The sequence below is a fragment of the Ruminococcus sp. BSD2780120874_150323_B10 genome, from assembly GCF_015553695.1.
GTDB lineage: Bacteria > Bacillota > Clostridia > Oscillospirales > Acutalibacteraceae > Ruminococcoides > Ruminococcoides intestinale_A.
Genome location: NZ_JADNHD010000017.1, coordinates 1 through 46,299, shown reverse-complemented (window position 1 = coordinate 46,299; position 46,299 = coordinate 1). Strand labels below are relative to the sequence as shown.

The 46,299-nt window shown below is 39.3% G+C and carries 39 protein-coding genes, 1 other RNA gene and 1 pseudogene; 10 read left to right on the top strand and 31 right to left on the bottom strand.

Features of this window, described 5'->3' with window-relative positions:
• Positions 1–210: pseudogene (locus I2E21_RS12145) on the bottom strand (hypothetical protein); the annotation flags it as partial.
• Between the two features lie 60 nt (positions 211–270).
• Positions 271–633 carry a hypothetical protein gene (locus I2E21_RS10450; RefSeq protein ID WP_005928529.1) on the bottom strand — a complete coding sequence of 121 codons (363 nt, stop codon included), beginning with the start codon at positions 631–633 and terminating at the stop codon, positions 271–273.
• 351 nt (positions 634–984) lie between these two features.
• On the opposite strand from I2E21_RS10450, the gene I2E21_RS10445 reads away from it, so the two are divergent.
• From I2E21_RS10445 to I2E21_RS10435, 3 genes are all read left to right on the top strand, one after another.
• Positions 985–1,146, top strand: a complete 162-nt coding sequence (locus tag I2E21_RS10445; protein ID WP_022234621.1) for a hypothetical protein — start codon at positions 985–987, stop codon at positions 1,144–1,146.
• Between the two features lie 110 nt (positions 1,147–1,256).
• Positions 1,257–2,420, top strand: coding sequence for a recombinase family protein (locus I2E21_RS10440; RefSeq protein ID WP_195411275.1), 1,164 nt, complete (start codon positions 1,257–1,259; stop codon positions 2,418–2,420).
• Positions 2,421–2,492: 72 nt separating this feature from the next.
• Positions 2,493–2,912 carry a hypothetical protein gene (locus I2E21_RS10435; RefSeq protein WP_195411274.1) on the top strand — a complete coding sequence of 140 codons (420 nt, stop codon included), beginning with the start codon at positions 2,493–2,495 and terminating at the stop codon, positions 2,910–2,912.
• Between the two features lie 205 nt (positions 2,913–3,117).
• Here I2E21_RS10435 and ssrA read toward each other — a convergent pair.
• From ssrA to I2E21_RS12595, 5 genes are all read right to left on the bottom strand, one after another.
• Positions 3,118–3,464: a transfer-messenger RNA gene (gene ssrA, locus I2E21_RS10430) on the bottom strand.
• Positions 3,465–3,617: 153 nt separating this feature from the next.
• On the bottom strand, positions 3,618–3,797 hold the full coding sequence (locus tag I2E21_RS10425; RefSeq protein ID WP_022234618.1) for a hypothetical protein: 180 nt from the start codon (positions 3,795–3,797) through the stop codon (positions 3,618–3,620).
• Positions 3,798–3,812: 15 nt separating this feature from the next.
• On the bottom strand, positions 3,813–5,000 hold the full coding sequence (gene gltS, locus I2E21_RS10420) for a sodium/glutamate symporter (RefSeq protein ID WP_022234617.1): 1,188 nt from the start codon (positions 4,998–5,000) through the stop codon (positions 3,813–3,815).
• Between the two features lie 20 nt (positions 5,001–5,020).
• Entirely contained in the window at positions 5,021–5,971 is a 951-nt protein-coding gene (locus tag I2E21_RS10415) for a TAXI family TRAP transporter solute-binding subunit (protein WP_195411273.1), read from the bottom strand.
• 112 nt (positions 5,972–6,083) lie between these two features.
• Positions 6,084–6,506, bottom strand: a complete 423-nt coding sequence (locus tag I2E21_RS12595) for a hypothetical protein (RefSeq protein WP_347708284.1) — start codon at positions 6,504–6,506, stop codon at positions 6,084–6,086.
• Positions 6,507–6,684: 178 nt separating this feature from the next.
• Between I2E21_RS12595 and I2E21_RS10405 the strand changes: the two genes are divergently transcribed.
• Positions 6,685–7,479 (top strand): hypothetical protein, encoded by a 795-nt coding sequence (locus tag I2E21_RS10405; RefSeq protein WP_195411272.1) that lies wholly within the window; start codon positions 6,685–6,687, stop codon positions 7,477–7,479.
• Between the two features lie 160 nt (positions 7,480–7,639).
• On the opposite strand, the gene I2E21_RS10400 is transcribed toward I2E21_RS10405, so the two are convergent.
• From I2E21_RS10400 to I2E21_RS10330, 15 genes are all read right to left on the bottom strand, one after another.
• On the bottom strand, positions 7,640–7,957 hold the full coding sequence (locus I2E21_RS10400; RefSeq protein ID WP_195411271.1) for a hypothetical protein: 318 nt from the start codon (positions 7,955–7,957) through the stop codon (positions 7,640–7,642).
• Between the two features lie 24 nt (positions 7,958–7,981).
• Positions 7,982–8,548 (bottom strand): hypothetical protein, encoded by a 567-nt coding sequence (locus tag I2E21_RS10395; protein WP_195411270.1) that lies wholly within the window; start codon positions 8,546–8,548, stop codon positions 7,982–7,984.
• Positions 8,549–8,639: 91 nt separating this feature from the next.
• Positions 8,640–9,158, bottom strand: a complete 519-nt coding sequence (locus I2E21_RS10390) for a hypothetical protein (RefSeq protein WP_022234610.1) — start codon at positions 9,156–9,158, stop codon at positions 8,640–8,642.
• 144 nt (positions 9,159–9,302) lie between these two features.
• The gene (locus I2E21_RS10385) at positions 9,303–10,007 is read right to left on the bottom strand and encodes a gamma-glutamyl-gamma-aminobutyrate hydrolase family protein (RefSeq protein WP_195411269.1); all 705 of its coding nucleotides are present in this window, start codon (positions 10,005–10,007) and stop codon (positions 9,303–9,305) included.
• A gap of 240 nt (positions 10,008–10,247) precedes the next feature.
• A complete protein-coding gene (locus tag I2E21_RS10380) occupies positions 10,248–11,984 on the bottom strand; it encodes an NFACT RNA binding domain-containing protein (RefSeq protein ID WP_186936265.1) in 1,737 nt (578 codons plus the stop codon).
• A 9-nt stretch (positions 11,985–11,993) separates the two neighbouring features.
• Positions 11,994–12,479, bottom strand: a complete 486-nt coding sequence (gene rlmH, locus I2E21_RS10375) for a 23S rRNA (pseudouridine(1915)-N(3))-methyltransferase RlmH (protein WP_022234607.1) — start codon at positions 12,477–12,479, stop codon at positions 11,994–11,996.
• A 9-nt stretch (positions 12,480–12,488) separates the two neighbouring features.
• On the bottom strand, positions 12,489–13,277 hold the full coding sequence (locus I2E21_RS10370) for an MBL fold metallo-hydrolase (protein ID WP_195411268.1): 789 nt from the start codon (positions 13,275–13,277) through the stop codon (positions 12,489–12,491).
• Positions 13,278–13,383: 106 nt separating this feature from the next.
• Positions 13,384–15,153, bottom strand: coding sequence for a Na/Pi cotransporter family protein (locus I2E21_RS10365; protein ID WP_195411267.1), 1,770 nt, complete (start codon positions 15,151–15,153; stop codon positions 13,384–13,386).
• A 192-nt stretch (positions 15,154–15,345) separates the two neighbouring features.
• On the bottom strand, positions 15,346–17,016 hold the full coding sequence (locus I2E21_RS10360) for an ATP-binding protein (protein ID WP_195411266.1): 1,671 nt from the start codon (positions 17,014–17,016) through the stop codon (positions 15,346–15,348).
• Positions 17,017–17,019: 3 nt separating this feature from the next.
• A complete protein-coding gene (locus I2E21_RS10355; RefSeq protein WP_022234603.1) occupies positions 17,020–17,691 on the bottom strand; it encodes a response regulator transcription factor in 672 nt (223 codons plus the stop codon).
• 100 nt (positions 17,692–17,791) lie between these two features.
• A complete protein-coding gene (gene phoU, locus I2E21_RS10350; protein WP_195411265.1) occupies positions 17,792–18,433 on the bottom strand; it encodes a phosphate signaling complex protein PhoU in 642 nt (213 codons plus the stop codon).
• Positions 18,433–19,185, bottom strand: a complete 753-nt coding sequence (gene pstB / locus I2E21_RS10345; RefSeq protein WP_022234601.1) for a phosphate ABC transporter ATP-binding protein PstB — start codon at positions 19,183–19,185, stop codon at positions 18,433–18,435. Before pstB ends, phoU begins: the two co-directional genes overlap by 1 nt.
• A 17-nt stretch (positions 19,186–19,202) precedes the next feature.
• Positions 19,203–20,093, bottom strand: coding sequence for a phosphate ABC transporter permease PstA (gene pstA / locus I2E21_RS10340; RefSeq protein WP_178587398.1), 891 nt, complete (start codon positions 20,091–20,093; stop codon positions 19,203–19,205).
• On the bottom strand, positions 20,086–20,955 hold the full coding sequence (pstC, locus tag I2E21_RS10335) for a phosphate ABC transporter permease subunit PstC (RefSeq protein WP_186936276.1): 870 nt from the start codon (positions 20,953–20,955) through the stop codon (positions 20,086–20,088). The genes pstA and pstC overlap by 8 nt, the downstream gene beginning before the upstream one ends.
• Positions 20,952–21,878, bottom strand: coding sequence for a substrate-binding domain-containing protein (locus I2E21_RS10330; RefSeq protein WP_195411264.1), 927 nt, complete (start codon positions 21,876–21,878; stop codon positions 20,952–20,954). The genes pstC and I2E21_RS10330 overlap by 4 nt, the downstream gene beginning before the upstream one ends.
• Positions 21,879–22,091: 213 nt before the next feature.
• Between I2E21_RS10330 and I2E21_RS10325 the strand changes: the two genes are divergently transcribed.
• Both I2E21_RS10325 and I2E21_RS10320 read left to right on the top strand, forming a co-directional pair.
• Complete coding sequence (locus tag I2E21_RS10325) at positions 22,092–23,471, top strand: TrpB-like pyridoxal phosphate-dependent enzyme (RefSeq protein WP_195411263.1); 1,380 nt, start codon at positions 22,092–22,094, stop codon at positions 23,469–23,471.
• A 176-nt stretch (positions 23,472–23,647) separates the two neighbouring features.
• Positions 23,648–24,955 (top strand): GTP-binding protein, encoded by a 1,308-nt coding sequence (locus I2E21_RS10320; protein WP_195411262.1) that lies wholly within the window; start codon positions 23,648–23,650, stop codon positions 24,953–24,955.
• Positions 24,956–25,117: 162 nt separating this feature from the next.
• On the opposite strand, the gene I2E21_RS10315 is transcribed toward I2E21_RS10320, so the two are convergent.
• From I2E21_RS10315 to I2E21_RS10305, 3 genes are all read right to left on the bottom strand, one after another.
• Positions 25,118–25,354 carry a DUF896 domain-containing protein gene (locus I2E21_RS10315; RefSeq protein WP_186936282.1) on the bottom strand — a complete coding sequence of 79 codons (237 nt, stop codon included), beginning with the start codon at positions 25,352–25,354 and terminating at the stop codon, positions 25,118–25,120.
• 96 nt (positions 25,355–25,450) lie between these two features.
• The gene (locus I2E21_RS10310; protein ID WP_195411261.1) at positions 25,451–27,022 is read right to left on the bottom strand and encodes a peptidoglycan-binding protein; all 1,572 of its coding nucleotides are present in this window, start codon (positions 27,020–27,022) and stop codon (positions 25,451–25,453) included.
• Positions 27,023–27,332: 310 nt separating this feature from the next.
• Positions 27,333–28,598, bottom strand: a complete 1,266-nt coding sequence (locus tag I2E21_RS10305; protein ID WP_022234593.1) for a cation:proton antiporter — start codon at positions 28,596–28,598, stop codon at positions 27,333–27,335.
• 493 nt (positions 28,599–29,091) lie between these two features.
• Here I2E21_RS10305 and I2E21_RS10300 point away from each other — a divergent pair, with 493 nt between their 5' ends.
• From I2E21_RS10300 to I2E21_RS10290, 3 genes are all read left to right on the top strand, one after another.
• The gene (locus I2E21_RS10300; protein ID WP_022234592.1) at positions 29,092–29,814 is read left to right on the top strand and encodes a leucine-rich repeat domain-containing protein; all 723 of its coding nucleotides are present in this window, start codon (positions 29,092–29,094) and stop codon (positions 29,812–29,814) included.
• Positions 29,815–29,875: 61 nt separating this feature from the next.
• Positions 29,876–32,497, top strand: coding sequence for a bifunctional acetaldehyde-CoA/alcohol dehydrogenase (gene adhE / locus I2E21_RS10295; protein ID WP_195411260.1), 2,622 nt, complete (start codon positions 29,876–29,878; stop codon positions 32,495–32,497).
• Between the two features lie 797 nt (positions 32,498–33,294).
• Positions 33,295–34,044, top strand: coding sequence for a phosphotransferase (locus I2E21_RS10290; RefSeq protein ID WP_195411259.1), 750 nt, complete (start codon positions 33,295–33,297; stop codon positions 34,042–34,044).
• An 873-nt stretch (positions 34,045–34,917) separates the two neighbouring features.
• Here I2E21_RS10290 and gatB read toward each other — a convergent pair.
• The 6 genes from gatB to I2E21_RS10255 all read right to left on the bottom strand — a co-directional run bounded on the left by gatB (position 34,918) and on the right by I2E21_RS10255 (position 44,206).
• Positions 34,918–36,330, bottom strand: coding sequence for an Asp-tRNA(Asn)/Glu-tRNA(Gln) amidotransferase subunit GatB (gatB, locus tag I2E21_RS10280; protein WP_022233848.1), 1,413 nt, complete (start codon positions 36,328–36,330; stop codon positions 34,918–34,920).
• Complete coding sequence (gene gatA / locus I2E21_RS10275; RefSeq protein ID WP_195411258.1) at positions 36,327–37,784, bottom strand: Asp-tRNA(Asn)/Glu-tRNA(Gln) amidotransferase subunit GatA; 1,458 nt, start codon at positions 37,782–37,784, stop codon at positions 36,327–36,329. The genes gatB and gatA overlap by 4 nt, the downstream gene beginning before the upstream one ends.
• Positions 37,785–37,795: 11 nt before the next feature.
• Complete coding sequence (gatC, locus tag I2E21_RS10270; RefSeq protein WP_022233846.1) at positions 37,796–38,074, bottom strand: Asp-tRNA(Asn)/Glu-tRNA(Gln) amidotransferase subunit GatC; 279 nt, start codon at positions 38,072–38,074, stop codon at positions 37,796–37,798.
• Positions 38,075–38,146: 72 nt separating this feature from the next.
• A complete protein-coding gene (gene aspS, locus I2E21_RS10265; protein WP_195411257.1) occupies positions 38,147–39,895 on the bottom strand; it encodes an aspartate--tRNA ligase in 1,749 nt (582 codons plus the stop codon).
• A gap of 153 nt (positions 39,896–40,048) precedes the next feature.
• On the bottom strand, positions 40,049–43,474 hold the full coding sequence (locus tag I2E21_RS10260) for an FtsX-like permease family protein (RefSeq protein ID WP_195411256.1): 3,426 nt from the start codon (positions 43,472–43,474) through the stop codon (positions 40,049–40,051).
• 30 nt (positions 43,475–43,504) lie between these two features.
• Entirely contained in the window at positions 43,505–44,206 is a 702-nt protein-coding gene (locus I2E21_RS10255) for an ABC transporter ATP-binding protein (RefSeq protein ID WP_022233843.1), read from the bottom strand.
• A 309-nt stretch (positions 44,207–44,515) separates the two neighbouring features.
• Between I2E21_RS10255 and pckA the strand changes: the two genes are divergently transcribed.
• Positions 44,516–46,120, top strand: coding sequence for a phosphoenolpyruvate carboxykinase (ATP) (pckA, locus tag I2E21_RS10250; protein ID WP_022233842.1), 1,605 nt, complete (start codon positions 44,516–44,518; stop codon positions 46,118–46,120).
• Positions 46,121–46,299: the final 179 nt, after the last annotated feature.

The following is a 46,299-nucleotide window of genomic DNA, read 5'->3' as shown; positions in this document are numbered from 1 at the left end:
TAAGTGGTGGTTGCTCATTACGGTGTAGCCTGTGTTGCGTTCCACACGGAAAACTGCCATAGCTTCATCACTCCTTTGCTTTAGATTTGTTGCGCAGTAGAACGCGGATTTTGAGGGGTAAGGTATCTTTTCCTTGCTTCCTCTGTTTTGCGTTCTGTAAGCCCGATAAATCAAGGCTTTTTTTGCCCCTACTGCGTAACATGAGGGCATAAAAATAGCGACGTTCCTGTTCTCCCAGTGAGAGAGTGAGAAACGCCGCTGTGCGGGTCGCTATTTCATTTCTTCTGCTATCAGTTCTTGCATGACTTCTCCAAAGTCTGCCATGAAAGAAAAGATGAAGTATTCCAAAACGTCGGGGTCTGCGTCCATAGGCTCGGCTTCCTCTGAAAAAGGCAAGCCCATTAGCCCATAAAGCAGTTTGATGATTTTGAACAGCTTGCCCCGGTCGGTGGGGTTGTTCATGGTTACAAGTACGTTGGTAAGGCGGTTGATTGTTTCCATGTCGCCGCCTGTCGTTACCCATACCATTTCCGCGAACGGCTGCGTGATTGCCCCGGCGACAAGGTTTATCTTATTCTTGCCGATTTCGCCGGACGGAAGTATAATACCCTTAGTCAAAAGTTCGTTTTTCATGTCGTCCTCCTTATATTCTGTGGTGCTAAAATGGTGCCCGGTCTTACAAAAACACCTTATGCGGAGATATGACAAGAAAAATGAAGATATGCGGAAAACCTTGATTTTAAGCCATTTTCACATTGGTTTATAAACATTTGTGAGGACTTATAAAAGGTTTTGCGTCTATCAAATCAATAAAAAATCCCTGCTTGCAGTATTATCTGCAAAAAATAATCATCAGATTTTATTAGATAAATGGTTATTAGTGGTTTGGCATAAGAGTTGTGTAATCTGGGATACACAAGCCAAGCATATAGAGTTTTACTCTATTTTAATCTCTTGATATACATAATATTAGGAGGTTTTAATATGAAAGAATCATTAGTGTGTTGCAGTATACCCCGCAATCTTCTGCTTAAACAGGATTACGACAAGAGTATAGATAAAGCTGAACATACAGACAACCGCATTTCTTCGGATTTCTATAATGTAATAATAGATGTCCTCATCGAAATGCTTAATATAGATTAAAATATAAACTTTGAAAATCATCTGTGCAGTTGCTTTTCAGTGACTGCACTTTATTAAATTATAAATACATATTATTAAAATGAAGAATTATTCTTATAGGAGTGGTATATATGGAAGAAACAATAAAAGCAGTCGGATATGCACGATTTTCTTCTTCAATGCAACGAGAAGAATCTATAACAGCTCAAAAAAGATATATGATGATGTATGCCAAAAGAAACAATATGGAAGTCATTGATTGGTATTGTGATGAAGCAAAATCAGCTAAAACAGTCAACAGACCTGCATTTCAGAAAATGATAAATGACGCAAAGAACAATCCTGAATTTAAGGCGGTATTGGTACATAAAACAGACAGATTTTCAAGAAATCTGAGTGATAGTATTCAATACAAAAAACTTCTTGAAGAATACGGTGTGCAAGTCATATTTGTTAATGAACGTTTTGAAAATAATCCTGAAAGTCATTTGTTATATCACATAATGGGTTCGGTCAATCAGTTCTACAATGAAAATCTTGCAAGAGAAGTAATGAAAGGACTGAAAGAAAATGCTTATCAATGCAAATTTACTGGTGGCAGACCACCTTTAGGATATGATGTTGACAAAGACCTTAAGCTTGTCATAAATGAAAAGGAAGCCGAAGCAGTTAGATTGATATTTGAAATGTCTGCCGAGGGATACGGCTACGGAGAAACAATAGACAAGCTGAATATTCTCGGATACAAAACTAAAAAAGGATTGCCATTTGTAAAAAACAGTTTGTATGAAATACTAAAAAATGAAAAATACAAAGGTACATACATTTTTAACCGCAGTTGTTCCGCAAATGCTTTGAATAAAAGGAACAATCACAGAAGAAAGCCTGAAGAAGAAATAATTATGATTGAAAACGGCTGTCCTGCAATTGTATCATCAGGATTGTGGCACAGAGCAAATGCAGTCAAAAAGGCAACTCGAAGCAGTTATACAAATGCCAAAAATACATATCTGCTAACAGGTCTTATACATTGCAGAGAATGTGGCGGAAAATTTCACGGAAATGTTCGCTACAACAAAAATAACACAAATCTGGTATATAGATGTAGTTCCAAGAAGAATAAAAGAAAATGTGAATCAAAAGAAATAAGGTGCGAATATCTTGACAGCTTTGTTATTGATAAGTTTGTTGAATTCTTCTTTAATGATGATAATATAAAAGTAATAACAAAGCAACTCAATGAGCAATACAACAAATCCTGTATATCGGATTTGGAATACAACGAAGCAAAATAAACCTTAAAAATTCTTGAAAAGAGCAGAAACAATCTCGTTGAAGCAATAGCCAAAACAGGCATAAATGACATAATGTCAGACAAAATCAAAGAGTATGAAGAACAAATCAAAAAGACTGCCGAGTTCATTCAAAAGTATGAAAAGCAAAAAATTGACAGAGTAATAACGGAAGATGAAGTCAGAGAACAAATAAATCATTTAAAGGATTACTTTTACAACCCTAAGAATATAATAAGAACAAAATTTGTTCTTTCTCAATATATAGACAGAATTGACATCTCAAACGAAAATGTTCAGGTGCAATTCAAAGTATCAATGTCCCCATCAGATAATACTGATGGGGATTGTTTTTGTGTTCATACTGAGATGATAAAGAGGAAATATCTTTTTGATTATGTCTGCGAAAAGGTTGATTTTGAGCAATGGAACATAGAAAAACTGAACAAATCAGAATCGGAACATAGAAAAAGTGACTTATTTGGTGGACACTGACCGTATGCATACTCACAATACTAAAAATGCGATTGGAATGGGAGTCTTTGGGTATATGGTGGGTTATTCTGTGTACGGTTATATGATTTATATTGAAGCATTTTTTACTACATAAATGATTATCTTTTTGTCTAAAACACCGCATAGATATGGGAATTATCATAAACAGAAAAAGTCACGACTGCATATGCAATCGTGACCGAGTTGGTGGAGATGAGGGGAATCGAACCCCTGTCCGAAAAGTATTTGCCAAGGCTTTCTACGAGCGTAGTTGTCGTTTTAAAATTCCCTTACCGCAGCACCCGACAACGGGTTATACGGCTCGGTAGCTTCTAATGTGTGACACAGCCCGAAGCATTGCTGTATTCACATTTACCACTAATCGACGCCCCTTACACAGCCGTGGTACTCTGTGCAGGAACGAGCAGCTTACGCTGCTAATCTAACTGTAGTTTTGTCAGTTATTTTAAAAGTTGCGGATTTTATAGTGGCTCTCCGCACCACTGCTCGCTTACCGAGGTTCACGCTCCCCGTCGAAGCCTTTACATCCCCGGATATAAACAAAGTTTAGCCTGTTTTAGGACTATCATTATACTATATATAACAAGCATTGTCAATCGCTTTTTGTCATATATGCTAAATTATCAAATTTTATTTAAAGACTGACAAAATGAGCCGCACAAATTAATGTACGGCTCTTTGTTATTATTTGCTGTGCTTATCTTTTTTCTTTTTTATATGAATTTCGGGAACTGCCACTGTATCATAAATAACAGATTCGTCGGCATTAGGTTTTTCGCTTGATATTTGCTTTACCTTACCTGTGTGAATTTCAGGAAAAGCAAGGTTTTCGGTTTCTACAAAATATTTATCCTTATCCTTCATAATATTACCTCCATTTTACAACAGATTAATAAAGAATGTGATTGTAAGGCTGTTAAGAAAATCTGCAAACAAGCTGCCTACTATAGGAATAATCAGATATGCTTTTACAGAAGGCCCATACTTTTCACAGATTGCCTGCATATTTGCCATAGCGTTAGGAGTTGCGCCCATACCAAATCCGCAAGTACCGGCTACTAATACCGCCGCATCGTAATTCCTGCCCATTACATTGAAAACCACAATATAAGAGAATAGGAACATTAGAGCTACCTGTCCTGCAAGCAATATAACAAGCGGAAGTGCAAGGTCAGCAAGCTGCCAGAGTTTTAGTGTAATCATTGCAATGCCGAGGAAAAGCGAAAGGCAAATACCGCCGAGGTCGTTAATTTCACCCATATGAATTGTAATTTTGCCTGTGTATTCGCCGATATTACGCATAATTGCCGCTGCAATCATTGCTCCGATGTAGATTGGAAATGTCATACCTGTGAGCGAGAGCAATTTTGAAAATATCGTGCCGATACCTACCGCAATAATAAGCTGAAATACAGCCGGCGCATACATTGAAAAATGTCTTTCGTGCTTTTCTTCTTCTTCAACAAGAAGAGTATCGTCATCATTTTTGATTGTTTCAAGAAGATTGTGCTTTTTAATAAGTCTGTTGCCGATTGGGCCACCCATAAGCGAACCTGCAACAAGACCAAATGTTGCCGCCGCAGTGCATACAGTTGTTGCTCCGCTAATACCGAAGTCCTCAAGCACCGGACCGAATGCACCTGCCGTACCGTGACCGCCTACCATTGGGATTGAACCCGTTGTCATACCCGTAAGCGAATCAAGTCCGAGGAGATTTGCAAGTCCTATGGCTGTGAAGTTCTGAGTTATTATAAGAACAATTACAAGTACAAGAAAAATAAGCAACGGTTTTCCACCGCTTTTAAGTACCTTTAAGTTTGCCTGGAAACCTACCGAGGTAAAGAAAAATACCATACATACTTCTTTTAAAGTATCGTCAAAATCAATTTCAAGTATTCCTGTAGAATAGCAAATCAAAGTAAATATTGCGAATATCAATCCGCCAATTACCGGTGCGGGAATACAGAATTTTTCAAGAAAAGAAATTTTTCTTTTAAGGAAAGCTCCTAATATCAGTACAACTACAGCAACTGCGATTGTCTGATACATATCAAGTGTAATGCTCAATGTTTACATTCCTTTCGCAGTTATTCTGCTGTTTTTACTTCAATGCCTTTTTCACTGTAATATTCTGCCGCACCGCTGTGGAACGGAATATTTACACCTGTTACGGCATCTTTTTCTATAATATCAAGGTCAGCCGAAACAGTAAGCTGAAGTTCGTTTGCGTTATCAAACACAAGTTTTGTAAGTGTTTTCACCTTATCATTTGAAAGTCTGTCACTTACAATAAGTACCGATTTTACTCCAACGGTATTTACATCCTTAGTCTGACCGTTGTATGTGTTTCCGTCAACCTTGCAGTCAATGTACGAATACGCTGATTTAAGCTTGTCTGACGCTTCTTTGTCAATGCTAAGAAGTTTTATGTCGCACTGTCTTGAAAGCTCTTCCACAACTGTGGCGTTTATGCCGACTGTCCAAAACAAAGCGTCAACCTCACCCGATACGAGTGCCTTGGCTGAATCCCCATAATTAAAGTTTTCCTCTTTAACCATTTTTTCATTCAAACCGTATGCGGATAAAATCTGTTTTGCATTGAGTTGTGAACCCGATTCTTCTTCACCGACGCTGACCGTTTTACCGAGTAAATCATGAACGCTGTTAATGTCAGAATCTGCCCTTACTATAATATGGCACACTTCGGTGTAAAGAGCCGCAACAGCGCTGTAATCTTTATATGCTGTTTTAAATGAATTTTCTCCGTTATATGCGTCGCTTATAATATCAGATTGAGCAATTGCCGCATCAAGATAACCTTGTGACAGCAAACGAACATTTGCCGCAGAGCCTGCTGTGGTCTTTACTTCAATCTTAAGAGCGCTGTCATTTTCGGCAAGCTGTTTTAATGAAGTTGCCGCCTGATGATAAACACCGCCCAAACCTGCCGCTCCGAATCGAATACTTCCGTCCCCCATCGAACAACCGCAAAGCAAAACAGTTAACACAACAAGCAGAAGTGCAATAATTTTTTTCATCTTACCGCCTCTTTTTTTAATAGAAAAGAGGAATTGTAAACAGCGTACAATTCCCCGATATTTACAATTGATTATAACATATTTAGTGTAAAAATGTCAAACCTGCAAATTGCTAATTAAGTTTCAATTCAACCTTGCTGCCGCCTGACTTTTCTTTAGTTACGACAAGCTGTTTGTCTATCTCACTTCTAAGTTCAGCCACATGAGATATGATACCGACAAGTCGATTATTTTCTGAAAGTCCCGACAGTGCTTGCATTGCCTGTCTTAAAGTTTCTTCATCAAGCGAACCGAATCCTTCGTCAACAAACATTGTTTCCATTTTAATGCCGCCTGCCGATTGTTTTGTAAAACCGTTTCCTCTCGCCTTTTTCCTTTCATACTCGGGATTGCGTTTCACGGTATACTGCTTGTTGCCGTTTACAAAGGTCAGTTCAACTGTTGTAGGAGTATCGTTAGCGTTCCAGCTCTTCACGCTGATTTGACGCTGCAAGCTGATCCGCACAGGCACGCGGATATAGAGAAATACTTTCATTTGGCTTCTCCTTCTGATGTAACTTTGCATAAGTCCTGATATACTTACCTTTATTACTTTACAAAAAGCAATACAAGAAGTATAATAAATATCACAATTTAGTAATATTAAATGCATAAAATCAAAAAATCCCAAATAATTTCCAGTTAAAATATATAATAGGAATAGGAGCATATAAATGAAAAACAAAATCTTATCAGCAATAATATCCATCGTGCTTATGATTTCACTTGTAGGATGTCAGCAGAATAATACCATTATTAAGCCTTATGTAGAAACAAAAATGGTCACGGAAAACAGCCAATTAGATTTAGTAACCTTTACATTTGAGTCGCCCGACAGCTGGACAACTGTAGCCGCAGATAAAGATTCACTTATTTGCAGGAGTCCATCATCAAACGAATCGGAGGAATATAAAAACTATATTTCTCAGGATTATTTAGTTATTTCAAACTATACTACAAATGATATTTTGCCGGTATCAGACGAATACAAACAGGGCTATGAAGATTTGTTCAAAGGAACATATGACGGAATAGAAAAAATCATCAGCGACAGCATTGAACACATAAATATAAGCAAATATTTGGACAGCTTACCTGACGGAGAAACCGGCTCGAAGTACAGTTTTTCAGATTTATTGAATATTCTTTCAGATCCTGACAGCTTTCCTGATTATGAAATTCCTGATTCCCTGCGCAACAAAACGTGGGCATCTGATTTTAAATATACAGAATATCAAGGGAAAGACGGTAAAATTATTACTGTAGAATATTCATACTTGGTTGATGATATTACGCATAAAGCTATTAATTGTTATAGAGATGATAATTACTCAGTATGCGGTGCTTTTGGTGATAGCAACGAGATTTCTTCAGGAGATGTTGCTTTATGGGTTGCAAATACCCTTGAGGTTTCCGAACATTACAAAATTGATGACGGAGCGGTATTAATAGAAGGAAAAGACTATTAATTATTAAATTTCCAATAGTAACATACTTTTTTAGAAAATTAAAGATATTATAAATAAAAACAGACCGCTACTGTAGTGTAACGATCTGCTGTAAGGGAAGGAAAAGTTTAGATAACTTTTTCAGCGTGCTGTTGCGATTGATAAAAACTTCTTCATATTGTTACTCCTTACATAATAATCTTTTCTTTTTATAGAACCAGAAAAATGATACTGTCGCTGTGAGCATTAAAAATACTGTTACAACAGTTGTGTAACTTACAATTGCGCCTGTTTTGATTGTGTTAGTATCATTTTCTACAACTGTGTTTTGATTTTCTGTTGTTTGTGTTGCAGTCTGAACTGTAGTGAATTGTGTGGTTGTTTCTTCGATTGTAAGAATTACATCTGTTTTTGCACTTTCGGCAGCCGCTGCATATGCGCAGCAAACTGTCGAAATAACACATAAAGCTAAAACTACGGTAATAACGGTTTTTTTCATAATTAACCTCGAGTTTTATTTATCTTATTTGTCCTCAAGAGATACTGTGTAGTTAATTACACCGTTATAGTTGCCGGCACCTACGCTATAGTAGTCTTTAAGTTTGATTTTTCTTGTGATTGTACCGAAATTTGAGCCGTCCCAAGAAGCAATCTCGTCACCGATTGTGTAGTAAGTAGGATTTGCAAAAGCGTCTGAATTGTATATTACATATTCAGCCTCCTGAAGATTTCTTGAATCCCATACTGCAAGAGTGTGAAGATTGCCGGAGTAACCTGCGCTCTCAATCTTTACGCTTACTTTTTTGCCGCTTGGAACAAAGGCTGTATCATTTTCAAGTGCAAGTGAATATGAAAGTGTTGATGACTCTTTTTGAAGTTCTGCTGTGAGAGGGATAGAAACAGTGTAAGCGGGTACGATTTCCGATTCACTTTTTGAATATGTAATTTTCTGCTGGAAGTCTGCTGTTGCGTGGTTTTCGTCAACAACCGGAGTGTCTGTTGTAGATGCCGCAAATGCTGCTGTTGTAGCGCATACGCTCATAGCTGCTGCCATCAATACTTCTGTAATTCTTTTTGCATTGATTTTCATAAATTTTCTTCTCCTTAGATTTTCAAATTCTAATGTCCTTGCCGCCAAATTGACGGCTGTTTATATATGATAAACCCATAAGGGATTATTGTCATTCAACTGTAAGCGTACTCTTAACCTGTGCACCGTTCATTTGTGAATTGCTGTCAACAGAATATGTTGAAATATTAATTATTAAAGTGTATGTACCTTTTTCAATCGGTTTGTCAAGAGTTACGCCCTTAATTGCATCACCCGGTTTTACAAGGTCTGTAGTGCAAAGTGTTTCACCTGTTTCCTGCAAAGAAAGCGTAAATTTAAAATTACACGGATTTTCCTCGGGATTTAAAAGAGTGATAGGAAAGTCTGTGCTTTCACTTGAGATTGTCATATCGGGATAACCCGGAATTTTAATTCCCTGTTCAGCGCCGCCCGCATTTGAAACTTCCTGTTCGTAATGCGATGCGTCACTGTCAAACACAACGCCCTGCTGCTTTGCCGTATCCTGTGTTTGTGAGCTGTTGTTATTCATCAGCAACACACCCATAGTAATGCCTACTGCCGCAAGAATTGCTATAACCGCAATAAGAACAATTACCAAAACTTTTGAGTTTTTACTTTTATCTTCCATTTTTCTTCCCCTTTTCTGACGATATTCTAACACCGTAATTTTATAATACAGTCATATTCTTTTATCACTCTTGTAAAAGATTGTAAAGTTTTGGGCAGTAAAAAAGCCCTGCACAAGGCAAGGCTTTGAAATATATTTAGGTAATCAACTAACACTGTCTGTAAATTTTTTAAATATTTTTCTGCTGTTTTCATCTGTAAAGAAAGAATACTCCGGGTGCCACTGCACCGCCCATACAAATTTTTTGTCGGGTGCAAACAGTGCCTCTATAAGTCCGTCCTCCGAAACCGCCATACACTCAAGATTCGGTGCAATATCTTTTACTGCCTGATGGTGCAGGCTTGTAACCTCTAAGGCATCTGTATTCAACAATTTATGTAAAGGCGAATTTTTCATTATTTTTACACTGTGAATAGGTTTATCATACGGGTGGAGCTGATGATGCACGGTATAGGTAGGATGCTCTGTTTGTAAATCCCGATACAGCGTACCGCCCATAACAGCATTAATAAACTGTATGCCACGGCAAATACCTAAGATTGACTTGTCTTTTTCATAAGCCAGACGAAAAAGCTCTGTTTCCATATTATCTCTTTGCGTACAGCTTTCTCCGCACTGCTTTGTTCTCGCTTCGTTATAAATTTTCGGGTCAACATCCTGTCCGCCTGTAAAAAGAAATCCGTCACAAGTATTTACAAGCTGTTTTATAATCTCTTCATCCTCGGTTAAAGGCAACATAACGGGAATACCGCCCGATTTTTCAATTCCTTGCATATAGTTTGGCAACATCCAATAGCAGTTTTTTTCAGAGTCCCAAAGCGGAACAACACCTATTAACGGCTTTTTCATACCTATTACCTCCAATAAAAAAGACAAGAAAGTCCTGCCGAACTTCCTTGTCCAAATTTACAAGAATATTTTAGCACACTGTAAATATTTTTTCAAGTATTGAAAGAAATCAAATTATTTAAAAATGTCGGACTGAAAGAAAAAAAGACCGCCTCCCTTGCTGTAAAACGGTTCTTAAAATATCTTGATTATATTGACTGACAGCAAAAAACTCGGCAACCGTAAAGATTGCCGAGTTTTTTATTCGGAAATATTTGCTTTCGGTGTGACATAAACAGTTTTGTTATTTACATAAATAACCATACCCGGTCTTGCACCGCTTGGCTTGCTTACATAACGCACAAGCGTGTAATCTACAGGCACTTGACTGCTTTCTCTTGCTTTACTGTAATATGCGGCAAGCTGTGCCGCCTCTAAAATTGCGGTATCGCTAATTTCTCTGCCTTCCGCAAAAACAACTGTATGCGAACCGTGAATATCTTTTGTGTGCAGCCACATATCATTTTTATTTGCAATTTTTAATGTAAGTTTATCATTTTGAGTATTGTTTCTGCCTACCAAAATTTTAAATCCGTCACTTGAAGTAAATTCAAGCGGCGGCAGTGCCGCCTGCGGTCTTTGCTTACCCTTTTGTTTGCGTAAATATCCCTGCTCGGTAAGCTCTTCCCTTATCTGCGCAAGTTCACGCTCACTCTCCGCACGGCTGACCGTATCAAGTACAGAATCAATGTATTCAAGCTCTGACCTGCCTTTCTCAATCTGTTCGGTCAAAATATGCTCTGCATTTTTCGCTTTTTGATAATCTTTATAATATTTTTGAGCATTTGCTGCCGGAGAAATTGCAGGATTGAGTTTTATGCGGATAAGCGACATATTTTCATCGTAAAAATTTTCCACTTCCGCAAAAGATGCGCCACGCTCAATACGGTAGAGATTTGCCTGCAACAAATCGCCGTTTATTCTAAGCTGTTCACGATTTGCACATTCTTTAAGTTCAATCTTTTGCTTTGCAAGTTTACGGGAAATTCTTTCGCTTAAATTAACAAGCATTTTTGTAAGGTCTTGAGATTTGACCCTCATTCTCTCTCTTGAATCTCTGGTTTCGTAAAAGCTGTCAAGAAGTTGTGAATATGTGTCAAAGTGCTTTATTTGAGCAAAATTTCCGTATTGCTCAATATCTGTAAATGTAAAATCAATCGGCTTGCCGTCATCTCTTATAACCATACACGGTTTGCCTGCATATTTATTAACATTTACATACAAATTATTGAGCACATCAACAAGTCTGTCATAATGCTGTTTATCCATACGGGTAGTTGTGCCCTCGCCCACTCTGTACTCAAGTTCTCTGCACACAAGAGGCGATACACCCTGAATTGCCCTTAGCAGTGCCTTGTTAAGCATCATTTCGCCGTCAAAATCAACTGTTTTTTCCGCTATTTCTTCTGCCGAATGTTTAAGAATTGAAAGTTTATCCTGCGCCTCGGGAAGTTCGTATTTTATATTTGGAAGCACAAGTCTACGGCTGCTCATAGTCAGGTCAACACGCTTGAGGGAATCAATAATTACTCCGTTTGAATCCACAATAATAATATTGCTGTACATTCCCATAATTTCGCAAACTACTGTTATTAGAACGGTATCACCAAGTTCGTTTACACACTCAAAATCAAGGAACAGCACTCTGTCACATTCCTGTTGACGAACCGCAACCAGCTTTCCGCCGCCGATACGCTTACGCAAAAGCATACAAAACATAGGCGGTGAAGCGGGATTTTCAGGTGTATTGCCGCAAAAATGCACCCTCGGTGAATTTGCCCTTGCCGAAAGCAAAAGTTTTTTATTGCCGTTAAAGGTACGCATCGCAAATACAAGTTCATCTCTGTTCGGCTGATAAATCTGCGATACCCTGGCACCGAGCGCCTCGGTTTCTATTTCGTGTTTTATATATCTTAAAAAAATTCCGTCTAAAGCCATCTTTTACCTCTATTTATGATATTTGCCGTTGGTAGAAATTTCAAACGCACGGTAAATCTGTTCCGACAGTACCATTCTTGCCATCTGATGAGGAAATGTCATTTTACTCATAGAAAGTTTGAAATCTGCTCTGTTTTTCACCTTATTGCTAAGTCCGTAACTTCCGCCGATAATAAAATCCACCGTACTTTTTCCTGTAATTGCCGCATTGTCGAGCATTGCAGAAAGTTCTTCGCTTGAAAGCTGTTTGCCCTCGATGCACATTGCCACCGCATAATCACCTGCACCGATTTTCTTAAGTATTCTCTCTCCCTCTGCCTCAATTACCTCTGAAATTTCAGCCTCGTTCGGATTGTTATTTCTTATTTTTTCTTCCGCAAGTTCAACTACCGCAAATTTACAAAAGGCAGTAAGTCGTTTTGCGTATTCGGAAATTGCGTCTGTAAAATATTTCTCTTTAATTTTTCCTATACAAATTATATTTATTCTAATCATCTTTCACCATTAAAAAATTACCGATTTAGCATTAGTTTCTACGGGCGCTACATCGAGAGTATAATCTATTCCCCTATTCATTCCGTACTTTGAAAGTTCGTTTACAGCTGTATTAAGCGCTATTGACGGAGTATTATTTTGCTCGCTTAAGTGACCGAGCATAAGTCTTAAAGTACCTGACTGCACAAGTCCCGCAAGCTCGGCGGCACAATCGGGATTAGACAAATGACCGTATTTAGAGAGTATTCGCTTTTTGAGCACAAACGGATACGGGCCGTTTTTCAGCATATCAACATCGTGGTTTGACTCAATAACCGCAAAATTGCTGTGTGAAACGGCATTTCTTACATCATCGGTCATATATCCCATATCAGTTGCTATTGTGGCAGTCTTTCCGTCTGCAAGCGTAACACTGTAGCAACAGCTTTCAGCGGCATCGTGCGGAGTATCAATTCTTTTAATAAGCATATCGCCTACCGCAACTTCGTTTTCGATAACCTCGGTTTCAAATCGTTTATCCAGACGATTTGCCCTTTCAAGCGCCTCAAGTGTACCCTGACTTGCATACACCTTAAAATTATAGCGTGATGCAAGCACTTTTACGGCACTGCAATGGTCTGTATGTTCGTGTGTAATAAACACTGCGCCTATTATGCGTGGATCTATTGAATTTGTAAGTAATGCATTTTCAATCTGTTTGCATGAACGACCTGCGTCAATAAGTACGCCCTGTGTTGCCGTACCCAGAAAATAACTGTTTCCTTTACTGCCGCTAAAAAGCGGTACTGCCTTTGCCAAACTAATCTACCCCTAATCAATAAAATCATAATATATAATAGCACAAAAAATTCACTTTGTCATCTGCATAATGAAAACCCACAGCTTTTGGCTGTGGGTAAAGTGATTATTTTTTAACAAGAGCGGATGCAGGGAGTGCATATTTTTTCTTGTATTCCTTATAGTCTGCGTTGTACTGAATATCATCGGAATTTTTAAGCTCGTGCAAATATTCGTGTGCATCGTAGCCGTTGTTGTTGATTTCAATAACACCGACCGCAATGTTTGAACAATGGTCGGAAACTCTTTCCATACTTGTAATAAGGTCAGAGAAAATAAATCCGAGTTCTATTGTACATTCGCCGTTTGTAAGACGCTTAACATGAGCCTCTTTAAGTTTATCTCTGATGCGGTCAATAACCTGTTCAAGAGGTTCAACTTTCGCCGCAAGTTTTACATCGTTATTGATAAATGCAAGCGTTGCATTATTTATAATCTCTTTTATAGCGTCCATCATAACATTAAGACCCGCCATAGCCCCTTCGGAGAAAACCGCTTTTTTCTCCTCAATTTCTTTTGCGGCACCGACAATATTCATTGCGTGGTCGCTGATTCTCTCGAAATCACCTATACCGTGCAAAACTCTCTGAACACTTTTACTGTCGTTTTCAGAAAGATTTTTCTGACTTAGTTTTACAAGATATGTCGAAATTACATCTTCGTACATATCAATTGTGTCTTCGTTTTCAGAAAGGGTGTCAGCCGCTTTTTCGTTATAATTACCAACCATTTCAAGTGCGCCGAGAAGTGTACCCTCCGAAAGTCTTGCCATTTTTTCCGTAACATTTAAAGCACGGTCTGTTGCAAGTGAAGGTGTGTTGAGGAAACGCTCGTCGAGGAATGGTGTTTCACTTTCTTCTTCCGTATCCTTAATTGTAAGGCAAGCGAGTTTTTCAAGCTGGCGTGTAAAAGGAAGTAACATAGCTGTTGCTGCAATGTTAAATGCTGTATGGATAACAGCGATATTTGCCTCGGCAACCACATCGTCCAGGAATCCGTATTGGAATATTAAATTTGAACCGTAAAACAGCGCACAAATTACAAGTGTACCTATAATATTAAAATAAAGGTGTACCAAAGCAGCACGCTTAGCGTTTTTCTTTGCACCTATACAAGAAATCAAGGCAGTTACGCAAGTACCTATATTCTGACCCATTACAATCGGAATTGCCATTGAGTATGTAATCGCACCTGTTTTTGAAAGTGCCTGCAATATTCCGACCGATGCGCTTGAACTCTGGATAATTGCTGTGAGTAATGCACCTGCAATAATACCGAATACAGGGTTATTAAAGACTGTAAGAAGATTTGCAAAGTTAGGATTGTCAGAAAGAGGTGCTACCGCAGAACTCATAGAATCCATACCGAACATTAAAATTGCAAATCCCAAAAAAATAGACGCAAGGTTTTTCTTACTGTCGCTCTTTGTAAACATAATAAGAATTATGCCTATAAAAGCGAAAACAGCAGAAAAAGATGTCGGTTTAAGCAGTTGCATAAATACGCTGTCGCCCTCAATACCCGAGAGGCTTAAAATCCACGCTGTAACTGTTGTGCCGACATTAGCACCCATAATAATTCCTATTGCCTGTCTTAGCTTCATAATACCGGAGTTTACAAAGCCGACTACCATAACCGTAGTAGCGGATGATGACTGTATAACAGCTGTAACGGCTGCACCGAGCAAAAATCCCTTGAAAGTATTGTTAGTCATTTTTTCAAGAGTTTTTTCAAGTTTACCGCCCGAGAATTTTTCAAGGCCGTCACCCATTGTATTCATACCATACAAAAAGAGGGCAAGACCGCTCAGCAGCTGAAGTATCGAAAAAATATCCATATCCCTAAACTCTCCTTTTCCTTTGTAATGATATTAGTATTAAGTCAAAGTTTTATTTTGCATTTGTAAAATCTATGTAAAGTTTTTTACACAACAACAACTGCGCCCTGTTTATAAGTAAGACTTAAACAAGACGCAGCCGTAATATTAAATATTAATATTTAATTTTGCTAAAAGTACATTTTATAATTTTTACAATGCTTTTACTTTAAATGTAAATACCGTACCGTTTTCATTACTCTTTAATGTAATAGTACCGTCATGTCTTTCGGCAATATGTTTTACAATTGCAAGTCCAAGACCTGTACCGCCGGTTTCTTTAGAACGGCTTTTGTCAACTCTGTAAAAGCGCTCAAAAACTCGTTTTTGATGTTTTAACGGAATACCGATTCCCGTATCCGCAACACTGAGAACGGCGTTTTCGTCCTCTTTTTTAACAGTAACGGTAACATTTCCGCCCTTGCGGTTATATCTTATCGCATTGTCACAAAGGTTATAAACAAGTTCATAAAGTTGGTTACGATTGCCGTTTATTAAAATTTTATCTTCCGCATTAACTTTAATGACAACCTCGTGTTTATTTGCATTTGTATGTAAATCTTCCGCTACCTCTCTTGAAAGTCCCGACAAATCGACCTTATCGTAATTTACGGGTCTTGTATTTTCGTCAAGCTCCGAAAGCTCGATAATATCGCCTATAAGTGAAAGCAGTCTGCCCGATTCCTTATGAATTTTTCCTGCAAATCTTTCTATATCTTCGGGTGCAACAATTCCGCTTTCTATAATTTCCGCATAACCCGAAATTGAAGTGAGCGGAGTTTTTAACTCGTGGGTAACATTTGCGGTAAATTCACGCCTCATTTTTTCGGCTTTTCGTTTAGCCGAAATATCAATTATAAGACAGATTACACCTTTTTGTTCGCTGTTGGAATACACCGGACTTGCAATTATCTGCAATACTCTGCCGTTTATATTGCCTTCATTACTGCTGCGTTCACCGCTGAAAGCCTTGTCAACACATTCGCACAAAACCTCATTGCGTGAAAATGAAATAAGACTTTCGCCAACAGTGCCCTCTGAATCCGTGCCGAGATATTTTGAAGCGGAATGATTACACATAAGCATATTCTTATCCATATCAAGCATTATAAAGCCCTCGGACATATTTTGAATAAGCGTGTCTATTCTGTCTTTTTCAAGCTGTAAGCGTGAAACCTGCTTGTTAATCTGCTTTTGCTGACTTGAAATGGTGCGGGAAATTGAACTTAATTCTTCATATTGATTGCCGTCAACATTGCTTTCGAGATTTTCTATAGGCGCAATAATTTTTTTCGTTGACCTTTTTGAAAGCACACAGCAAAGAATAAATACAATAATTATTACGGCAAACAAAATCGGAACAAGGTGCATAAAAATGGAGTAGCCGTTTTCCATAGTTTCAGACAATCGCAAAACATTTCCGTTTGAAGTTTTTACAGCATAATAATATGTAACATTGCCGAGTGTTTCTGATTTTCTGCTGTCATCGCCGTATCCGTTTTTCATTGCATTTATAAATTCGGGACGATTGGAGTGATTTCCCATTTTTGTAACATCAACGCCGTCATCGCTTTCCAAAAGAACATTTCCGTTGCCGTCGAGCAATGTAACTCTTATTCGTGATGAACTTAAATCGTGCAGCAATTCATAGCTGCTGTTTTTATTATAAAGATTTGCGGCTATATTTGCATAATCTTTTAATGTTGTTTTTTCCGAAGAAGAAAAAATAAACCAGAAAGCGGCTGTTGAAAAAACAGCCGTCAAAAGAATGGATACACCAGCGGTGATTATAAATCTTTTTAAAAGAATTTTTCTTAGTTTCATTTATCATTCTCCTGCCTTGTATCCTACATTACGCACGGTTTTAATAAGATTGCCGCATTCTCCGAGTTTTTGTCTTAGAGTTGTAATGTGCATATCAACCGTACGGCTCTCTCCCTCGAAATCGTAACCCCAAACATTAATAATAATGTTCTCTCTTGTGAGTGCCATACCTTTATTGTTAAGCAGGTATTTGAGCAATTCGTACTCCTTATATGTAAGGCTGCACTGTTCTCCGTTTGAAGTTACAATATGCTTTGAATCGTCAAGAACAATTCCGCCAAGTTCCACGGTTTCGGGCTTTTCTTCTACCGTACAGCGTCTTAAAATCGCCCTTACTCTTGAAATAAGTTCAAGTACGGAGAACGGCTTTGTAAGGTAATCGTCGGCACCCATATCAAGTCCTTTTACCTTATCCATCTCACTTGACTTTGCGGTAACAAGAATAACCGGAATATTTTTTGTAGACTTGTCTTTTCTTAATTTTTCAAGTACAGACAATCCGTCAAAATCGGGAAGCATTACATCAAGAATAACAAGCTGCGGCTTTATTTCCGCACACGCTTTAAAAAAGCTCTTGCTTTCTCCAAAGCTTTTAACCTCATAACCGCTGTTTTTCAGTGCGTAGGTTTCAAGCTCCCTGATGTCTGTATCGTCTTCTACAATATAAATTAACATATAATTCTAACTCCCCGATATAGATTTAAGGCAGACATACTTCCGCCTTAAACCTAATTATATCACAATAGTCTTGATTTGCAACAAAAATCATCAAAGGTTATACTGTCTTTCCTGTAATTGAAAAAACTACCCATTCGCCGATATTTTCCGCATGGTCGCCGATTTTTTCAAAATACTTTGCAATAAGCAAAACATCTATAGCCTGCTGATCAAGTTCTTTGTTTGCGTTTATAATATCGATAACCTCTTGTTTTACCTTATTGAAAAGGTCATCAATTGCGTCGTCCATAGTAGCTACGGTCTTTGCAAGTTTCAAGTCTTTTTTAACAAAAGCGTCAATAGCCGTTGTTACCATATTTGAAGAACGCTCTGCCATTTCAGAAAGATGAGTCATTGAATAAATATTTTCGCAGTCTTTCAAATAAGTTGACATTTCCGCAATGTCAATAGCCTGATCGCCGATTCTTTCAAGGTCGGTAATCATCTTAAGAGCCGCAGATACCGTTCTTAAGTCACCTGCAACAGGCGACTGTAAAAGGAGGAGATTTAAACAATAGTTTTGTATTTCTCTCTCCATCGTATTGATTTTTTCTTCAATAATTCTTGATGTTTCAAGTTTATCGTATTCACCGTTTGTAATAATGGTTATCGTATTTTTTATTGCACCTTCAACCAAAGCGCCCATTTCAATGAGTTTATCGTTCAGTGCTTTTAATTCCAAATCAAAATACTCTCTCATTAGCCGAACCTTCCTGTAATGTATTCCTCTGTACGCTTATCCTTTGGAGTAGAAAACAAGGTAGCCGTATCAGTGCATTCAATCATTTCGCCAAGCAGGAAGAATGCCGTATTATCAGCAATTCTCATTGCCTGCTGCATATTATGTGTAACCATAATAATGGTATATTTATCTTTAAGCTTCATACAAAGTTCCTCGATTTTACCTGTGGAAATAGGGTCAAGTGCAGATGTTGCCTCGTCCATAAGTAAAACTTCAGGCTTTACCGCAAGCGCTCTTGCAATGCAAAGACGCTGCTGCTGACCACCCGAAAGACCGAGTGCGCTCTTCTTAAGTCTGTCCTTAAGTTCATCCCAGATAGCGGCATCTTTCAAAGACTGCTCTACGATTTCGTCAAGCTCTCTTCTGCTTCTTATACCGTGTGTTCTCGGACCGAAAGCTATGTTATCATACACGCTCATAGGAAATGGATTTGCTTTTTGAAAAACCATACCCACTCTTTTTCTGAGAACATTTACATCCATATTTTTGCCGTAAATATCCTCGTTATCAAGACGGATATCACCTGTAATTTTACAACCCTCAACCAAATCATTCATTCTGTTAAGTGATTTCAGGAGCGTTGATTTACCGCAGCCCGACGGGCCGATAAAAGCTGTAATACGGTTTGCCTCCATATTAAAGTTTACAGACTTTAATGCGTGAAATTTGCCGTAATACAGGTTCATATCCTTAATTGTAAACTTATCCATTTATTTTCCTTCCACTCTTACTTATTTTTACTTGTAAGCTTTTTGGCGATAAATGCCGAAAGCGTATTTATTAAAAGTACAAGCACAAGCAATACAACCGCTGTTGCCCAAGCCTGATCTGTATGCAATCCCTCATTTGCAAGTACATACATATGAATAGCAAGCGTTCTGCCCGAAGACATAAGACCTTTTGCAAGACCCGACGCCGAACCCGATGTATATAAAAGAGCCGCAGTTTCTCCGACTATTCTGCCGACTGCAAGAATTATACCTGCAAGAATACCCGGCATTGCACTCGGAAGAATTATTCTTATAATTGTTCTCAGCTTGCCTGCGCCAAGTCCGTAACTGCCCTCTCGGTACGAGTCGGGAACAGAAAGCAAAGCTTCCTCTGTAGTTCTCATAATTGTCGGTAATACCATAATTGCAAGTGTAAAAGAACCTGCAAGCAATGAAAGTCGCCACTGCAAAGTAGTTACAAAGAATAGCATACCGAACAAACCGTAAACAATCGACGGAATACCCGAAAGAGTTTCTGCCATAGTTCTGATAAGTTTTACAAACTTGTTGCCCCTTTTTGCATATTCAGCAAGGTAAATCGCAGCACCTACGCCAAACGGTACGGCAATTACCAAGGTAAGCAAAGTTACCACAACAGTATTGATAATTGCAGGCATACAGGATACATTATCACTGTTATATTCCCATGCAAACAGCTCCGGAGTAATATGCGGAACACCCATTACAAGAATATATACAATTAAAAATACCAGAGCAAGCACTGATATTGCCGCTGCAAGTACAACCAATATAAACAAAACAAGTGAGAGCGGCTTTCTTTTATATTCTCTTAATCTTTGGGCAAATCCTGTTTTATTGATTGCCTTTATTTCATTGTTATCAGCCATTCTTTTCACTCCTGCTCTTAATTGCCTGCATTGAAAGTGTAATAATTAATATGAACACAAACAAAACTACACCTGTTGCTATAAGTGCCTGTCTGTGAAGTCCTGTTGAGTAACCCATCTCAAGTACAATATTTGCTGTAAGCGTTCTTACACCGTCCGTAAGTGATGTAGGAATCTGCACCTGGTTGCCTGCAATCAGGATAACCGCCATAGTTTCGCCGATAGCTCTGCCTATGCCAAGCACAACACCTGCAAGAATACCCGACTTTGCGGCAGGAAGCATTGTTTTGAACACACTTCTCTCTCTTGTTGCACCGAGTGCCAATGCACCCTCGTAGTAATTTTCGGGCACCGCACGGATTGCCGACTCCGAAACGCCTATAATTGTAGGCAAAATCATAATTCCGAGCACTATTGACGCCGCAAGCAAACTTGAACCGTCGACGTCAAAGTTATCTCTGATAAACGGTACAATTACCATAAGTCCGAAAAAGCCGTAAACGATTGACGGAATACCTGCGAGTAATTCTGTTGCGGGTTTTATAACCTTATATAACGGTTTCGGACAAAAACGAGCAAGGAAAACCGCTGTTAAAATTCCGATCGGCACACCGATTACTACCGCACCGGCTGTAACATATATACTGCCGATAATCATTGTAAATATTCCGTAGCTTGCAGGAACATTTGTCGGTGCCCATTCTGTGCCGCCTATAAAATTAAAAAGTCCGATTTCTGCCATTGCCGGAACACCGTTGTAGAAAAGGAAAATACAAATAAGCACAACCGCCGCTATGCTGGCAAGGGCTGTCAGGAAGAAAACTCCCTGCATAGCCCTTTCTTTAATATTGCTTAATCTCATTTAGTTATATCGCTCCAAACCTTAGCTTCACCTGTGTAGATAGCTTTTACCTGATCCATTGTGAGATTTTCTGTAGTATTGTTTGTATTTACGATTACCGCAATACCGTCTTTTGCAATTGTTGCTGATGCAAGAGCTGTTTCTGTATCCTTAAGCTCTCTTGATGCCATACCGATGTCACAAGTACCCTCAAGTGCAGACTGCATACCTGCCGAAGAGTCTGATGTCTGGAGTTCGATTTCTGCCTTTGTATTAATCTGCTTGTAAGCCTCAATAAGTTTTTCCATTACAGGAGATACCGAAGAAGAACCTGCAACTGTAATTTTGCCCTCCGGCTTTGTTCCTGCATATGCTGCATTTTCAGATACCGGAACATAACCCTCTTTAGAAATTACTGCCTGACCGTCTGAACTTAAGATATAATCTACAAAGTCCTTAGCAACACCGCTTAAGTCACCCTTATATGCAATGTTAAACGGACGGCTGATTTTATATTCGCCTGACTTTACATTCTCTGCTGTTGCGTCAACATCTTCAACCTTAAGAGCCTTAACGCTGTCGTTGAGTGAACCGAGTGAAATGTAACCGATTGCTGCGTCATTGCCCTTTACATTAGTAATAACAGCCTCAGTACCGTTTACTGTAACTGCATCTGTTCTTGTCGTATCTTTCTTTGTGTCGCCGTCTTTAACAAGAACACCTGTAAGCTCTACGAAAGCATCACGAGTACCGGAGCCCTGCTCTCTTGTAATAACAGAAAGTGATTTGCTTGTATCAAAAGCACTTGTGTTTGATGAATTGGCATTGCTTGAGTTGTCGCCAGATGCTGTTGATGATGAATTGCCGCCGCAGCCTGCAAATGCACTTGCCATAATTACGCCTGCTGCTAATACCGATAATAATTTTGTACTTGTTTTTTTCATAAATATAATCTCCTCAAATAATTATCGTACTTCTTTTGAGTACGCTCTTAGTTTAGTTAATTTTTGTAAAGCTATTTACCTCCTATTTGTAAAATGCCCGTAAAAAATTATTTTAATTATGTTATGAAATAATATTTCCTATAAAAAGTGATGACAAGAGGCAAATAATATGTTATAATATTATAAATATTGATATTTAGGAGGCTGAAACCAATGGAAAATACAAAGATTCCATATAAAATTTATCTTGACGAAAGTGAAATACCTACTCAATGGTATAATGTTCGTGCAGATATGAAAAACAAGCCTGCTCCTCTTCTTAACCCTGCTACATTAAAACCAATGACAGCAGAGGAGCTTTATCCTGTTTTCTGTAAAGAACTCGTAGCACAGGAACTTAACGATACAGACGCATACATAGATATTCCGCAGGAAATTCAGGATTTCTATAAAATGTACCGTCCGTCCCCGCTTATCAGAGCATATTTCCTTGAAAAAGCTCTCGGAACTCCTGCTAAGATTTACTATAAGTTTGAGGGTAACAATACAAGCGGCAGTCATAAATTAAACTCTGCCATCGCACAGGCTTATTATGCTAAAAAGCAGGGTCTTAAAGGCGTTACAACAGAAACAGGCGCAGGCCAGTGGGGTACCGCCCTTTCAATGGCTTGTTCTTACTTTGGTCTTGATTGTAAGGTATATATGGTAAAAGTATCTTACGAACAAAAGCCGTTCAGAAGAGAAGTTATGAGAACTTACGGTGCAAGTGTTACTCCTTCCCCGTCTACAGATACTGCAGTCGGCAGAAAAATTCTTAAGGAGCACCCGGGCACAACAGGCAGTCTTGGCTGTGCAATTTCCGAGGCTGTAGAAGTTGCAACTTCTACAGAAGGATACCGTTATGTACTCGGCAGTGTGCTCAATCAGGTACTTCTTCACCAGTCGGTTATCGGTCTTGAGGCTAAAAAAGCTCTTGATAAATACAATGTTAAGCCTGACATCATTATCGGTTGTGCCGGCGGCGGTTCTAACCTTGGCGGTCTTATATCTCCGTTCGTAGGCGAAAAATTAAGAGGTGAGGCTGATTACAGAATTATTGCCGTTGAACCTGCATCTTGCCCAAGCTTGACAAGAGGTAAGTTTGCATATGACTTCTGCGATACCGGCAAGGTTTGCCCGCTCTCTAAGATGTACACACTCGGCAGCGGATTTATTCCGTCCGCTAACCATGCCGGCGGACTTCGTTACCACGGTATGAGCAGTACACTTTCACAGCTTTACCACGACGGTCTTATGGAGGCTACTTCTGTTGAGCAGACATCTGTATTTGCTGCCGCAGAACAATTTGCAAGAGTTGAGGGTATTCTCCCTGCTCCGGAAAGCAGCCATGCAATCAGAGTTGCAATTAATGAGGCTCTCAAATGCAAAGAAACAGGCGAAGAAAAAACTATTCTCTTTGGTCTTACAGGTACAGGCTACTTCGATATGCTTGCATATGAGAAGTTTAACGACGGTCTTATGAGCGACTATATTCCGACAGACGAGGAACTCCAGAAAGGCTTTGACGGTCTTCCGAATGTTCCGGAAAACTGATATAATTATTATGGAGAGAGGCTTTCCTCTCTCCTTTTTATTATAGTAATTTTTATTAATAATTGTAAAAATATCAACTTAATTAGTCATAACTAACTCGTAACTACTTGACAAAATAATTCTGTTGTGCTATTATTCCATTCGTAGAAAATTATTCTTGAAAGGAAATGACATATATGGCAAAACCAAAGCTTCCAATTCCTGTAACACTTCTTACAGGTTATCTTGGTTCCGGTAAAACTACACTTATCAACCATGTCCTCGGCAATCAGGAGGGCTACAAATGTGCCGTTATCGTAAATGATATAGGCGAAGTTAATATTGACGCTGAGCTTATTCAGAAAGCAGGCGTTGTTACTCAAAAAGATGACAACCTTGTTCCGCTTTCAAACGGCTGTATTTGCTGTACACTTAAGGTTGACCTTATCAATCAGATTGCAGAACTTGTAAAGTCAGGTAAATTTGATTATATTCTCATTGAGGCAAGCGGTATCTGCGAGCCACTACCTATTGCACAGTCTATTGCTGTACTTGAGGGTGACGAAGAGGAAGGCACTCCTGCTATCTGCCGTCTTGACAACATTGTAACTGTTGTTGACGCACTCAGAATGGCTACAGAGTTTGGCTGCGGCGACAATCTTCTTAAAGACGATGTTGACGAAGAAGACATTGAAAGCCTTGTTATTCAGCAGATTGAGTTCTGTTCTACTATCATTCTCAACAAAGTTGATATGGTAAATGAGGAGCAGCTCGGCAGAGTTAAGGCTATGATTAGAACTCTTCAGCCAAAGGCTAAAATTATTGAGGCTAACTACGGTAAGGTAAGCGTTGGCGACATTCTCAATACAAATCTTTATGACTTTGAAGAAACTGCAGGTTCAGCAGGCTGGGCACAGGCTTACGATAAGGACGAAGACGAGAAAAACGAACATCACGATCATGATGAGAATGAACACGAACATCATCACCACGACGAGGACGAGCATGAGCATCATCACCACGATGAAGACGAGCATGAGCATCACCATCATCATGATGACGAAGATCACTCTCACTGCGACCACGAGCACGGTCACTGTTGCCACCATCACCACCACGGTGACGATGATGAAGAGTACGGTATCTGTACTTTTGTGTACCACAGCCGCCGTCCGTTCAATCAGGAAAAATTACAGGAATTTGTAAACAATTGGCCAAAGGGCGTTGTTCGTGCAAAGGGTATTCTTTGGTTCTCCGATAAAGACAAGAGAGATTACCTCTATGTATTTGAGCAGGCAGGCGTACAGATTACCGCTACAGAAAACGGCAAATGGCTTGCTGCATTCCCTAAGAGCGAGCAGAAGAAATACTTTAAAGAGTATCCTGATATTGAAGAGCATTGGGATGAAAAATACGGCGACCGTGAAATCAAACTTGTATTTATCGGTCAGCATATGGATAAGCAGAATATTATTGAAAGACTTAACAATTGTCTTGACGATTAATAAAAATAATTACAGGGTTGATTCAGAAAATAGAATCAACCCTGTTTTTTTACCAAAAATTGTAATTAATTTATAGTTTAGCACACAGTTAAGATTGTTTTGAAAAAGTATTCCGCATTTAGAATAGAATCTAAATTTTTAATTATTGATATAAAATATAAATTATTCTGATTTATTATCTTCTTTTGTTTTCTTTTTGGCGGCGGATTTAAACGGAACAACCGAACCGTCCTCCTGTTTAATACTTACATTATCGAGAGTATTATCAAACTGATCTCTGATTTCGGCAAGATACACGGCATAAAGCTGTTTCTGTTCTGCCTGTTCTTCGGCATTAAGTCCGAGTGTTTTCTTTTTCTTTGCAAGTTCATTTATTCTTTTAATTAAATCTTTATCCATAATAATCACTTCCTATGTTAATAATACCACACTGTAAAGTTTTTTGCAATACAAAAGCCGTATCATATGGACAACCATAAGATACGGCTTAATTTTTTACCAGTAACGAGCCTCGGTTTTTACTCTTGTATATGCTTTTTTGCTTCTCGCTCTTGTACGGCGGGCTTTTTTTGAAGCCTTAATATTTTTAATAATATATACACCGCCAAAAATCGAAAGTAAAGCAAGAACTACTACAAACCAAAGACCAACATTAAGATTGCGCTTTACAACTGCTGAAATAATAGCAGGTGTATTGGCTGATGTGTTTGAAAGTGCAGCCTTTGTAACCTTATTTGCAGCCTGCGCTACAACTGCGGCTGAATGTGTATAATCCTGATTTTGTGTATTCTGCAAAACAAATTGTGATGAACCTACCTGCGGCATTGCATACGGACCTGTGTAGCTTACTGTAGAAGCAAGTGCGGAACCGTTGCTTGAAAGTGCTGTTGCCGAGAACATTGCCTGATATGTATCCTGATCCACAATACCTGTAGCTTCAAGATTATTTGCAAGCTGGAATGCCTCAACAGCATGTACTGTAGTTTCTCCGAAGTAGCCGGTAGCTATTTCATTAAAGAAACCGAGAATAGCAAGTCTGTTCTGAATTGTGAGAACTGAGTTACTCTGATCGCCCAACTGATATGTAGGTGTCTGTTCAGCAAGTTTTGCCTGAACATCGGCATAGGTAGGACAATCTTCCGAGTAAAGAATATCTCTGTCTGTACCTGAAATACCGTCAACATCTACTCCTGCTGCCTGCTGGAACTGAATGTAAGCTGCCTCTGTTGCATCGTCAAACTTACCGTTTACTTCGCCATCATAGTAGCCAAGCTCCTTAAGTCTTTCCTGAATCTTCGTTACTTCGTCACCCTCATCGCCGTTTCTGTAAAGAACAGGCTCTGTAGGTGTTTCTTCTTTTACCTCTTCAGTCGAACTGCTGTTGTCGCTGTCAGTTGAAGAATCGTCAACCGTGTTGTTTGAAGAGTTGTTGTCTGAACTTGAAGAAGAATTGTCGGAAGAATTTGAAGAAGACGGATCTGACGGAGTATTGCTTGATCTGCCCTTTGAATCAAAGTAATATGTAGTGCCGTCAATTGTTCTTGATGTATCTACAATGTATTCGCCGTTTTCATAGTAATAATAATCACCGTTGAACTCTTCCCAACCGTTTTCTATGTAGTCAATAGCGCCTACCTTGTACCACTGTGTCCACCCCATATAATCTACGGTGTCATAGCATACATCTTCGTCATCGTTTCTTGCGTCAACTGCCATACCGTCGCCGATATATACACCGACATGACCATCCATATGAAGACCGAGTCCGTGTATTCGTGGAATACCGTTGCTGACATATCCACTTGCGCTTGATGCATACAGCTGTGAATCTCCGCCTCTTGCGTTGCCTCCGCAATAGGAATAAATAAGACCGGAACAATCTACGGTACCTGGAGTAGCTCCGCCGTAAACATAGCTCCAACCGCTGTAATATGCATTGAGCGCCCACTCTGCAAGACCTGCACCTGTGCCTGATGCATGAGCTGTAGTACTGCCTGCGACTGCGCACGCACCCGAAAGCATTGTTACACTCAACAGCACAGAAGCAATTTTCTTACTTCGCTGCATTGTATTACCTCCAAATTGTGTCAGGTGTAATAATTACATCAAAATTACACTTATTAACAAATTTGTAATAATTATAGCAGATATTCAAGAAAAAATCAACCCCTAGTTTAGCATCCCTCTCCTTTTTTGTTAAAAAGCACAATAAAAACGCTATTATAATTCAATATCAGAATTTTAATTCACATTTAGATTACAAATCAAGTAAATTTTTGTAACATTTTGAAATAATTGTAAATATAATTATTTATTAAACACGAGGCAACAAATAAGCCGCACTCTGACGAGTACGGCTGAATTTGTAATAATTAAATTATTTTTCATCATGTTTGAAATCATTGTCAGAAATATTGTAAGTAGCACCTACACCTTCCTGAGCAAGTTTCCTTTCGTTTTCAATTACACTGTCTTTTTTGTCAGGCCACTTTGCATAGAGAACCTTCAAAAGGATAGGAGTAAGAATTGAAGAAACAATAATGAGAATGATTACAGCTGTAAAGAACTTAGCGTCCATAAGACCTGCGTCAAGTCCCTTTTGCGCAACAATAAGAGCAACCTCACCGCGGTTCATCATACCTACACCGATTTTAAGCGAATCCGTCATATTGAACTTACAAATTTTTGCCATACCGCCACAGCCGATAATTTTGGTTACAAGAGCTACAGCAACAAGAGCGATTGAGAACCATAATATCTGCATATTAAAGTTATCAAAACTTGTCTGTAAACCGATGCTTGCAAAGAAAATAGGTCCGAAGATCATATATGAACTGATGTCCATTTTTCTTTCAATATAACCCGCATCATTGATGTTACAAAGAATAATACCTGCTACATAAGCACCTGTAATATCGGCAATACCAAAGAATTCTTCCGAACAATAAGCTGCCGCAAAACAAAGAACAAGTCCGAAAATCGGAATTCTTCTTGAATGAGGCCAGTGCTTGCTGATCCATTTAAAGAGGAAGTAAAGTGCAAAACCAAGTACAATTGCAAGTACAAAGAAAAGAATTGTCTTGATGCAAACATCAACAGGTGAAACATCAGGGCTCTTGAAGCCGATAACTACGGTAAGAAGAATAATACCTATAATATCGTCAAGTATCGCAGCGGAAAGTATCGTTGTGCCGACCTTTCCTTTCAGATGTCCCATTTCCTTAAGAGCCTGTACGGTAATACTAACCGATGTTGCCGCAAGAACAGTACCCATAAATATGCCTTCGTAAAGCCGTGTATCCGGAGTACCGAATCCAAAGCCCATATAAACAAGCATACCGCCTACAAGAGGAACAGCAACACCTGACAAAGCAATCAACAATGCAACAGGTCCTGTTTTTACAAGTTCCTTAAGGTCTGTTCCCAAACCTGCCGAGAACATAAGTAAAATTACGCCGATTTCTGCCATACCTGAAATAAAATCGTCCTTAACTACAAGGTTAAGCAGTGAAGGTCCGATAATAAGGCCGGCAATGATTTCGCCAACAACCTGCGGTGCTTTGAGCTTACGGGCAAGAAGTCCGCAAAGCTTAGCAGCAACAAGGATTATGGCAAGATTTCTTAGAATAAGCATTAAATCCATAGTGCGCCCCTTCTCCCTATACATATTAATATAGGAAATATTAAAAATTTTCCACCATATATTTTAGCACTTTTGCTTTAAATTTCAAGACGGTATTGTTAATATCTTAACAGTAGCAACAGTTTTGTTGTTATTTACATTTTTTAGCATTTATCTATAATATTTATGTATTTTTTATCTATATATAATTGATTTTAAAATTTTAGAAAATTAGTTGTTTTTTTATGGTATTTTAAATTACCATTTTAAAGACATTCAAGTATTTAAGCCTTTATGCTTAATTTGTAATTAGAAATAATTTCTTATTATTTTGTCGAATATGTAAGAATACAGCATACCTCAATACTAATTTATTATGTAATGCGATAAAAGTAACAAAAAGCGAAAAAAAAACGAAAAAAACATTGACAAATATTTAACAAAGATGTTAAAATGGTATTACTGAAAATTAGAAAATCAGTACCAGTATAAGTTTGAAAGGATCCTTCAAATTATGAAAAAAATATTATGCGCACTTATTGCAGGTGCAATGTGTGCAACAATGGTTTTCAGCCTTGCAGGCTGCGGCTGTTCGAATAAAAACGAACCCGGCTATACCATTGAAGCTACAAAGCCTGACCTTACAAACAACGGCTTTGGTTATTACATTGTAAACAGCAATGAGCTTATGGTAACAGAGTACACAGGTAACGAAAAAAATATTGTTATTCCGGATACCTATAACAACTATAAAGTAACATCAATAGGTCCTAACGCTTTCAGCGAAAAGGACATTGAGAGTATAACAATTCCCGATACGGTAACTGAGATTGAAGGTCATGCTTTCCAGTCATGTGCAAATCTTAAGTCGGTTACACTTTCCAAAAATCTTAAAACATTAGGCAATAATGTATTTTTCCTCTGTACTTCACTTGAAGAAGTTACAGTTCCGGGTTCGGTAACAGACCTTGGTCTTTTCACTTTCCAGGGTTCGGGAGTTAAAAAAGTAACTATCGAATCAGGCAGTCTTGAAGAAATCAGAGAATATGTTTTTTATCAGTGCCCTGCCATTACAGAAATCGACATTCCTGCCAATGTAACTAAAATGTCTGAATACAGCGTTTGTGATAACGCAAACACTGTTACAATAAATGCTCCAAAGGGTTCTTACGCAGAAAACTATGTAAAAACCAACGGAAAAACCAACAAGCTTGAATTTAAAGCTGTTGAAGAATAAGTCATCCATTTTCAGCTTTTTGCTGAATAAAATACAAAATGCTAGATAAGAGGTAGATTTAATGAGCACAAAAGAGTATCCGATCGTAGAAAACGCAGAGACTTTTGAGGCAGCTTTAGCAAAAGTTAAAGAAGCTCAGAAGATTTTCGCAACCTACACACAGGAACAGGTTGACAAGATTTTCCTTGCAGCAGCATCCGCAGCTAACAAGATGAGAATCCCACTCGCTAAAATGGCCGTTGAAGAAACAGGCATGGGCGTAGCTGAAGATAAGGTTATCAAAAACCACTTCGCTTCTGAGTACATTTACAATGCTTATAAAAATGTTCAGACATGTGGCGTAATCGAAGAGGACAAATCTTTCGGTATTAAGAAGATTGCAGAGCCAATCGGTGTTATCGCTGCAGTTATTCCAACAACAAACCCAACATCAACAGCTATCTTTAAGACACTTATCTGCTTAAAGACAAGAAACGGTATCATCATCAGCCCACACCCACGTGCTAAGAAGAGCACAATTGAGGCTGCTAAGGTTGTTCTTGAGGCTGCTGTAGCTGCAGGTGCTCCAGAGGGCATTATCAGCTGGATTGACATTCCAAGCCTTGAGCTTACAAATATGCTTATGCAGGAAGCTGATTGCATCCTTGCTACAGGTGGTCCCGGCATGGTTAAGGCTGCTTACTCATCAGGTAAGCCTGCTCTCGGCGTTGGTGCAGGTAACACTCCTGCAATTATTGACGAATCAGCAGATATTCTCCTTGCTGTAAACTCAATTATTCACTCAAAGACATTCGATAACGGTATGATTTGTGCTTCAGAGCAGTCAGTTATCGTTGAAAAGAAGATTTATTCAAAGGTTAAAAAGGAATTTAAGGCTCGTGGCTGCTATTTCCTTAATGACGAAGAGACAGAGAAGGTAAGAAAGACTATCATCATCAACGGCGCACTTAACGCTAAGATCGTTGGTCAGAAGCCTGTTACAATTGCTGCTCTTGCAGGTGTAACAGTTCCTGAAGAAACAAAGATTCTTATCGGTGAAGTTGAAAGCGTTGACATCAGCGAAGAGTTTGCACACGAGAAGCTTTCTCCTGTACTTGCTATGTACAAGGCAGAGGACTTTGAAGATGCACTTGCTAAGGCTGAACAGCTCATTGCTGACGGCGGTTACGGTCATACATCTTCCCTCTATGTTGATGCTGTTAACGATAGAGCTAAGATTGACGAGTTTGCAGGCCGTATGAAGACTTGCCGTATACTCGTAAACACACCATCTTCACAGGGTGGTATCGGTGACCTCTACAACTTTAAGCTTAGACCATCTCTTACACTCGGCTGCGGCTCATGGGGCGGTAACTCAGTTTCAGAGAACGTAGGTGTCAAGCACCTTATCAACATTAAGACAGTAGCCGAGAGGAGAGAAAATATGCTTTGGTTCAGAGCACCACAGAAGGTTTATATTAAGAGAGGCTGTATGCCTGTTGCTCTTCAGGAACTCAAGGATGTTATGGGTAAGAAGAGAGCATTTATCGTAACTGACTCATTCCTTTACAAGAATGGTTATACAAAGCCAATCACAGATAAACTTGATGAGATGGGCATTGTTTACACAACATTTGCTGATGTTGAGCCTGATCCGTCACTTATCTCTGCTCAGAAGGGTGCAGAGGCTATGCGTAAGTTTGAGCCTGATGTAATCATCGCACTCGGCGGCGGTTCAGCAATGGATGCCGGTAAGATTATGTGGGTTCTCTATGAGCATCCGGAAGCAGACTTCCAGGATATGGCTATGCGTTTCTGCGATATTCGTAAGAGAGTTTACACATTCCCTAAGATGGGTGAAAAGGCTTACTTCATCGCTGTTCCAACATCTTCAGGTACAGGTTCTGAGGTAACACCATTCGCAGTTATCACAGATCAGGAAACAGGCGTTAAGTACCCACTCGCTGACTACGAGCTTATGCCAAATATGGCTATCGTAGATGCTAACAATATGATGAGCGGTCCTAAGGGTCTTACAGCTGCATCAGGTATCGATGCTGTCAGCCACGCACTTGAGGCTTATGCATCAATGATGGCTACTGACTTTACAGACGGTCTTGCACTTAGAGCTCTTGAAGTTATCTTCAAGTATCTCCCGGCTTGCTATGACAACGGTATGAACGAGCCTTTTGCTCGTGAGAAAGTTGCTCACGGTGCTACAATGGCAGGTATGGCATTTGCTAACGCATTCCTCGGTGTATGTCACTCAATGGCTCATAAGCTCGGTGCTTTCCACCACATTCCACACGGTATTGCTAATGCCCTTATGCTTGAGCAGGTTATCCGTTTCAACTCTGTAGAAACTCCTGCTAAGATGGGTACATTCCCACAGTATGATCATCCAAAGACACAGGCTCGTTACGCTGAAGTAGCAAGATTCCTCGGTCTTGGCGGTAAGGACGATGCTGAAAGCGTTGAGAACCTCATTAAGGCTGTCAATGACCTTAAGGCAAGAGTTGGTATTAAGAACTCAATCAAGGAGTACGGTATCGATGAAGCTGACTTCCTTGCAAGACTTGACGATATGACAGAGCAGGCATTCGACGATCAGTGCACAGGCGCTAACCCAAGATACCCACTCTTCAAGGAAATCAAGCAGATGTATCTCAATGCTTATTATGGCAACAACAGCGAGACAGTTTAATAGATAAATTATTTCGTTACTTCTCCCCCGTGGTTTCCCACGGGGGATTTTTTAGGTTCTATTTATAAATTATGGTTAAGCGGAGTGTCGGTCGGGCATTGAAATTTAGCTAACGCTAAATTATCCTCCCAAAAACAAAAAAGTTTACTCATTTTTTTCAAAAATTGCGGGTTTGGGTAGCGCCCATAAAATCTTCCGATACAACAATTTATAAGGCGCAAACAGCCACGCTGTTTGCGTGCTAAAACTAAGTTTGTTAAAACAGGCGAAAGCCTTTTATAAAAGAAATGATTAACTTTTCATTATATATCGAATGGCTTTCTTGTTGCTATCGCAACTTTTAAAGGCTAACGCCGTTGTGTTCAAGCCGCCAAACAGCGAGCTGTTTGGCTATCGTTAGCTTGCATAAACGGAAAGTATTTGTGGGCTTTGCCCACACCCACGACCTTTGAAAAGGTCGACCAAACTTTTATAATTACCTGTCGAAACAATTTTCTAAACCATAATTTAATTGTTAAATATTTATCGTTAAAAAAATGTCAATATGCACAAAACATTGTTAAGTTTTTATCAATAGTTTAGTTAATAATTTAACATAATTTTTGTTATATACGCTCAATTATGGTATTATTTTTTATTCACTCATACAAAAACAGTAAGATTATATTGTCTAATTAACCAAAGAATTTTTTAAAACTTCTGTTATTTTACCTCTATACCTAAGCATAAAGTTGTTGTATAATATAACCAAAGCAAAAGAGAAATTGCTTAGTTTTTTATTGAAAGGAATGACTTTTATGAAATTTGAAACAATTCTTGCCGAAAGAAAGAATAAGGTTATATATAAAGATGGCGATAAGACCATTAAGGTTTTTGACGAATCTTTCCCAAAATCAGATATACTCAACGAGGCACTTAATCAGGCTCGTGTAGAAGAAACAGGTCTTAATATTCCGTCTTTACAGGAAGTAACTAAAATTGACGGAAAGTGGGCAATCATTTCCGATTACATCGAAGGTAAAACACTTGCTCAACTTATGGAAGAAAATCCTGAAAAGACAGACGAATATCTTGAGTTATTTGTAAATTTGCAGATGGAAGTTTTATCAAAGAAAGCTCCATTACTTAACAAACTTAAAGATAAAATGCAGCGTAAAATTTCCGAAACAGGTCTTGACGCTACAACAAGATATGAGCTTTCTACCCGTTTACACGGTATGCCTAAGCATACAAAAGTTTGCCACGGTGACTTTAACCCAAGTAACATAATTATTACTGCTGACGGCACACCGTATATTCTCGACTGGTCACATGCAACACAAGGCAACGGCTCTGCTGATGCTGCAAGAACATATCTCTTATTTAAACTTAACAAGCAGGATGAACTTGCTAAAAAGTATATTAAGTTATTCTGTGACAAGACTGATACTGCTCGCCAGTATGTACAGGAATGGTTACCGATTGTAGCTGCTTCTCAGTCAGTTAAGGGCAAAGAGGAAGAGCGTGAATTCTTACTCTCATGGGTAAATGTTTGCGATTACCAGTAATTTTAATTCATAAATTATTTAAATCTTTTTATTAATTCTCCTTACTTTCTAATTCCCGAATAAAAGATGCTCCTGTTCATAAAATAGAACAGGAGCATTTTTTTGAGGTGAACAATATGTCAAGTGTACACAAATTAATTGTAAACAACTTTCAATCAGTCTGGCTATAAGTCTTGGCATTGGAGGTTTATCCGGATTAATTACAATGATGGGAATGGAGAGTTTTAAAAATCCTAATAAACCTCCACTCACACCCCCTGATTTTCTATTCCCTATCGTATTGACAATACTTTTATGGTTACTTATAATTTTAATGATAAAATGGGTAACATTTGCAGCTTATTTAAATATTGGTTTAGCGGAGTGTCGGTCGGGCATTGAAATTTAGCTAATGCTAAATTCTTCTCTCAAAAACAAAAAAGTTTACTCAATTTTTTCAAAAATTGCGGGTATGGGCAGCGCCCATAAAAAACTTCCAATATAACAATTTATCAGGCGCAAACAGCCACGCTGTTTGCGTGCTAAAACTAAGTTTGTTAAAACAGACGACAGCCTTTTATAAAAGAAATGATTAACTTTTCATTATATATCGAATGGCTTTCTTGTTGCTATCGCATTAAAGGACTTTCGCCGTTGTGTTCAAGCCGCCAAACAGCGAGCTGTTTGGCTATCGTTCGATTGCATAAACGGAAAGTATTTGTGGGCTTTGCCCACACCCACGACCTTTGAAAAGGTCGACCAAACTTTTATAATTGCTTGGCTAAACTGTGCACTCAACCAAATTTATTTTAATTTTTAACATAAAAATCCACAAACACAAAAGCCACTTTTGAACTAAATCAAAAGTGGCTTTCACTCTTATATAATAAAACTTTAAGAAATCATATCTTTAAGTTTCTGTTCAACTGCTGCAGCATCTGCTTTACCACGGCTGTTCTTCATTACATTACCGACAAGAGCCTTAATAGCTTTTTCCTTACCGTTCTTGTAATCATCTACAGCCTTAGGATTGTTCTCTATAGCCTGTTTACAAAGTTCATTTACAGTGTTTTCATCAAGTCCTGCCATATCACTTTCACTGATAAAATCAAGTGCTCCCTTGCCGGAATCAAGCATTTTCTCAAGTGTAGCCTTAGCAAGGTTATTGCGTATCTTGCCGCTGTCAATCAATTTTACAAGCTCATTGAGTTGTTCAGGTGTTATTGATACATCAAATGTTTCCTTATCAGCCTCGGTTTCTGTTCTGCGGAAAATCTGACCGATAATAAAGTTAGATACAGACTTTGCGGATTTTACACCCTCGCAAGCCTTATCAAAGAACTCGCTGATTTTTCTGTATTTTGTAAGAAGTTGTGCATCCTTTTCAGGAATTTCAAGTTCTTCAATATATCTCTTGCATTTGTCAGAAGGAAGTTCAGGCATTTCAGCCTTTAAGCTCTCCACAACATCTCTTGGGACATTGATTGTAACAAGGTCAGGATCTCTGAAATAACGGTAATCGTGAGCGTCTTCTTTACTGCGCATTGAAGATGTAGTGTTTGTTGCATCATCATAACGGAGAGTTTCCTGCACTACTTTGCCGCCGCTCTCAATTAAATCTACCTGACGCTCATACTCATACTCCATTGCTTTGGCAATATTTGTAATTGAGTTCATATTCTTAATCTCTGTTCTTGTTCCAAGAGTTTCACTGCCCTCAGGACGAACAGAAATATTAACATCGCAACGCATTGAGCCTTCCTGCATACGGCAGTCGGAAATTCCTATATAGCGCATTACCTGCTGTAATTTTTCCACATACTCCTTAGCCTCGTCAATAGAACGAATATCAGGCTCCGATACAATCTCGATAAGAGGAACACCGCCACGGTTGTAGTCGACATATGTGTCGCCGTGCTGATGAATAAGTTTTCCTGCATCTTCTTCAATATGAATATGATGAAGTCTGATTTTTCTGCCGTTTGAAAGCTCTACATAGCCGCCGATTGAAAGCGGTGCATAAAGCTGGCTGATTTGATAAGCCTTTGAAAGGTCAGGATAACAGTAGTTCTTTCTGTCCATTTTAGAAATCTCCGCAATCTCACCGTGAGTGGCAAGACCTGCCTTGATACCAAAGTTTACAACCTCACGATTAAGTTTTGGAAGTGTACCCGGAAGTCCGATACATACGGGACAGCAATGTGAGTTAGGTGCACCGCCAAACGCTGTTGTACATGAGCAGAAAATTTTTGTCTTTGTAGCAAGTTCAATATGGGTTTCAAAACCCGCAACTAATTCATATTTCACAGCTTAACACCCCACTTTGTATCCTTAAAGTTTTCTCCGTCAGCCTGCTGATATTTAAACGCTGCATTTAAAATTTCAGCCTCGCCAAAACTCTTGCCGATAAGCTGCATACCGATTGGCATACCGTTTGCGTTAAATCCGCACGGAACGGATACACCCGGAAGTCCTGCAATATTTACAGGTACGGTACAAATATCTGTAAGATAAGTTTCAATCGGATCGGAAACTGCGTGACCCGCCTCGAAAGCAGTCATAGGAACTGTTGGAGCAAGAATTACATCACAATGCTCAAATGCATCTGTAAATGCCTTTACAATAGTTCCACGCAAATTCTGTGCCTTTTTATAATAAGCGTCATAATAACCGGCAGAGAGTACATATGTGCCGAGAAGAATTCTTCTCTTAACTTCCTCACCAAAGCCCTCTGAACGGGTGCGGCAAATCATATCGTGAGTGCCGTTATAATGCGGTGTTTTATAACCAAAACGAATACCGTCGTATCTGCCGAGGTTTGAAGATGCCTCTGCACAGGCAATAATGTAATAAACAGGAAGAGCAAACTTAAGTGCAGGCATATCAAAATACACTATTTCTGCACCGAGTGATTCATAAACTTTTGCGGCATTGAGAACTGCCTCTTTAACATCGTCACGAATACCGTCAAGATACTCACGGGCAATACCGATTTTCATACCCTTGATGTCATTGTTGAGCTTTCCGTAAGTTGCGCCGCCGACATTACCCTTTGAAGTGCTGTCTTTTTCGTCATACTGTGAAATTGCATCAAATACAATAGACGCATCTTCAACGCTCTTTGTGATAGGTCCAATTTGGTCAAGTGAGCTTGCATAAGCGATAAGACCGTAACGAGATACACTGCCGTATGTCGGCTTAAGACCTACGATACCGCAAAAACTTGCAGGCTGACGGATAGAACCGCCTGTATCAGAACCAAGTCCGTATGCTGCAATGTTTGCGCCGACAGCGCTTGCTACGCCGCCTGATGAACCGCCGGATACATACTTTGTGTTAAACGGATTCATTGCACCGCCAAAGCATGAAGTTTCACACGAAGAGCCCATTGCAAATTCGTCCATATTTGTTTTACCGAGCATAACTGCATTTTGTGCAGAAAGATTCTCCCATACAGTTGCATTATAAATCGGCTTGTAACCTTTAAGGATTTTAGAACAGCAAGTAGTTTCAATGTCCTTTGTGGAAAGGTTATCTTTCAATGTCATCGGAACACCCTCGAGCATACCGATTTCTTCGCCCTTTGCAATTTTTTCGTCAACAGTCTTTGCGGTTTCAAGCGCTGTATCGGGAGTTACATTTACATAAGCGTTAAGCTCGCCGTTTGATTTTTCTATTTCTTCAAGATAGCTTTTAGTAAGCTCCGTACACGAAACCTGCTTGGAAACAAGCATTTCGTGAATTTTTGCAATACTACCCATTTTTACACCTCTTATTCTCTGCCTCTAACAAGGAAATGTGACTCTGCCTGTTCAGGGGCATTTTTCAAAATTTCCTCGCTGTCATATGACTCAACCACAACATCCTCACGAAATACATTTGAAAGGTTGTTTATGTTGTCAAAGCTCTCACCGCTTGTGGGAGCATTATTGATTGTATCGGCAAAATCTATAATTTCCTGCATTGACTGTGTAAGGCTGTCAAGCTCCTCTTCGGGAACGAACAGCTTTGAAAGCAACGCAATGTTTTCAACATCTTCTCTTGTTACCATAAAAACCATCCTTTGTATAAACAGAATCAGGGCAAGTTATAAAAACAACTCGCCCTTTGAGTATATATGAAGTTATCTTAATTTAATGTGAACTTCACGAAGCTGCTGCTCTGTTACCTCTCCAGGTGAACCGAGGAGAAGATCCTGAGCATTTGAGTTCATTGGGAAAGCAATAACCTCTCTGATGTTCTCTTCTTCAGTAATTAGCATAATCATTCTGTCAACGCCCGGAGCCATACCTGCATGTGGCGGAGCACCGTACTGGAATGCGTTGTAGAGAGCAGAGAACTTGGATTTAAGCTCATCTTCGGTATATCCTGCAATCTCGAAAGCCTTAATCATAATGTCAAGGTCGTGGTTACGAACAGCACCTGATGAAAGCTCAACACCGTTACATACGATGTCATACTGATAAGCAAGAATATCATCGGGGTTCTTATTAAGCAAGCTGTCCATACCGCCCTGTGGCATGGAGAATGGGTTGTGTGTAAATATTACCTGACCTGTGGTTTCGTCATGCTCATACATTGGGAAGTCAACGATAAAGCACATCTCAAACTTTGACTTGTCAATAAGGTCAAGACGGGTAGCAACCTCTGTACGAATCTGACCTGCAAGCTTTGGAGCGTCTTTTTCTGTATCTGCGATAAAGTAAATAACATCGCCTGCGTTAGAATTATTACGCTTAATAAGCTCCTCTCTGTCGCCCTCTTTAAGGAACTTATCAATAGGACCGTCAAAAGTCATATCATCTCTTACCTTAACATAACCGAGACCCTTCATTCCGATAGAAAGTGCAAACTCTTCCATCTTCTTGAACCAGCTCTTTGACTGCTTTGCGGCACCCGGTACATTAATTGAACGAACAGTCTTTTTGAGGAACGGCTTAAAGTCAGTTTCCTCAAACATATCGCTAATCTCCACGATAACAAGCGGGTTACGGAGATCAGGCTTGTCTGTACCGTACTTTAACATACTTTCAGAGTATGGAATACGGGCAAACGGAGGCTTTGAAACCTCTTTATCTGTAAACTTAGTGAATGTTTCGTAAAGAACTTCTTCTGCAACCGCAAATACATCTTCCTGTGTGGCAAAAGCCATTTCAAAGTCAAGCTGATAGAACTCGCCCGGCGAACGGTCTGCTCTTGCATCCTCATCTCTGAAACAAGGTGCAATCTGGAAGTATCTGTCAAAACCAGAAACCATAAGGAGCTGTTTGAAAATCTGCGGAGCCTGCGGAAGAGCATAGAATTTGCCCTTGTGCTTACGGCTCGGAATAAGATAATCTCTTGCTCCTTCCGGTGATGAAGTTGAAAGAATCGGTGTCTGAATTTCATTAAATCCCATCTCGTTCATTTTTGCACGGAGGAATGTTATAATCTGTGAACGGAGCATAATGTTATTATGCACCTTCTGATTACGAAGGTCGAGGAAACGATACTTTAAGCGAACTTCCTCTGAAGTATTTGTTGATGTTGCAACCTCAAAAGGAAGAACATTTTTACATTTACCGAGAACGGTAATGTCATCTGTGTGTACCTCAACATAACCGGTAGCAATCTTAGAGTTGATAGTTTCTTCATCTCTCTTTACTACCTTACCGCTCAATGTTACGGTACATTCTTTGTTAATACCCTTAAGTAACTCGTCATTGTGAACTACTACCTGAAGAACACCGTACTGATCACGAATGTCAAGGAACATTACGCCGCCGTGGTCACGGATATTTTCAACCCAGCCTGCTACACGAACTTCCTGTCCGATATTTTCTTCTCTTAACTCACCGCAAGTTACGGTGCGATACTGATTAGCTTTTATCATATATCTACAGTTCCTTTCACTGATATTGTGCTAAATTGCCTATTCTTTTGTATTATACCACAATTTGCCTAAGCAATCAATATTTTAAATGATTTTTATTTCAAAAATTCTATCTTTTTCAGACAATGCCGCACAAATAATGTGCGGCACCGTTTATTCAACACTCTTAAGGCTTTCAACCATATTTACTTTTTTAATCTTAAATCCCATTGCAAAATTCACAATCAAAGCAAATGCAAATGTCAGCAAAGCCGCAAAAACGAATGATGTAGGCAAAATATCTCTGCCAAACATTACATTGTCAACCTCAACGGTCTGAATAATAAATCTTGTAAGGAAAATACCGAGAACAAGTCCCGAAAGAATACCTCCGAGAGTAAGCACGATATTTTCTTTATAAATAACGCTTGAGGTTTCTCTGCTGTAAAATCCGAGCACCTTAAAAGTTGCGATTTCACGCACACGCTCGGCAATGTTGATATTTGTAAGATTATAAAGCACTACAAACGCAAGTGCCGCTGCACAAATAATCATAACAAGCACAACCATATTAAGCGAATTGAGCATATCTTCAATTTCACCCATACCTGATGAAAGATAGGTTACACCCGCTACTTTATCATTCGTCAGCATTTTTTCACCGAACGCAGTCTGTTCGTCAGGATTTTTCAGTACAACCTGTGCCATATTAAACTGCGGTTCTTCTCCGAATTTTTCACTGTAAAGTTTAGGAGAAATAAACACATAATTCTTTATATACTGTTCATAAATTCCGCCTACTGTAAGTTCTGCGGTTTTATCATCAACAGTTACACTTACGGTATCACCGACTTTGGCAGACAATTCGGTCGCCATTTTTTCATTTATCATTACGGAATCATCGGTAATATCAAGGTGCTTTTTGTCGCCCCTTGTTCTAAGTTCTGTAACCTCCGAAAATCTCTGCGGATCTTCCATTACCGTAAGATAAGTGCTTTCATCTTTTACAACATTATTTTTCTTTACAACAACTTCCTGCTGACCTGCAAGCATAATTGACGCTGCGTCGCCCGTATTGTTTATTGCATTTTTCAGATAATCAAGCTGTTCGGCAGTTCCGCCTTCTTTAGGAATAACAACCGCATTATATTTGAATATTTCGCTAAACTGTGTATCGGTAAGCGGAATAAAGCTGTTTTTAAGTCCGAATGCCGCAACTATCAAAGCCGTGCAGCCTGCAATGCCTATGATTGTCATAAACATTCTTGATTTATATCTGAAAATATTTCTTGTAGTCAGCTTTGCGGAAAAATTCATATGTTTCCATATCGGAGTAATTCTCTCAAGCAGTATCCTCTTGCCTGCTTTCGGAGTTTTAGGTCTTAGAATTTTTGCACAGCTCTGGCTTAATTCTCTTACACATACTATTACAGAAACAAGCAATGTACAAAGTACGGCGGCAAGCGTACCGAGTATAATACTCTGTGCATCAGGTACAATGCTGATGTCAGGCATATAATACATAATCTGATATGCATTATAAATAATATACGGCAGTGTATTTATGCCTATTAATACACCTACGGTACAACCGATTACACCTGCAAAAACAGCATAAATCGCAAATTTCATTATTATGCTTAAGTTATTGTAGCCGAGCGCTTTTAATATTCCGATTTCTTTACGCTTTTCCTCTACAAGTCTTGACATTGTGGTTACACAAACCAAAACCGCAACGAGTAAAAAGAACATCGGGAATACTGATGCCACTGCACCGAGTCGCTCAACATTCTGCGCAAAGGTTGAATAACCCGGATTATCCGACCTGTCAAACACATACCACTCAGGATCTGCTATAGCGTCTATTTCTTCCTGTGCGTCGGCAATTTTTTGTTCTGCCTCTTTAAATTTATCATCAGCCTCGGCTTTTGAATCGTTGTATTCTTTCCAACCGTCATCAAGCTTTTGTCTGCCGCTTATTTTCTGCTCCTCAAGTTCGGACTTTCCGTTGTCATATTTTTCCTGTGCTGTCGCAAGTTCGGTTTCAGCCTGCGATATTTGAGCTTGTCCCTCTGTTTTTTTACTTTCAAGCTGTGCTTGTCCGTCCGCAATCTGCAGTTCTGCACTCTGAATTTGAGCAAGTGCATAGTCAAGCTGTGCCTGTCCTTCCGCTTTTTGTGTTTCAAGCTCTTGTTTTCCATTGTTCAGCTGTTGTTCTGCCGTATCAAGCTGTTCTTGCGCCATAGCAAGTTTTGTTTCACAATCTGCTAAAACTGCCTGAACCTGTGTAAGCTGTTCCTGCAATACAGCAAGAGCGGTTTCGTCCTCTGTAACCTCAATTTGCGCCTGTAAAGCCTCAATCTGTGATTTGCAAGTTGCTATTGCGGTTTCAAGCTGCGGCTTTTGATTGTTTTCAAATTCACTTTTTGCGGCATTGAATTCATCTTCTTTTTCGGCAAGAGTTTCTTCCGCTATGCTGATTTTTGAATTATATTCTTCAACACCTGAATTATATTCGGCTTTTGCACTGTCAAGTTCCGCCTGCGCAGAAGAAAGTTCGCTTTCACCTGCCGCAATGCCGTTTTCGTATTCTTCTTTAGCAGTTTCAAGCTTACTTTTTCCGTCATCTATCTGCTTTTTGGCTGTGTCAAGTTGCGATTGTGCATCTGAAATCTTATCTATATATTCTTTTTCCGAATTATCTAAAGTTGTTTTTGCATCATCAAGTTTTGTAAGAGCCTCGGATTTTTCGGTTTCATAATCGTTTTTACTGTCCTCAAGTTCCTGTTTTGCTTTGCCTATAACATCTTTATCAAATGCCTCACAGCGTAAATCGGCGGTATTTTCAAGAACAGTTGTAAAGCTTTCAATGTCTTTTTCATATTCGTCATCAAAGACTGAACCGTCGCCGTCAGAAAAAACGGTTTTCACATACATTTCCGTATATCTTTCGGTTACAAAATCATCCTGATAAATATACATAAATGCTACAATATTGCCGTTGCCGATTGTAGTTGAGCCACGCTGATACGAAATATACATAGGTGATTCCACTTTACCGACGACGGTATATTCAAGCGTATCTACCATATCAAGTGCATTGGATTCTCCGCTTTCACTTCCAAATACAACCTTGTCGCCGATTTTATAATCACTGCTGCCGACACTGCCGTATTCAACAAGGATTTCACCCTTTTTCTCGGGTAGTCTTCCCTCTTTTATGTTTAATGTATTAAGAGTTTTATTATTGTTATAACTTTTAGGTGCAGCGGTTACTCTTATAACATTGCCGTTACCTCCGTTTCCGTTTGATTTTAAAACAAGGTCGGCAAAATACGATGGCATAACATCGGTTACATTGTCAAGATTTTCAACCGCTTTTACATCATCTTTATCAAATCCGACAGTAGATACAAGCCTGTAATCCATAAGATTGGATTGAGAATAATATTCGTCTGCCATATTGTACATTGACGGAACCGTAGCTTTGATTCCGGCAAAAAATCCAACACCGAGTGCAATAATCGCAAGTATAGAAATAAACCTTGCTTTAGAATTTGCAATTTCTCTGAAAGTATTTTTTAACAGGGTTTTAGTCAATGTCCTCTCCCCTTTCGCAGAAAATATGAATTACCATTCGATTTCTTCAACATTTTTAGGTTCATCATTGTGAACATCCATAATTACCCTGCCGCTTCTCATCTTTATAATATGATCTGCCATTGGGGTAATTGCTGAATTGTGGGTTATGAGAACTACCGTCATATTTTCTTTTCGGCAGGTTTCCTGCAAAAGTTTTAAAATCTGTCTGCCGGTGTTATAGTCAAGAGCACCCGTCGGCTCATCGCAAAGTAAAAGTTTAGGTCGCTTGGCAAGTGCTCTTGCAATAGACACTCTCTGCTGTTCACCGCCCGAAAGTTGAGCGGGAAAGTTTGCACTGCGCTGTGAAAGTCCGACGCTTTCAAGCGCCTCTGTACTGTCCATCGGATTTTTACTTATCTGCGTTGCAAGCTCTACATTTTCTTTTGCGGTAAGGTTAGGCACAAGGTTATAAAACTGAAATACAAAACCAATGTCAAACCGTCTGTATTCAATAAGCTGTTTGTCTTTCAGCTTGCTTATGTCTCTGCCGCCGACAATAATACTGCCTTTTGTACAGGTATCCATTCCGCCGAGAATATTAAGTACGGTTGTCTTGCCTGCACCCGATGCACCGACTACCACGCAAAACTCGCCCTGCTCTATATTAAAAGAAACACCCTCGACAGCGTTAATAGTCACTTCGCCCATTTTATATATTTTGTAAACATCTTTAAATTCAACAAGGCTCATAATATCCTCCCGTAACGGTAAATTTTCTTTGCTTTTTAAAGCGCTGAATATACAGAATAAACCTGCTTATAATACAATATTATAGCACTTTTTACACCTCTTATCAATATACAAATACAGTGTTGATGTCGAAAAAACCACAATATGACAAAACCGACCAAATTAATTGGCAATTGGCTTGACGAGGGTAAAAAATTATGCTAAAATACTAACGAACATAGGTTATTGCAGTGTAGATTGTTTGGTAATTACAACTCACCGCAAATTCTGATACTATGTAATTTAAGAAACAGAAAGGTTGATACTGAAATGGCAAAGATTGATTTAACTAAGTATGGTATTACCGGTACTACTGAAATTATCCACAATCCTTCCTATGACGAACTCTTTAACGAGGAAACAAAGGCTGATTTGGAAGGCTATGAGGTTGGACAGGAAACTGAGCTTGGCGCAGTTAATGTTATGACCGGTATTTACACAGGCCGTTCACCTAAAGATAAGTTCATCGTTATGGACGAGAATTCAAAGGACACTGTATGGTGGACTTCTGACGAATACAAGAACGACAACCATCCTGCAACACAGGAAGCTTGGGAAGCTGTAAAAGCACTTGCTAAGAAAGAGCTTTCAAACAAGAAGCTTTATGTTGTAGATGCATTCTGCGGCGCTAACCATGATACAAGAATGGCAGTTCGTTTCATCGTTGAGGTTGCTTGGCAGGCTCACTTTGTAACAAATATGTTCATCAAGCCATCTGCTGAAGAGCTTGAGAACTTTGAGCCTGATTTCGTTGTTTACAACGCATCAAAGGCTAAGGTTGAGAACTACAAGGAGCTCGGTCTTAACTCTGAAACAGCTGTAATGTTCAACATCACAAGCCGTGAGCAGGTTATCGTAAACACATGGTACGGCGGTGAGATGAAGAAGGGTATGTTCTCAATGATGAACTACTACCTCCCACTTAAGGGTATTGCTTCAATGCACTGTTCAGCTAACACAGATAAGAACGGCGAGAACACAGCTATCTTCTTTGGTCTTTCAGGTACAGGTAAAACTACACTTTCAACAGATCCTAAAAGACTTCTCATTGGTGATGACGAGCACGGTTGGGACGACAACGGTGTATTTAACTTCGAGGGCGGTTGCTATGCTAAGGTTATTAACCTTGACAAAGAGTCAGAGCCTGACATCTACAACGCAATCAGAAGAGATGCTCTTCTTGAGAACGTAACAGTAGATAAGGACGGTAAAATTGACTTTAACGACAAGACAGTTACAGAGAACACTCGTGTATCTTACCCAATCAACCACATTGAGAACATTGTTCGTCCTGTATCTTCAGCTCCTGCTGCTAAGAATGTAATCTTCCTTTCAGCAGATGCTTTCGGTGTACTTCCGCCTGTATCAATCCTTACTCCTGAGCAGACAAAGTACTACTTCCTCTCAGGCTTTACAGCTAAGCTCGCAGGTACAGAGCGTGGCATTACAGAGCCAACTCCAACATTCTCTGCTTGCTTCGGTCAGGCTTTCCTTGAGCTTCACCCAACAAAGTATGCTGAAGAGCTCGTTAAGAAGATGGAAAAGAGCGGTGCTAAGGCTTACCTCGTAAACACAGGTTGGAACGGCACAGGCAAGCGTATCTCTATTAAGGATACAAGAGGTATCATCGACGCTATTCTCGACGGTTCTATCACAAAGGCTCCTACAAAGACAATCCCTCACTTCAACTTTGAAGTTCCTACAGAGCTTCCGGGTGTTGATCCTGCAATTCTCGACCCACGCGACACATATACAAATGTTGCTGATTGGGAAGCAAAGGCACAGGATCTTGCAGCTCGTTTTGTTAAGAACTTTGCTAAGTACGAAGGCAACGAGGCAGGTAAGGCTCTCGTAGAGGCAGGCCCTAAGGCTTAATCTTTGTATTAATTTTAGTACAAGCTAACTAAATAAAGGCTCTATGTCAATAGTTGGGGTAAACCCGAAAAAGAAGAATTGAAATGAACAAGCGATAGTAAATGAACTGACCCCAAAAAGTTAGACAAAGTTATAAAGAAATAATTATGCAAAGCGACTAAGAGAGATCTTGGTCGCTT

Excerpts from the sequence above, each read along its gene's own strand:
- pstA (WP_178587398.1), bottom strand. The coding sequence starts at position 20,093 with ATGGCTGATAACAATGAAATAAAGGCAATCAATAAAACAGGATTTGCC.
- I2E21_RS10445 (WP_022234621.1), top strand. The coding sequence starts at position 985 with ATGAAAGAATCATTAGTGTGTTGCAGTATACCCCGCAATCTTCTGCTT.
- I2E21_RS10365 (WP_195411267.1), bottom strand. The coding sequence starts at position 15,153 with ATGGATATTTTTTCGATACTTCAGCTGCTGAGCGGTCTTGCCCTCTTT.
- I2E21_RS10305 (WP_022234593.1), bottom strand. The coding sequence starts at position 28,598 with ATGGATTTAATGCTTATTCTAAGAAATCTTGCCATAATCCTTGTTGCT.
- I2E21_RS10290 (WP_195411259.1), top strand. The coding sequence starts at position 33,295 with ATGAAATTTGAAACAATTCTTGCCGAAAGAAAGAATAAGGTTATATAT.
- I2E21_RS10435 (WP_195411274.1), top strand. The coding sequence starts at position 2,493 with ATGTCAGACAAAATCAAAGAGTATGAAGAACAAATCAAAAAGACTGCC.
- pstB (WP_022234601.1), bottom strand. The coding sequence starts at position 19,185 with ATGGATAAGTTTACAATTAAGGATATGAACCTGTATTACGGCAAATTT.
- pckA (WP_022233842.1), top strand. The coding sequence starts at position 44,516 with ATGGCAAAGATTGATTTAACTAAGTATGGTATTACCGGTACTACTGAA.
- I2E21_RS10330 (WP_195411264.1), bottom strand. The coding sequence starts at position 21,878 with ATGAAAAAAACAAGTACAAAATTATTATCGGTATTAGCAGCAGGCGTA.
- I2E21_RS10310 (WP_195411261.1), bottom strand. The coding sequence starts at position 27,022 with ATGCAGCGAAGTAAGAAAATTGCTTCTGTGCTGTTGAGTGTAACAATG.
- I2E21_RS10385 (WP_195411269.1), bottom strand. The coding sequence starts at position 10,007 with ATGAAAAAGCCGTTAATAGGTGTTGTTCCGCTTTGGGACTCTGAAAAA.
- I2E21_RS10395 (WP_195411270.1), bottom strand. The coding sequence starts at position 8,548 with ATGAAAATCAATGCAAAAAGAATTACAGAAGTATTGATGGCAGCAGCT.
- pstC (WP_186936276.1), bottom strand. The coding sequence starts at position 20,955 with ATGAGATTAAGCAATATTAAAGAAAGGGCTATGCAGGGAGTTTTCTTC.
- I2E21_RS10300 (WP_022234592.1), top strand. The coding sequence starts at position 29,092 with ATGAAAAAAATATTATGCGCACTTATTGCAGGTGCAATGTGTGCAACA.
- gatA (WP_195411258.1), bottom strand. The coding sequence starts at position 37,784 with ATGGGTAGTATTGCAAAAATTCACGAAATGCTTGTTTCCAAGCAGGTT.
- I2E21_RS10415 (WP_195411273.1), bottom strand. The coding sequence starts at position 5,971 with ATGAAAAAAATTATTGCACTTCTGCTTGTTGTGTTAACTGTTTTGCTT.
- I2E21_RS10325 (WP_195411263.1), top strand. The coding sequence starts at position 22,092 with ATGGAAAATACAAAGATTCCATATAAAATTTATCTTGACGAAAGTGAA.
- I2E21_RS10315 (WP_186936282.1), bottom strand. The coding sequence starts at position 25,354 with ATGGATAAAGATTTAATTAAAAGAATAAATGAACTTGCAAAGAAAAAG.
- I2E21_RS10355 (WP_022234603.1), bottom strand. The coding sequence starts at position 17,691 with ATGTTAATTTATATTGTAGAAGACGATACAGACATCAGGGAGCTTGAA.
- gatC (WP_022233846.1), bottom strand. The coding sequence starts at position 38,074 with ATGGTAACAAGAGAAGATGTTGAAAACATTGCGTTGCTTTCAAAGCTG.
- I2E21_RS10255 (WP_022233843.1), bottom strand. The coding sequence starts at position 44,206 with ATGAGCCTTGTTGAATTTAAAGATGTTTACAAAATATATAAAATGGGC.
- I2E21_RS10380 (WP_186936265.1), bottom strand. The coding sequence starts at position 11,984 with ATGGCTTTAGACGGAATTTTTTTAAGATATATAAAACACGAAATAGAA.
- I2E21_RS10425 (WP_022234618.1), bottom strand. The coding sequence starts at position 3,797 with ATGAAGGATAAGGATAAATATTTTGTAGAAACCGAAAACCTTGCTTTT.
- adhE (WP_195411260.1), top strand. The coding sequence starts at position 29,876 with ATGAGCACAAAAGAGTATCCGATCGTAGAAAACGCAGAGACTTTTGAG.
- phoU (WP_195411265.1), bottom strand. The coding sequence starts at position 18,433 with ATGAGAGAGTATTTTGATTTGGAATTAAAAGCACTGAACGATAAACTC.
- I2E21_RS10360 (WP_195411266.1), bottom strand. The coding sequence starts at position 17,016 with ATGAAACTAAGAAAAATTCTTTTAAAAAGATTTATAATCACCGCTGGT.
- I2E21_RS10320 (WP_195411262.1), top strand. The coding sequence starts at position 23,648 with ATGGCAAAACCAAAGCTTCCAATTCCTGTAACACTTCTTACAGGTTAT.
- aspS (WP_195411257.1), bottom strand. The coding sequence starts at position 39,895 with ATGATAAAAGCTAATCAGTATCGCACCGTAACTTGCGGTGAGTTAAGA.
- rlmH (WP_022234607.1), bottom strand. The coding sequence starts at position 12,479 with ATGATTAGAATAAATATAATTTGTATAGGAAAAATTAAAGAGAAATAT.
- I2E21_RS10400 (WP_195411271.1), bottom strand. The coding sequence starts at position 7,957 with ATGAAAAAAACCGTTATTACCGTAGTTTTAGCTTTATGTGTTATTTCG.
- I2E21_RS10450 (WP_005928529.1), bottom strand. The coding sequence starts at position 633 with ATGAAAAACGAACTTTTGACTAAGGGTATTATACTTCCGTCCGGCGAA.
- I2E21_RS10405 (WP_195411272.1), top strand. The coding sequence starts at position 6,685 with ATGAAAAACAAAATCTTATCAGCAATAATATCCATCGTGCTTATGATT.
- I2E21_RS10390 (WP_022234610.1), bottom strand. The coding sequence starts at position 9,158 with ATGGAAGATAAAAGTAAAAACTCAAAAGTTTTGGTAATTGTTCTTATT.
- I2E21_RS12595 (WP_347708284.1), bottom strand. The coding sequence starts at position 6,506 with ATGAAAGTATTTCTCTATATCCGCGTGCCTGTGCGGATCAGCTTGCAG.
- I2E21_RS10440 (WP_195411275.1), top strand. The coding sequence starts at position 1,257 with ATGGAAGAAACAATAAAAGCAGTCGGATATGCACGATTTTCTTCTTCA.